50 protein-coding genes, 1 tRNA gene and 1 pseudogene (2 of these 52 running past the window's edge) are annotated in these 55998 nt (G+C 72.8%); 25 read left to right on the top strand and 27 right to left on the bottom strand.

Annotation, left to right across the window (positions count from 1 at the left end):
- Together AC3IYJ_RS11075 and lgt are read left to right on the top strand one after the other, a co-directional pair.
- Positions 1–867: the 3' portion of a DsbA family protein gene (locus AC3IYJ_RS11075; RefSeq protein WP_489401138.1), read on the top strand. Its footprint begins 120 nt before the window's first position; the window shows 867 of its 987 coding nt (coding positions 121–987); its start codon lies beyond the left edge, outside the window; it ends in the stop codon at positions 865–867.
- An 80-nt stretch (positions 868–947) separates the two neighbouring features.
- Positions 948–1940, top strand: coding sequence for a prolipoprotein diacylglyceryl transferase (lgt, locus tag AC3IYJ_RS11070; RefSeq protein ID WP_489401137.1), 993 nt, complete (start codon positions 948–950; stop codon positions 1938–1940).
- 65 nt (positions 1941–2005) lie between these two features.
- On the opposite strand, the gene AC3IYJ_RS11065 is transcribed toward lgt, so the two are convergent.
- The 7 genes from AC3IYJ_RS11065 to AC3IYJ_RS11035 form a co-directional block, all read right to left on the bottom strand.
- The gene (locus tag AC3IYJ_RS11065; RefSeq protein WP_489401136.1) at positions 2006–2812 is read right to left on the bottom strand and encodes an HpcH/HpaI aldolase/citrate lyase family protein; all 807 of its coding nucleotides are present in this window, start codon (positions 2810–2812) and stop codon (positions 2006–2008) included.
- Positions 2809–4029 carry a CaiB/BaiF CoA transferase family protein gene (locus AC3IYJ_RS11060; protein WP_489401135.1) on the bottom strand — a complete coding sequence of 407 codons (1221 nt, stop codon included), beginning with the start codon at positions 4027–4029 and terminating at the stop codon, positions 2809–2811. The genes AC3IYJ_RS11065 and AC3IYJ_RS11060 overlap by 4 nt, the downstream gene beginning before the upstream one ends.
- Complete coding sequence (gene rbsK / locus AC3IYJ_RS11055; protein ID WP_489401134.1) at positions 4029–4934, bottom strand: ribokinase; 906 nt, start codon at positions 4932–4934, stop codon at positions 4029–4031. Before rbsK ends, AC3IYJ_RS11060 begins: the two co-directional genes overlap by 1 nt.
- Positions 4931–6460: an ADP-ribosylglycohydrolase family protein gene (locus AC3IYJ_RS11050; protein WP_489402773.1), complete on the bottom strand. Its 1530-nt coding sequence runs from the start codon at positions 6458–6460 to the stop codon at positions 4931–4933. The genes rbsK and AC3IYJ_RS11050 overlap by 4 nt, the downstream gene beginning before the upstream one ends.
- 170 nt (positions 6461–6630) lie before the next feature.
- Complete coding sequence (locus tag AC3IYJ_RS11045; protein WP_489401133.1) at positions 6631–7788, bottom strand: ADP-ribosylglycohydrolase family protein; 1158 nt, start codon at positions 7786–7788, stop codon at positions 6631–6633.
- 64 nt (positions 7789–7852) lie between these two features.
- On the bottom strand, positions 7853–9193 hold the full coding sequence (locus AC3IYJ_RS11040; RefSeq protein WP_489401132.1) for an ADP-ribosylglycohydrolase family protein: 1341 nt from the start codon (positions 9191–9193) through the stop codon (positions 7853–7855).
- Positions 9190–10176 (bottom strand): ADP-ribosylglycohydrolase family protein, encoded by a 987-nt coding sequence (locus tag AC3IYJ_RS11035; RefSeq protein ID WP_489401131.1) that lies wholly within the window; start codon positions 10174–10176, stop codon positions 9190–9192. The genes AC3IYJ_RS11040 and AC3IYJ_RS11035 overlap by 4 nt, the downstream gene beginning before the upstream one ends.
- 269 nt (positions 10177–10445) lie before the next feature.
- Between AC3IYJ_RS11035 and AC3IYJ_RS11030 the strand changes: the two genes are divergently transcribed.
- From AC3IYJ_RS11030 to AC3IYJ_RS11015, 4 genes are all read left to right on the top strand, one after another.
- Positions 10446–11177 (top strand): VIT1/CCC1 transporter family protein, encoded by a 732-nt coding sequence (locus tag AC3IYJ_RS11030; RefSeq protein ID WP_489401130.1) that lies wholly within the window; start codon positions 10446–10448, stop codon positions 11175–11177.
- A 375-nt stretch (positions 11178–11552) separates the two neighbouring features.
- Positions 11553–16133: a glutamate synthase large subunit gene (gene gltB, locus AC3IYJ_RS11025; RefSeq protein ID WP_489402772.1), complete on the top strand. Its 4581-nt coding sequence runs from the start codon at positions 11553–11555 to the stop codon at positions 16131–16133.
- A complete protein-coding gene (locus AC3IYJ_RS11020; RefSeq protein WP_489401129.1) occupies positions 16126–17586 on the top strand; it encodes a glutamate synthase subunit beta in 1461 nt (486 codons plus the stop codon). Before gltB ends, AC3IYJ_RS11020 begins: the two co-directional genes overlap by 8 nt.
- 144 nt (positions 17587–17730) lie before the next feature.
- A complete protein-coding gene (locus AC3IYJ_RS11015; RefSeq protein WP_489401128.1) occupies positions 17731–18177 on the top strand; it encodes a GNAT family N-acetyltransferase in 447 nt (148 codons plus the stop codon).
- A 21-nt stretch (positions 18178–18198) separates the two neighbouring features.
- Here the strand turns inward: AC3IYJ_RS11015 and AC3IYJ_RS11010 are convergent, their stop codons facing one another.
- Entirely contained in the window at positions 18199–21141 is a 2943-nt protein-coding gene (locus AC3IYJ_RS11010) for an AAA family ATPase (protein WP_489401127.1), read from the bottom strand.
- A gap of 205 nt (positions 21142–21346) precedes the next feature.
- Between AC3IYJ_RS11010 and AC3IYJ_RS11005 the strand changes: the two genes are divergently transcribed.
- From AC3IYJ_RS11005 to AC3IYJ_RS10995, 3 genes are all read left to right on the top strand, one after another.
- Positions 21347–22048, top strand: coding sequence for a hypothetical protein (locus AC3IYJ_RS11005; RefSeq protein WP_489401126.1), 702 nt, complete (start codon positions 21347–21349; stop codon positions 22046–22048).
- Positions 22049–22212: 164 nt separating this feature from the next.
- On the top strand, positions 22213–22437 hold the full coding sequence (locus tag AC3IYJ_RS11000; protein ID WP_489401125.1) for a hypothetical protein: 225 nt from the start codon (positions 22213–22215) through the stop codon (positions 22435–22437).
- Positions 22434–23522 carry a hypothetical protein gene (locus AC3IYJ_RS10995; RefSeq protein ID WP_489401124.1) on the top strand — a complete coding sequence of 363 codons (1089 nt, stop codon included), beginning with the start codon at positions 22434–22436 and terminating at the stop codon, positions 23520–23522. Before AC3IYJ_RS11000 ends, AC3IYJ_RS10995 begins: the two co-directional genes overlap by 4 nt.
- 139 nt (positions 23523–23661) lie before the next feature.
- Here AC3IYJ_RS10995 and AC3IYJ_RS10990 read toward each other — a convergent pair whose 3' ends face one another.
- Positions 23662–24114 carry an SgcJ/EcaC family oxidoreductase gene (locus AC3IYJ_RS10990; protein WP_489401123.1) on the bottom strand — a complete coding sequence of 151 codons (453 nt, stop codon included), beginning with the start codon at positions 24112–24114 and terminating at the stop codon, positions 23662–23664.
- 95 nt (positions 24115–24209) lie between these two features.
- On the opposite strand from AC3IYJ_RS10990, the gene AC3IYJ_RS10985 reads away from it, so the two are divergent.
- Together AC3IYJ_RS10985 and AC3IYJ_RS10980 are read left to right on the top strand one after the other, a co-directional pair.
- The gene (locus AC3IYJ_RS10985; RefSeq protein ID WP_489401122.1) at positions 24210–24704 is read left to right on the top strand and encodes a MarR family winged helix-turn-helix transcriptional regulator; all 495 of its coding nucleotides are present in this window, start codon (positions 24210–24212) and stop codon (positions 24702–24704) included.
- Between the two features lie 184 nt (positions 24705–24888).
- Positions 24889–26190 carry a DUF1906 domain-containing protein gene (locus AC3IYJ_RS10980; RefSeq protein WP_489401121.1) on the top strand — a complete coding sequence of 434 codons (1302 nt, stop codon included), beginning with the start codon at positions 24889–24891 and terminating at the stop codon, positions 26188–26190.
- Position 26191: 1 nt separating this feature from the next.
- Here AC3IYJ_RS10980 and AC3IYJ_RS10975 read toward each other — a convergent pair whose 3' ends face one another.
- Genes AC3IYJ_RS10975 through AC3IYJ_RS10960 form a run of 4 tightly spaced genes read right to left on the bottom strand, consistent with a single transcriptional unit; the run spans position 26192 to position 30325 of the window.
- Complete coding sequence (locus AC3IYJ_RS10975; RefSeq protein ID WP_489401120.1) at positions 26192–26710, bottom strand: pyridoxamine 5'-phosphate oxidase family protein; 519 nt, start codon at positions 26708–26710, stop codon at positions 26192–26194.
- A 36-nt stretch (positions 26711–26746) separates the two neighbouring features.
- A complete protein-coding gene (locus AC3IYJ_RS10970) occupies positions 26747–27475 on the bottom strand; it encodes a VWA domain-containing protein (RefSeq protein WP_489401119.1) in 729 nt (242 codons plus the stop codon).
- Between the two features lie 55 nt (positions 27476–27530).
- A complete protein-coding gene (locus AC3IYJ_RS10965; protein WP_489401118.1) occupies positions 27531–28679 on the bottom strand; it encodes an acyl-CoA dehydrogenase family protein in 1149 nt (382 codons plus the stop codon).
- Positions 28676–30325 (bottom strand): FadD3 family acyl-CoA ligase, encoded by a 1650-nt coding sequence (locus AC3IYJ_RS10960; protein ID WP_489401117.1) that lies wholly within the window; start codon positions 30323–30325, stop codon positions 28676–28678. The genes AC3IYJ_RS10965 and AC3IYJ_RS10960 overlap by 4 nt, the downstream gene beginning before the upstream one ends.
- 99 nt (positions 30326–30424) lie before the next feature.
- On the opposite strand from AC3IYJ_RS10960, the pseudogene AC3IYJ_RS10955 reads away from it, so the two are divergent.
- Positions 30425–30841, top strand: a pseudogene (locus AC3IYJ_RS10955) (flavin reductase family protein); the annotation flags it as partial.
- A gap of 47 nt (positions 30842–30888) precedes the next feature.
- Here the strand turns inward: AC3IYJ_RS10955 and AC3IYJ_RS10950 are convergent.
- Positions 30889–31599, bottom strand: a complete 711-nt coding sequence (locus AC3IYJ_RS10950) for a helix-turn-helix transcriptional regulator (RefSeq protein ID WP_489402771.1) — start codon at positions 31597–31599, stop codon at positions 30889–30891.
- Positions 31600–31713: 114 nt separating this feature from the next.
- Between AC3IYJ_RS10950 and AC3IYJ_RS10945 the strand changes: the two genes are divergently transcribed.
- Genes AC3IYJ_RS10945 through AC3IYJ_RS10935 form a run of 3 tightly spaced genes read left to right on the top strand, consistent with a single transcriptional unit; the run spans position 31714 to position 34457 of the window.
- Entirely contained in the window at positions 31714–32844 is a 1131-nt protein-coding gene (locus AC3IYJ_RS10945) for an LLM class flavin-dependent oxidoreductase (RefSeq protein WP_489401116.1), read from the top strand.
- A 3-nt stretch (positions 32845–32847) separates the two neighbouring features.
- A complete protein-coding gene (locus AC3IYJ_RS10940) occupies positions 32848–33576 on the top strand; it encodes an SDR family NAD(P)-dependent oxidoreductase (RefSeq protein WP_489401115.1) in 729 nt (242 codons plus the stop codon).
- On the top strand, positions 33573–34457 hold the full coding sequence (locus AC3IYJ_RS10935; protein ID WP_489401114.1) for an alpha/beta hydrolase: 885 nt from the start codon (positions 33573–33575) through the stop codon (positions 34455–34457). Before AC3IYJ_RS10940 ends, AC3IYJ_RS10935 begins: the two co-directional genes overlap by 4 nt.
- A gap of 3 nt (positions 34458–34460) precedes the next feature.
- Here AC3IYJ_RS10935 and AC3IYJ_RS10930 read toward each other — a convergent pair.
- Positions 34461–34535: transfer RNA gene (locus AC3IYJ_RS10930), tRNA-OTHER, on the bottom strand.
- 66 nt (positions 34536–34601) lie between these two features.
- On the opposite strand from AC3IYJ_RS10930, the gene AC3IYJ_RS10925 reads away from it, so the two are divergent.
- Positions 34602–35105 carry a hypothetical protein gene (locus AC3IYJ_RS10925; protein WP_489401113.1) on the top strand — a complete coding sequence of 168 codons (504 nt, stop codon included), beginning with the start codon at positions 34602–34604 and terminating at the stop codon, positions 35103–35105.
- A 394-nt stretch (positions 35106–35499) separates the two neighbouring features.
- Here AC3IYJ_RS10925 and AC3IYJ_RS10920 read toward each other — a convergent pair whose 3' ends face one another.
- From AC3IYJ_RS10920 to AC3IYJ_RS10905, 4 genes are read right to left on the bottom strand one after another with little or no spacing between them, the layout of a single operon-like run.
- Positions 35500–36657, bottom strand: coding sequence for an acetyl-CoA C-acetyltransferase (locus AC3IYJ_RS10920; RefSeq protein WP_489401112.1), 1158 nt, complete (start codon positions 36655–36657; stop codon positions 35500–35502).
- Positions 36658–36683: 26 nt separating this feature from the next.
- Entirely contained in the window at positions 36684–37298 is a 615-nt protein-coding gene (locus AC3IYJ_RS10915; RefSeq protein ID WP_489401111.1) for a TetR/AcrR family transcriptional regulator, read from the bottom strand.
- A 15-nt stretch (positions 37299–37313) separates the two neighbouring features.
- Entirely contained in the window at positions 37314–38126 is an 813-nt protein-coding gene (locus AC3IYJ_RS10910; protein WP_489401110.1) for an SDR family oxidoreductase, read from the bottom strand.
- Positions 38123–39271, bottom strand: coding sequence for an acyl-CoA dehydrogenase family protein (locus AC3IYJ_RS10905; RefSeq protein WP_489401109.1), 1149 nt, complete (start codon positions 39269–39271; stop codon positions 38123–38125). The genes AC3IYJ_RS10910 and AC3IYJ_RS10905 overlap by 4 nt, the downstream gene beginning before the upstream one ends.
- 46 nt (positions 39272–39317) lie before the next feature.
- Here AC3IYJ_RS10905 and AC3IYJ_RS10900 point away from each other — a divergent pair, with 46 nt between their 5' ends.
- The 4 genes from AC3IYJ_RS10900 (at position 39318) to AC3IYJ_RS10885 (ending at position 44216) form a co-directional block, all read left to right on the top strand.
- Positions 39318–40160 carry an enoyl-CoA hydratase gene (locus AC3IYJ_RS10900; RefSeq protein ID WP_489401108.1) on the top strand — a complete coding sequence of 281 codons (843 nt, stop codon included), beginning with the start codon at positions 39318–39320 and terminating at the stop codon, positions 40158–40160.
- Positions 40160–41305: an acyl-CoA dehydrogenase family protein gene (locus AC3IYJ_RS10895; protein ID WP_489401107.1), complete on the top strand. Its 1146-nt coding sequence runs from the start codon at positions 40160–40162 to the stop codon at positions 41303–41305. Before AC3IYJ_RS10900 ends, AC3IYJ_RS10895 begins: the two co-directional genes overlap by 1 nt.
- On the top strand, positions 41305–42279 hold the full coding sequence (locus tag AC3IYJ_RS10890; protein ID WP_489401106.1) for an acyl-CoA dehydrogenase family protein: 975 nt from the start codon (positions 41305–41307) through the stop codon (positions 42277–42279). Before AC3IYJ_RS10895 ends, AC3IYJ_RS10890 begins: the two co-directional genes overlap by 1 nt.
- Before the next feature lie 206 nt (positions 42280–42485).
- On the top strand, positions 42486–44216 hold the full coding sequence (locus tag AC3IYJ_RS10885; protein ID WP_489401105.1) for an FG-GAP repeat domain-containing protein: 1731 nt from the start codon (positions 42486–42488) through the stop codon (positions 44214–44216).
- A gap of 31 nt (positions 44217–44247) precedes the next feature.
- Here the strand turns inward: AC3IYJ_RS10885 and AC3IYJ_RS10880 are convergent, their stop codons facing one another.
- The 3 genes from AC3IYJ_RS10880 to AC3IYJ_RS10870 form a co-directional block, all read right to left on the bottom strand.
- On the bottom strand, positions 44248–44649 hold the full coding sequence (locus AC3IYJ_RS10880; protein WP_489401104.1) for a YrdB family protein: 402 nt from the start codon (positions 44647–44649) through the stop codon (positions 44248–44250).
- Positions 44650–44703: 54 nt separating this feature from the next.
- Complete coding sequence (locus AC3IYJ_RS10875) at positions 44704–45471, bottom strand: class I SAM-dependent methyltransferase (RefSeq protein WP_489401103.1); 768 nt, start codon at positions 45469–45471, stop codon at positions 44704–44706.
- 74 nt (positions 45472–45545) lie between these two features.
- On the bottom strand, positions 45546–46199 hold the full coding sequence (locus tag AC3IYJ_RS10870) for a response regulator (RefSeq protein ID WP_489401102.1): 654 nt from the start codon (positions 46197–46199) through the stop codon (positions 45546–45548).
- A 220-nt stretch (positions 46200–46419) separates the two neighbouring features.
- Between AC3IYJ_RS10870 and AC3IYJ_RS10865 the strand changes: the two genes are divergently transcribed.
- The 4 genes from AC3IYJ_RS10865 (at position 46420) to AC3IYJ_RS10850 (ending at position 50984) form a co-directional block, all read left to right on the top strand.
- Complete coding sequence (locus AC3IYJ_RS10865) at positions 46420–47538, top strand: peptidoglycan DD-metalloendopeptidase family protein (RefSeq protein ID WP_489401101.1); 1119 nt, start codon at positions 46420–46422, stop codon at positions 47536–47538.
- A gap of 115 nt (positions 47539–47653) precedes the next feature.
- Complete coding sequence (locus AC3IYJ_RS10860; RefSeq protein ID WP_489401100.1) at positions 47654–48859, top strand: sensor histidine kinase; 1206 nt, start codon at positions 47654–47656, stop codon at positions 48857–48859.
- Between the two features lie 127 nt (positions 48860–48986).
- A complete protein-coding gene (locus AC3IYJ_RS10855; protein ID WP_112447913.1) occupies positions 48987–49190 on the top strand; it encodes a cold-shock protein in 204 nt (67 codons plus the stop codon).
- Between the two features lie 117 nt (positions 49191–49307).
- Complete coding sequence (locus AC3IYJ_RS10850; protein WP_489401099.1) at positions 49308–50984, top strand: DEAD/DEAH box helicase; 1677 nt, start codon at positions 49308–49310, stop codon at positions 50982–50984.
- A gap of 76 nt (positions 50985–51060) precedes the next feature.
- Here the strand turns inward: AC3IYJ_RS10850 and AC3IYJ_RS10845 are convergent, their stop codons facing one another.
- From AC3IYJ_RS10845 to AC3IYJ_RS10825, 5 genes are read right to left on the bottom strand one after another with little or no spacing between them, the layout of a single operon-like run.
- The gene (locus AC3IYJ_RS10845) at positions 51061–51990 is read right to left on the bottom strand and encodes a tyrosine-protein phosphatase (RefSeq protein ID WP_489401098.1); all 930 of its coding nucleotides are present in this window, start codon (positions 51988–51990) and stop codon (positions 51061–51063) included.
- Between the two features lie 57 nt (positions 51991–52047).
- A complete protein-coding gene (locus tag AC3IYJ_RS10840; RefSeq protein ID WP_489401097.1) occupies positions 52048–53136 on the bottom strand; it encodes an NAD(P)H-dependent flavin oxidoreductase in 1089 nt (362 codons plus the stop codon).
- A 22-nt stretch (positions 53137–53158) separates the two neighbouring features.
- A complete protein-coding gene (locus tag AC3IYJ_RS10835; protein WP_489401096.1) occupies positions 53159–53923 on the bottom strand; it encodes a CoA-transferase subunit beta in 765 nt (254 codons plus the stop codon).
- Positions 53920–54771, bottom strand: coding sequence for a CoA transferase subunit A (locus AC3IYJ_RS10830; protein WP_489401095.1), 852 nt, complete (start codon positions 54769–54771; stop codon positions 53920–53922). The genes AC3IYJ_RS10835 and AC3IYJ_RS10830 overlap by 4 nt, the downstream gene beginning before the upstream one ends.
- Positions 54768–55559 carry an enoyl-CoA hydratase family protein gene (locus tag AC3IYJ_RS10825; RefSeq protein WP_489401094.1) on the bottom strand — a complete coding sequence of 264 codons (792 nt, stop codon included), beginning with the start codon at positions 55557–55559 and terminating at the stop codon, positions 54768–54770. Before AC3IYJ_RS10825 ends, AC3IYJ_RS10830 begins: the two co-directional genes overlap by 4 nt.
- Positions 55560–55615: 56 nt before the next feature.
- Between AC3IYJ_RS10825 and AC3IYJ_RS10820 the strand changes: the two genes are divergently transcribed.
- Positions 55616–55998, top strand: the start of a protein-coding gene (locus tag AC3IYJ_RS10820; RefSeq protein WP_489401093.1) for an SDR family oxidoreductase. The gene runs 388 nt beyond the window's last position; only the first 383 of its 771 coding nucleotides appear in the window; it begins with the start codon at positions 55616–55618; its stop codon lies off the right edge, out of view.

The raw sequence follows: 55998 nt of genomic DNA, 5'->3' as shown, positions 1-55998 counted from the left end.
GTGGTCGGCGTACTAGGTCTCGCGGCCGTCGTCGGCCTGATCGCGGCGAACACCGGCAAGGGCGGCTCGTCCGCGAAGGGCGGCCCCCTGGTCGCCCCCTCCGGGGCGACCGGCAAGGACGCGCTCGCCATCCAGGCCGGCAAGCCCGAGGCCCCTTCCACGCTGACCGTGTGGGAGGACTTCCGCTGCCCGGCCTGCAAGGCCTTCGAGACCAACTACCGGGACACCGTCCACGACCTGGAGGCCAAGGGTCTGCTCAAGGTCGAATACCACCTGGTGACCCTGATCGACGGGAACATGGGCGGCACCGGCTCCCTCAGGAGCGCCAACGCGGCGGCCTGCGCGCAGGACGGGGGCAAGTTCTCGCCGTACCACGACCTGCTCTTCGAGAACCAGCCGGAGGAAACCAACGACGCCTACGGCAAGAACGCCAAGCTCCTGGAGCTGGCCGCCAAGGTGGAGGGGCTGGACACCCCGGAGTTCCGCACGTGCGTGCAGGACGGCACGCACGACAGCTGGGTGAAGAAGTCGCAGGACGCCTTCCGCGCGGGCAAGTTCCGCGGCACCCCGACCGTGCTGCTCGACGGCAAGGACATCTTCGCGGACCAGGCCAACCCGCTGACCCCGCAGAAGCTCAAGGAGAAGGTGGAGGCGGCCGGCAAGGGCGGCCCGGGGGCCGCCAAGTCGTCCGGATCCCCCTCGCAGTCCGCGTCGCCGTCGCCGTCCCAGGCCTCCTCGGCCCGCTCGGCCTCCCCCTCGGGCACGGCCGCGGCCCGGTCGGGATCGAAGACGGGGTCGGGTACCTCCTCGTCGGGCGGCACGTCCACTACGTCCTCTACGTCCACGAAGGCGGCCTCGGACGACTGAGACACCCGTCTCGATTCGGCAGCAGCTTGCCGGACGGGTTGTGGTCCGCACCGTCCGGCAAGGTAGCGTCGGGTCTTGCCATGAACCTTGCCTTCATTCCCAGTCCGTCGACGGGCGTGCTCCATCTCGGACCGATCCCGCTGCGCGGCTACGCGTTCTGCATCATCATCGGCGTCTTCGTCGCCGTCTGGCTCGGCAACAAGCGCTGGGTCGCCCGCGGCGGAAAGCCGGGCACGGTCGCGGACATCGCCGTGTGGGCGGTCCCGTTCGGCCTGGTCGGCGGTCGCCTCTACCACGTGATCACCGACTACCAGCTCTACTTCGGTGAAGGCCGCGACTGGGTCGACGCCTTCAAGATCTGGCAGGGCGGCCTCGGCATCTGGGGTGCGATCGCGCTGGGCGCGGTCGGCGCCTGGATCGGCTGTCGGCTGCGCGGCATCCCGCTGCCCGCCTGGGCGGACGCCCTGGCCCCCGGGATCGCGCTGGCCCAGGCCTGCGGGCGCTGGGGCAACTGGTTCAACCAGGAGCTGTACGGTCGCGCCACCGACCTGCCCTGGGCGGTGGAGATCTCCGACGGCCCGAACCGGGTCGCCGGGACCTACCACCCGACCTTCCTCTACGAGTCGCTCTGGTGCGTCGGCGTCGCCCTCCTGGTGATCTGGGCCGACCGCCGCTTCAAGCTCGGGCACGGCCGGGCGTTCGCGCTGTACGTGGCCGCGTACTGCGTCGGGCGGAGCTGGATCGAATACATGCGGGTCGACGAGGCCCACCACGTCCTGGGCCTGCGGCTCAACGTGTGGACCTCGATCGTGGTCTTCGTCCTCGCCGTGGTCTACCTGGTGCTCTCGGCGAAGCTGCGGCCGGGCCGCGAGGAGATCGTGGAGCCGGACACCGACGCAGACGCCGTGGCCGGCGCCAAGGACGGGGACGCCCCCGCGGAGGTCAAGGACGGCGAGGCCAAGGTGGAGCTCGGCAAGGCCGAGGCCGAGCCGAAGGACGCGGCCGAACCCGAGGACAAGGCCGACGCCGACGCCGAGGCCAAGGCCGAGGCCCCCGAAGCCAAGAAGCTCTGACCGGGATTCCGGTCGAAACGGGAGGGGCGCCGCGCACATCGCGCGGCGCCCCTCCCGTTTCCCGTTCAGCGGCGCAGCCCGAGGGCCACCACCCGCTCCGCGCCCGCCAGCATCGCCGGGTCCACGAAGCGGCCGTCGGCCAGGGCCACCGCGCCCGGGGTGCGGCGGGCCGCCGCCACGATCTCCTCGGCCGCCGTGACCTCCTCCGGACCGGGCAGGTAGGCCCGCGCGATCACCGGGAGCTGGCGCGGGTGGATCGCCGCGCGGCCCAGGAAGCCCAGCGAGCGGCCCCGGGCGCAGGAGACGGCCAGCGCCTCCAGGTCCCGGATGTCGGGGAACACGGACTGGGCGGGCGGCGCGAGACCGGCCGCGCGGGCCGCCACCACCACCCGGGAGCGAGGCCAGTCCAGGCCCGCCTCGGCGGTGATCCCGAGGTCCGCGCGCAGATCGGCCTCGCCCAGGGACAGCCCGCGCAGGGCGGGGTGCGCGCGGGCGATCTCGTAGGCCCGTTCCACGCCGACCGCCGACTCCAGCAGGGCGTACAGGGCCACCCCGCCGGTGCGTTCGGCGACGCCCACGATCTGCTCGGGCGCGGAGATCTTGGGCAGCCGCAGTCCGGCGAGGCCGTGCAGCCCGCCGAGGGCGGTGAGGTCGGCGCCTCCCCAGGGGGAGTCCAGGGCGTTGACGCGGACGTGGACCGGGACCTGGTGGCGGGCGCCTAGGAGTTCGGCGGTGGCGGCGCGGGCGTACTCCTTGCGGGAGGCCGACACCGCGTCCTCCAAGTCGACGATGACGGCGTCGGCACCGGCGCACAGGGCCTTGGTGACGACTTCCGGGCGGTCGCCCGGTACGTAGAGCCAGGTCAGGATCACAGGGCACCTTCGGTGCGGAGCTCGGCGATCTCGGCTTCGGTGAGGCCGAGTTCGGTGAGGACGGCCTCGGTGTCCGCGCCGTGCGGACGGCCCGCCCAGCGGATCGCGCCGGGGGTCTCGGAGAGGCGGAAGAGGACGTTCTGCATGCGGATCGGGCCGAGTTCGGGGTCCTCGACCTCGGTGACCGTGTCCAGGGCCGCGTACTGCGGATCGGCCATGACGTCCCGTACGTCGTAGACCAGGGCGACCGCGGCCTCGGCCTCCTCGAAGGCCGCCGTCACCTCGTCCGCCTTGTGGCGGGCGATCCAGCCGCCGACCGCCTCGTCGAGGAGGTGCGCGTGCTCGGCCCGCCCGGAGCCGGTGGCGAACCAGGGCTCGCGGATCAGCTCGGGCCGGCCGACGAGCCGCATCACGCGCTCGGCGATGGACTGGGCGGAGGTGGAGACCGCCAGCCAGCGCCCGTCCGCGCTGCGGTACGTGTTGCGGGGGGCGTTGTTGGTGGAACGGTTCCCGGTGCGCGGCTGGACGTAGCCGAGCTGGTCGTACCAGAGCGGGTGCGGGCCCAGCACGGTCAGGATCGGCTCGATGATCGCCAGGTCCACCACCTGCCCGTGCCCGGTCCGGTCGCGGCCGGCGAGCGCCGTCATCACGGCGTACGCGGTGGTCAGCGCGGCGATCGAGTCCGCGAGTCCGAAGGGCGGCAGGGTCGGCGGGCCCTCCGGCTCTCCGGTGATCGCGGCGAACCCGCTCATCGCCTCCGCGAGGGTGCCGAAGCCGGGCCGGTGGGCGTACGGGCCCTCCTGGCCGAAGGCCGTCACCCGGGTCAGGATCAGCCGCGGGTTGGCGGCGGACAGCGCGGGCCAGCCCAGGCCCCAGCGCTCCAGGGTGCCGGGGCGGAAGTTCTCGATGATCACGTCGGCGGTGGCGGCCAGCCGCAGCAGGGTGTCCCGGCCGCCGGGCGTGGACAGATCGAGGGTCATCGTCCGCTTGTTCCGGCCGAGCAGCTTCCACCACAGGCCGATGCCGTCCTTGGAGGGGCCGTGGCCGCGGGAGGGGTCGGGGCGGCGCGGATGCTCGACCTTGACCACCTCGGCACCGAAGTCGCCGAGGAGGGTGGCCGCGAGGGGGCCGGCGAAGAGGGTGGCGAGGTCGAGGACGCGGAGCCCCTGCAGGGGCGCGGAGCCGGGTCGGGCCGCCGGGGCGCGGGTCTCGGTCATCAGCGGATGCCCTGCCCGGCGGCGAACGCGATGATCTCGGCGCGGGTCGGCATCGAATCTTGGGCCCCCGGGCGCTGGACGGACAGCGCGGCGGCGCACGAGGCCCAGGCGATCGCGCTCGGCATCGCGCGGCCCTCGTCGAGGCCCACGGCGAGCGCGCCGACGAAGGTGTCCCCGGCGGCGGTGGTGTCCACCGCCCGCACCCGGGGCGCGGACACGGCTCGTGGCTCGCGGCCGCGGGCGGCGTACAGGGCCCCGGCGGCGCCGAGCGTGACGACCACCTCGGGCACGTCGTCTAGCAGGGCGGCGGCGGCCAGGTACGGATCGGTGAGGCCGGTGAGGGCGGCGGCCTCGTGCTCGTTGGGCACCAGCAGATCGGTGGCGGCGAGGAGTTCGGACGGCAGCGGCTGGGCCGGGGCCGGGGTGAGGATCGTCCGCACGCCCTGGGCGCGGGCCGCGAGGGCGCCTTCGAGCACGGCCTCCAGGGGGAGTTCGAGCTGGAGGAGCAGGGAGCCGGCGGCGCCGATGCGGGAGGCGTCGCCCGGTTCCAGGGCGGTGACCTGGGCGTTGGCGCCGGGGATGACGACGATGCTGTTGCCGCCCTCGTCGTCCACGATGATGTGCGCGGTCCCGCTGGGCCCTTCGACGGTGCGCAGGGCCGCGGTTTCCACCCCGGCCGCGGCGAGCGCGGAGCGCAGCCGTACGCCGAACTCGTCCGCCCCGACCGCCCCGATCATCACCACCTCCGCCCCGGCGCGGGCGGCGGCGACGGCCTGGTTGGCTCCCTTGCCGCCGGGGACGGTGCGGAACGCGCGGCCGGTGACGGTCTCGCCGAGGCGGGGGGCCTTGGAGACGTAGGCGACGAGGTCCATGTTGGTACTGCCGAGCACGGCGATGGCCGTCATGAGCGTGCTGCCTCCTGTGCGGTGAGGTGGGCGAGGGCGTCGAAGCCGATGCCGTCGAAGCCGGGGACGGTGGTGGCGAGGCGGTTCCCCAGCGGGGCGGTCCAGCGGATCGGGATCCTGTCGGGTGATCCCATGATCAGTCCGGCGAGGGCGCCGGCGGTGGCGCCGTTGGAGTCCGTGTCCCAGCCGCCGGACACCGCGCGGCAGACGGAGTGCGTGAAGTCCCCGTCGGCGTGGGTGAGCGCGGCTGCGATCAGCGCGGTGTTGGGGATGGCATGGACCCAGTGGTAGTGGCCGTAGCGGGCGTGGAGCCGGTCGACGACCTCGTCGAAGCCGTCCGCCCCCGACGCCGCGGCGGTCGCGATCCCGAAGCGGACGGCCTCGGCGAGGCGCGAGCGGGGCGGTACGACGGCCAGCCCGGCCCGCAGCGCGGTGTGCACGTCGGCCCGGCCGGTGGCGGCGGCGGCGGTGGCGGCGGCGACGAACAGGGCGGCGTAGACGCCGTTGCCGGTGTGGGTCAGGGCCGCGTCCCGGTACGCCTGGGCCGCGGCGCCGGCCGGATCGCCCGGGTTGGTCCAGCCGTGGACGTCGGCCCGGATGAGGGCTCCGATCCACTCGCGGAAGGGGTTGTGGTGGGTGGCGGTGGCCGGGGGCTCCAGCCCCTGGAGGAGGTTGCGGTACGCGACGCGCTCGGCGGTGAAGGTCCGGCCGGCCGGGAGCTCGTCCAGCCAGAGCCGGCCCAGGTCGGCGGTGGTGAACCCCTTCCCGTGGCGCTGGAGGAGGAGCAGGCCGAGGAGCGGGAAGTTGAGGTCGTCGTCCTCGGGGGTCCCGTCGATGTTCTCGGCGAGGGAGGTGGGGGCGGAGCGGCGGTTCCAGGGGTGGGCGGCGAGTACCTCCGGTGGTACCCCGCGTTCGGTGAACCAGTCGTCGAGGGGCCAGTTTCCGGCGGCCCGGGCCAGCGCCCGGATCCCGTGCAGCGGCAGTTTCTCCACGGGCTTGCCGAGCACGCACCCGACGGCGCGGCCGACCCAGGCGGCCTCCAGCCTGCGGCGCAGCGGGGTGTCCTCCGCGGGCCGGTGGGGCGCCGCCTCCGTGCGGGGGGCTGCGGAGCCACGCCCGCGAGCGGTGGTGCGCGGCTCCTCGGCCGTGGTGCCGGGAGGGGGTCGTTCCCCCGCCCCGCCCCTTCCCGAAACCAGGGGCAGGCCGCTGGACCCCGGGTGGTGCGGGACGGAGGACATCCCTTCGGGCCCCGGCGCGGATGCCGGCCCGGCTGCCGGCCAGGTGGCGGTGATGGCGGGCCAGAGGTCCGGTTCGGCTCCGGCGGATGCCGCGGGGCGGGGCAGTGCCGCGAGGGCCGTCAGGAGGTCGGTCGCCAGGGCCCGGAGCTCCGGCGGGGCCGGGGCGGTGGAGGCCCCCGCCCGGGGCGGAGCGAGGTGGCCGCCCGCCGCCAGCCAGACGCGCAGCAGCGGCTCGACGGCCTCCGCACGGCCGTCCTCGGCGGCCTGGCGGAACTCGTGGCCGACCAGGTCCTCCGGCTGGACCCAGGTGAGCCGGAGGTGGTCACCGGGTCCGCCGCCGCCTCCGGCCTCGGGCCCCTGCCGGGCCGGGGCCGCAGCCGCAGCCGGGGCCTCGGCTGCGGACTTCGCCGGGGCCGGGCCGGGGGCGGCCGGGCTCGGCGACGCCGGGGAGGTGGCCCTCACCGCGAGGCCGTCAGGGCGGCGAAGGCGGCCTCGTGGGCCCGGCGGCGGGAACCGTCCCGGGCGAAGACCTCCCGGGTCACCGCGGCCAGCGCCGCCGCCGGGGCGTGCAGGTCGAGGCGGCTGGCCTCCGCGACCTGCTTGGCCCAGGCCTCCGGGACCGCCGACCCGCCCGCCAGGGCGCCCGCGATCGCACCGGCCATGGTGGCGATGGAGTCGCAGTCCCGGCCGTAGTTGACCGCGCCGAGCACCGAAGGCTCGTAGGCCCCGTCGGCGACGAGCAGCATGCCGAGCGCGATCGGGAGTTCCTCGATGGAGTGCAGGCGCGAGGGCCGCCGCGCGTCCAGGGACGGCGTGCGGTAGTCCGGGCCGACCGAGTCGTACGGGGCGACGGCCGCCCGCAGCGGGGCCAGCGCCGACTCGAAGTCCCGGTGGCGGGCCGCGACTTCACAGACCGCCGCGATGGCCGCACGGGTGCCGTCCTTGGCCAGGGACAGGGCCGTTTCGACCACGGAGGAGGCGGTGGCGCCCGGCACGCAGGCCGCCGCGACCGCCGCCGCGAAGACGCCCGCCGCCTCCCGCCCGTACGAGGACTGGTGCGCGCCCGTGATGTCCAGGGCCTCCGCGTACGCCCCGGCCGGATGGCCCGCGTTGACGAGCCCGACCGGCGCCACGTACATCGCCGCGCCGCAGTTGACGATGTTGCCGCTGCCCGCCTCGCGCGGGTCCACGTGCCCGTAGTGCAGCCGGGTGACGATCCACTTCTCGGCGAGGAACACCCGCTGGAGGGGGAGCGCGTCCGCCTCCAGTTCGGGGATCCAGCGCGGGGTGTTCATCAGGTCGGGGACCAGGTGCTCGGCGACGGAGTACGCGTCCAGGTGGTCCCGTACGGCCTCGTAGACCCGGACCAGAGCGTGCGTCATCAGGGTGTCGTCGGTGACGTGGCCGTCGCCCTTGTGGTACGGGGCGATCGGCCGGGCGGTGCGCCAGTCCTCGTGCCACGGCCCGACGATGCCGTGCACCCGGCCGCCGTGCCGCTCCACGATCTGTTCCGGGGTCCAGCCCTCCACCGGGCCGCCGAGCGCGTCGCCGACGGCCGCGCCGACGAGCGCGCCGGTGATCCTGTCCTCCAGGGTGGGAGTGGGGTCCATCGTCATGGTCAGGTCATTCCTTGGGGCCGGGGTCGAAGACTTGGTCGCGGTGGTGGGCGGCGGGTGGCGGTCAGGGTCTGGGCGAGGTGAGTTCCGTACGGGCGAGCAGGGAGGCGAGTTCGACGAGGTCGGTGCCCGCCAGGCGGGGGAGCGCGCAGCCGGAGAGGGTGCGGCAGGCCTCGCGCCAGGCGGCGGGGATCGAGTCGCCGCCGCCGAGTACGCCGGTCAGGGCCCCGGCGAGGGCGGGGGCGGAGTCCGCGACGCGCGACAGACAGGCGGCGGCCGGCACCGCTTCGCCGACCCGGCCGCGGGCGGCGGTGGCCAGGGCGAGGGCCACGGGGACGGTTTCGGCGGCGGCGATCCCGTAGCTGTAGACGTGGTCGACGATCTGGTGTTCCAGGAGCGGGACGATGGCGAAGGCCCCGCCGCCGGAGGGCTCCGCGCGGGCGAGTTTGACGGCGTGCCGGGCGTTGCGGCCGATCTCCGTGGCCTCGGGAAGCTGTTCGAGGGCGGCGTCGACGGCGGCGTCCGTGTCCGCGCCGGCCAGGGCGGTGGCGATGGCGGCGGCCATGGCGCGGGCGCCGTGGACCCCGTCGCCGTCCTGGGTGTAGCGGGCGTCGAACTCCGCGAGGTCCGCGGCGGCGTGCGGGTCGCCGGGGTGGACCACGGCGAGCACGCAGGCGCGGATGCAGGCGGCGTCGTCGAAGTAGTGCGGGTTGTCGTGGCCGGTGGCGGGCGGGCGCAGGCCGGTGGCGAGGTTGCCGAGGCCGGCGCGCACCGAGATCCGGGCCCGGAGGGGGAGCACTGCGGACTCCACCTCGGGAGCCCGCTCCGCCGCCGCCGCGACCTCGCTGGCCAGCGCGTTCCAGGCGAGGTCGATGGCGGCGCGCATCCGGCGGGACCGGGAGAGGTCGCTGAGCAGGACCCCGGAGGCGGTGAGCACGGACTCGGCGGCGAAGGCCGCCCACTCGGCGTCGTCGGACGGGCCCAGGCGCAGGGGCTCCGGGGGCTGGTTCAGGGCGATGGGTACGGGGAGGGTGGTGGTGGCGTTCTGCTCGGCGAAGGTGTCGAGCTCGCGGGTCAGACGGCGGGTCCACTCGGGCATCCGGCTGGCCCGGTGCCGCGCGGCGGGCCACCCGGCGGCATCGCCCGCGGCGAGCCCGAGCAGCAGCCCCTCGATCCGCCGGGCCCCCGCCGGGGGCTCGGCGGCCGGGGCGGTACGGGGCCGCGGCCCGTCCTCGCGGAGCGCGGGCGCCACCACCGGGCCGGTACGGGGCTGCGCGCGCGCCGTGTCCGCGACGGCCCCGGGGTGCGCGGCGGGAGGCGCGAGGGGAGACGCGACGGCGGGCGGTGCGGTCGTCGCCGGGACGGTACGGAGCCCCAGGTGCGGCTGGTCGCTGGAGGCGGTCATCGGCCGGTCTCGGTTTCCGGGGTGAGGAGGTCCGCGATGTCCAGGACGTGGTAGCCGCGCATCGAGGGGAGGCAGCTGCCGCGGACCGGGCCGATCGCCGAGGACCAGGCGGCCGGGATGGCGGGGGCCCCGGACATCGCTCCGGCCAGGGCGCCCGCCACCGCCGCGGTGGTGTCCGCGTCGCGGCCCATGTTGACCGCCGTCAGGACCGAGGAGGCGAAGTCGCCCCCGCACGAGGCGAACGCCCCGAACGCCAGGCCCACCGCCTCCGGAGCCAGGTCCGTCCACGGGTAGCCGCCGATGACCACCGCCGAGCGGACCGCCCGTTCGCCGCGCGGGGCGGCCGTCACCGCCCGGCGCAGGGAGCGCGCCGTCCAGGAGTCCGAGGGGATCACGGAGAGGGCGGCGGAGACCACCGAGGCCGGGGAGCCCCCGGCCATGGCCGCCGCGACGCCCGCCGCGACGGCCTGGCCCCCGTAGATGCCCTCGCCGTCGTGGCTGACGCAGCCGTCGATGGCCACGAGGCGCGCGGCCTCGGCCGGGCGGCCCGCCGCGAAGACCCCGAAGGGCGCGGCCCGCATCGCCAGCCCGTCCGACCACGCGTGCCGGTGCTGCGCCGAGATCGGCGCGGCCAGGCCCCGGCGCAGGTTCTCCAGCGTGCCGCGCTCCGAGAAGCCCGCACCGCGGAACGGCCCCTCGTCCAGGTCCGCGATCCAGTGGTGCCACGCGCGTTCCACGTGCGCGACGGTGAGCGCCGATCCGTGACGGGCCAGCAGCAGCCCCGAGAAGATCGCGTATTCGGTGTCGTCCGTGCCGGCCGGGTCGTCCGAGACGAAGCCCTCGATCCGGCCCCATTTCGCACGGATCTCCGAGGGCTTCATGTTCTCCGCGGGGGCGCCCAGAGCGTCACCCACGGCGAGTCCCAGAAGAGCTCCCCGGGCCCGTTCGAGGAGGACCTGCGGATTGCATGCAATCAGCTCCATGGCGCGCCTCTCCAACTTGATGGGACTCATCTTGAGCCCTTGGGGGATTTGTGCCATGGCATGTGGTTTGTCGCTCGTCGCGAAACACCCCGCTCGCACCCTCGTCACCCGGTCGCCGATCCGCAAAACCCCAGGTAAGTACGGCCTACCTTGCTGGCGGGCGCCGAAAATCGTGCGTAGTTTCGAGGTGTTCAGGGGGAGTGGGTGCCTGCGTGTCGTGCGCGGCGCGCCTCTGCGTACCCACTCGTGCAAAAGGGGAGATACTCGGCATGTCCATCATCGATTTCCAGGCACCGCTCCACACCGCCCACCGCGACAACCACACCCATCTGGACGTCAACGGTGGCTGGCTGCGTCCGGCCGTGTTCGGTGCGATGGACGGGCTCGTCTCCAACCTGGCCCTGATGACCGGCGTCGCGGGCGGCGCCGTCGCCCCGCACGTCATCGTGGTCACCGGCCTGGCCGGCCTCGCGGCGGGTGCGCTGTCGATGGCGGCGGGCGAGTACACCTCGGTCGCCTCGCAGCGCGAGCTCGTCCTGGCGGAGCTGGAGATAGAGCGCCAGCAGCTGCGCAAGCACCCCGTCGACGAGATGGAGGAGCTGGCCGAGCTCTACGTGTCGCGCGGAGTCGATCCGGCGCTGGCCCGCGAGGTGGCCATGCAGATGTCCCGCGACCCGGAGCAGGCGCTGGAGATCCACGCCCGCGAGGAGCTGGGGATCGACCCCGACGACCTGCCTTCGCCGATGGTCGCCGCCGTGTCCTCCTTCGCCTCCTTCGCGCTGGGCGCGCTGATCCCGCTGCTGCCGTACCTGCTCGGCGCGACGACCCTGTGGCCCGCGGTACTGATGGCGCTGCTGGGGCTCTTCGCCTGCGGCGCGGTGGTCTCCCGGGTCACGGCCCGGTCCTGGTGGTACAGCGGACTGCGCCAGCTGCTCCTGGGTGGCGCGGCCGCGGGTGTGACGTACATCCTGGGAACCTGGATCGGCGGAGCCGTAGGCTGACCGGGCAGGGAGTGAGACACTATGCAGTACACAGCATAAGTAGTTCGTTACTCGGCGGTTTCGATACCGTGTCCGCCGGGCATCAGACTCAGGGCGCCGGGCAATGAGGCCCGCCCCGCACGGGACCTTCGCCCCGTGTCCAGATCATCAGGCACCTGCGAAAGTCCCCTCTTGTCTGCCTCGCGCAGTGTCCGCATGTTGGAATGGCATATCCGCTTCGCGGGATTGTCGTCATCATGTAATCTGCACGAAATTTCGCAGAGGGCCAACGTCGTCCCTCGGCTATGCACATATGCCACGACGACGACGGGAGAGCCGATGCGTTCCGCATCCACGCACTCCGCGACCGGCCTCAGCAACACCGCCTGGTCGCCCATGGACGGTCGCCCCGCCCAGCAGGGCATGTACGACCCGCGCAACGAGCACGACGCCTGTGGCGTCGGCTTTGTGGCCAACCTCACCGGCGAGGCCAGCCACACGCTGGTCGAGCAGGCGCTGACCGTATTGCGGAACCTCGAGCACCGAGGCGCCACCGGCTCCGAGCCCGACTCCGGCGACGGCGCCGGCATCCTCTCCCAGGTTCCGGACGCGTTCCTGCGCGAGGCGGCCGGATTCGACCTTCCCGAGGCCGGCGCGTACGCCGTCGGCATCGCCTTCCTCCCCGCCGACGGCACCGCACAGGCCGTCGCCGTGGAGCAGATCGAGGCCATCGCCGCCGAGGAGAACCTGACCGTTCTCGGCTGGCGCGAGGTCCCGGTCACCCCGGACCTGCTCGGCAACGGCGCCCGCGCCACCATGCCGGCCTTCTCGCAGCTCTTCGTGTCCGGGGGTACCTCCCAGGCCGAAGGCTCTGGGGGCGGAACCAGCGGCATCGAGCTGGACCGCAAGGCCTTCGTGCTGCGCAAGCGCGCCGAGCGCGAGGCCGGGGTCTACTTCCCGTCGCTCTCCGCGCGCACCATCGTCTACAAGGGCATGCTGACCACCGGCCAGCTCGAGCCCTTCTTCCCGGACCTCTCCGACCGCCGCTTCGCCTCCGCGATCGCGCTGGTCCACTCCCGGTTCTCGACGAACACCTTCCCGTCCTGGCCGCTCGCCCACCCGTACCGCTTCGTCGCGCACAACGGCGAGATCAACACGGTCAAGGGCAACCGGAACTGGATGCGGGCCCGCGAGTCCCAGCTGGCGTCCGGCCTCTTCGGCGAGGGCGCACTGGAGCGGATCTTCCCGATCTGCACCCCGGACGCCTCCGACTCAGCATCCTTCGACGAGGTCCTGGAGCTGCTCCACCTCGGCGGCCGTTCGCTCCCGCACAGCGTGCTGATGATGATCCCGGAGGCGTGGGAGAACCACACCTCCATGGCCCCGGCCCGCCGCGCGTTCTACAAGTACCACTCCACGCAGATGGAGCCGTGGGACGGCCCCGCCTGCGTCACCTTCACCGACGGCACCCAGGTCGGCGCGGTCCTCGACCGCAACGGCCTGCGCCCCGGCCGCTACTGGGTCACCGACGACGACTTCGTCGTGCTCTCCTCCGAGGTCGGCGTCCTGGACATCGACCCGGCCAAGGTCGTCCGCAAGGGCCGCCTGCAGCCCGGCAAGATGTTCCTCGTCGACACCGCCCAGAAGCGGATCATCGAAGACGACGAGATCAAGGACGCGCTGGCCGCCGAGCACCCGTACGAGGAGTGGCTGGAGACCGGCGAGATCGAGCTCGAGGACCTCCCCGAGCGCGAGCACATCGTCCACACCCACGCCTCGGTCACCCGCCGCCAGCAGACCTTCGGATACACCGAGGAAGAGCTGCGCGTCATCCTGGCGCCGATGGCCCGTACGGCCGGCGAGCCGCTCGGCTCCATGGGTACGGACTCCCCGATCGCCGCCCTGTCCGAGCGCCCCCGACTGCTCTTCGACTACTTCACGCAGCTCTTCGCGCAGGTCACCAACCCGCCGCTGGACGCCATCCGCGAGGAGCTCGTCACCTCGCTGCTGTCCTCGCTCGGCCCGCAGGGCAACCTGCTGGAGCCGACCGCCGCGTCCTGCCGCAGCGTCACGCTGCCGTTCCCGGTGATCGACAACGACGAGCTCGCCAAGCTGATACACGTCAACGCCGACGGCGACATGCCGGGCATGAAGGCCGCCACCCTCTCGGGCCTCTACCGGGTCTCGGGCGGTGGCGAAGCGCTGGCCGCCCGCCTGGAGGAGATCCGCGGCGAGGTCGACGCGGCCATCGAGAACGGCGCGCACCTGATCGTCCTCTCGGACCGTCACTCCGACGCCGAGCACGCGCCGATCCCGTCGCTGCTGCTCACCTCGGCCGTGCACCACCACCTCATCGCCACCAAGCAGCGCACCCAGGTGGGTCTGCTGGTCGAGGCCGGCGACGTGCGCGAGGTCCACCACGTCGCGCTGCTCATCGGCTACGGCGCCGCGGCCGTCAACCCGTACCTCGCCATGGAGTCCGTCGAGGACCTCCTGCGCGCCGGTACCTTCCTGTCCGGCCTGGAGCCGGAGCAGGCCATCAAGAACCTGATCTACGCGCTCGGCAAGGGTGTCCTGAAGGTCATGTCCAAGATGGGCATCTCCACCGTCGCCTCCTACCGCGGCGCCCAGGTCTTCGAGGCCGTCGGCCTGAACGAGGAGTTCGTCGAGACCTACTTCAACGGCACCGCCACCAAGATCGGCGGCGCGGGCCTCGAAGTCATCGCCAAGGAGGTGGCCGCGCGCCACGCCAAGGCGTACCCCGTCTCCGGCATCGCGGCCACGCACCGCGCGCTGGAGATCGGCGGCGAGTACCAGTGGCGCCGCGAGGGCGAGCCGCACCTGTTCGACCCGGACACGGTCTTCCGCCTCCAGCACGCCACCCGCAACCGCCGGTACGACATCTTCAAGCAGTACACGGACCGGGTGAACGAGCAGTCCGAGCGCCTCATGACGCTCCGCGGCCTTTTCGGGTTCAAGACCGATGAGGCGGGGGCCCGTCCGTCGATCTCCATTGACGAGGTCGAGTCGGTCGCCGACATCGTCAAGCGCTTCTCCACCGGCGCCATGTCGTACGGCTCCATCTCCAAGGAAGCCCACGAAACCCTCGCCATCGCCATGAACCAGTTGGGCGCCAAGTCCAACACCGGTGAGGGCGGCGAGGACCCGGACCGCCTCTACGACCCGGCGCGCCGCTCCTCCATCAAGCAGGTCGCCTCCGGCCGCTTCGGTGTCACGAGCGAGTACCTGGTCAACGCGGACGACATCCAGATCAAGATGGCGCAGGGTGCCAAGCCCGGCGAGGGCGGCCAGCTGCCCGGCCACAAGGTCTACCCGTGGGTCGCCAAGACCCGGCACTCCACCCCGGGCGTCGGCCTGATCTCCCCGCCGCCGCACCACGACATCTACTCCATCGAGGACCTGGCTCAGCTGATCCACGACCTCAAGAACGCGAACCCGGCCGCACGCATCCACGTGAAGCTGGTTTCGGAGGTCGGTGTCGGCACCGTCGCCGCGGGTGTCTCCAAGGCCCACGCGGACGTCGTCCTCATCTCCGGCCACGACGGCGGTACGGGCGCCTCCCCGCTCACCTCGCTGAAGCACGCGGGCGGTCCCTGGGAGCTCGGCCTCGCCGAGACCCAGCAGACCCTGCTGCTCAACGGGCTGCGCGACCGCATCGTGGTCCAGACGGACGGCCAGCTCAAGACCGGCCGTGACGTCATCATCGCCGCGCTGCTCGGCGCCGAGGAGTTCGGTTTCGCGACCGCGCCGCTCGTCGTCTCCGGCTGCGTCATGATGCGCGTCTGCCACCTGGACACCTGCCCGGTCGGCATCGCCACCCAGAACCCGGTCCTGCGCGACCGGTTCTCCGGCAAGCCCGAGTTCGTCGTCAACTTCTTCGAGTTCATCGCGGAGGAGGTGCGCGAGCTCCTCGCCGAGCTGGGCTTCCGCACCATCGAGGAGGCCGTCGGTCACGCCGAGCTCCTCGACACCAGCAAGGCCGTCACGCACTGGAAGGCGCAGGGTCTCGACCTGGAGCCGCTCTTCTACGTGCCGGAGCTGCCCGAGGGCGCGGTCCGCCACGCCCTGATCGAGCAGGACCACGGTCTGGAGAAGGCCCTCGACAACGAGCTCATCGAGCTCGCCGCCGAGGCGCTCAACGCCGACTCCGCCGAAAGCGCCCAGCCGGTCCGCGCCCAGGTCGCGATCCGCAACATCAACCGGACCGTCGGCACCATGCTCGGCCACCAGGTCACGAAGAAGTTCGGTGGCGCGGGCCTGCCCGACAACACCATCGACCTGACCTTCACCGGCAGCGCCGGCCAGTCCTTCGGTGCCTTCCTGCCCCGCGGCCTGACCCTGCGCCTGGAGGGCGACGCCAACGACTACGTCGGCAAGGGCCTCTCCGGCGGCCGTGTCGTGGTCCGCCCGGACCGCGGCGCCGACCACCTGGCCGAGTACTCCACCATCGCCGGCAACACCATCGGCTACGGGGCCACCGGCGGCGAGATGTTCCTGCGCGGCCGCACCGGCGAGCGCTTCTGCGTCCGCAACTCCGGCGCCCTGGTCGTCTCGGAAGGCGTGGGCGACCACGGCTGCGAGTACATGACCGGCGGCAACGCGGTCGTCCTCGGCGAGACGGGCCGCAACTTCGCGGCTGGCATGTCGGGCGGCGTCGCGTACGTCATCGACCTCGACGTGAACAACGTCAACGTCGGCAACGCGGGCGCGGTGGAAACCCTCTCCGAGGCTGACGCCGAGTGGCTGCACGATGTGGTGCGCCGCCACGAGGAGGAGACCGGCTCGACCGTGGCCGCGAAGCTCCTGGCTGACTGGACCGCCTCGGCGGCCCGCTTCAGCAAGATCATCCCGACCACGTACAAGGCAGTGCTCGCCGCCAAGGACGCCGCCGAGCTGGCCGGACTCTCGGAGTCCGAGACCACCGAGAAGATGATGGAGGCGGCGACCAATGGCTGACCCGAAGGGCTTCCTCACCACCCCGCGCGAGACCGCCTGCACCCGTCCCGTGGCCGAGCGCCTCCAGGACTGGAACGAGGTCTATGTTCCGGGCTCGCTGCTCCCGATCATCAGCAAGCAGGCCGGCCGCTGCATGGACTGCGGCATCCCGTTCTGCCACAACGGCTGCCCGCTCGGGAACCTGATCCCGGAGTGGAACGACTTCGCGTACCGCGAGGACTGGACCGCGGCTTCGGAGCGGCTGCACGCGACGAACAACTTCCCGGAGTTCACGGGCCGTCTGTGCCCCGCTCCGTGCGAGTCCGCCTGCGTGCTCGGCATCAACCAGCCGGCCGTCACCATCAAGAACGTCGAAGTCTCGATCATCGACAAGGCGTGGGACAACGGCGACGTCACCCCGCAGCCGCCGGAGCGCCTCTCGGGCAAGACGGCCGCGGTCATCGGTTCGGGTCCGGCGGGCCTCGCCGCCGCCCAGCAGCTGACCCGGGCCGGCCACACCGTGGTGGTGTACGAGCGCGCGGACCGCATCGGCGGCCTGCTCCGCTACGGCATCCCCGAGTTCAAGATGGAGAAGGTGCACATCAACCGCCGCATCGAGCAGATGCGCGCGGAGGGCACCAAGTTCCGTACCGGTGTGGAGATCGGCCGCGACCTGGACGCCGCGCAGCTGCGCAAGCGGTTCGACGCGGTCGTCATCGCCGCCGGCGCCACGGTCTCCCGCGACCTCCCGGTCCCGGGCCGTGACCTCCAGGGCATCCACTTCGCGATGGAGTACCTCCCCCTCGCGAACAAGGTCCAGGAGGGCGACTTCGTGGCGCCCCCCATCACGGCCGAGGGCAAGCACGTGGTCGTCATCGGCGGCGGCGACACCGGCGCGGACTGCGTGGGCACCGCCCACCGCCAGGGCGCGGCCTCCGTCACCCAGCTGGAGATCATGCCCCGCCCGTCGGAGGACCGCCCGACCGGCCAGCCGTGGCCGACCTTCCCCATGCTGTACAAGGTCACCTCCGCGCACGAGGAGGGCGGCGAGCGGATCTACTCCGTCTCGACCACCCACTTCGTGGGCGACGAGGACGGCAACGTCCAGGAACTCCACCTGGTCGAGGTCGCCTTCGAAGACGGCAAGCTCGTCCAGAAGCCCGGCACCGAGCGCGTCCTCCCCGCGCAGCTGGTCACCCTGGCGATGGGCTTCACCGGCACCGACCAGGAGAACGGCCTCGTCGCCCAGTTCGGCCTGGCGATGGACGCGCGCGGCAACATCGAGCGCGACGCCTCCTACGCGACCAACGTCGACGGCGTCTTCGTCGCCGGCGACGCCGGCCGCGGCCAGTCGCTGATCGTCTGGGCCATCGCGGAAGGCCGCTCGGCCGCCCGCGGCGTGGACCGCTTCCTGACCGGCTCCAGCGCCCTCCCGTACCCCGTCAAGCCGACGGACCGCTCCATCACCGTCTGACCCGCGGTACCCCCCTCCCCTCGGGGAGGGGACCCCTCATACGGTCCGCACAACGGTGTGCGGAACTCTGACACCGCGCCCGCCATGTCCCCGACCAGGGATGGCGGGCGTTGTGGCGTTCCGGGGGGTTGGGATGATCGGGGCATGGATGTCGAGTTGAGGGCCCCGCGGGTGGGCGAGGTCGAGGTCGTCGCCGAGTTGAAGGCCGTCGTGATGCGCGACGACCTGGAGCGGCTCGGGCGGTACGACGAGGTGCGGGTGCGACAGCGGCTGCGGGACGAGTTCTCGGATGTGTACTCCTCGGTCATCGTGAGGGGGGAGGACGTCGTCGGGTCCTTGACCGTGCGGCCCTACGGGGGCGGGCTCAAGGTGGAGCACCTGTACCTGGATCCCCGCCACCAGGGGCGGGGGATCGGGTCGCGGGTGCTGCGCGAGGTGCTCGCGCGGGCCGACGCGGAGGGCGCGGAGGTGCGGCTCACCGTGTTGCGGGGGAGCGCCGCCCGGGGGCTCTACGAGCGGTACGGGTTCGTGGTGGAGACGGAGGACCCCATAGACGTCCACATGGTGCGGGTTCCTGCCGTCTCGGCCTAGCGCGGTCCGGGGGCGGGGACCTCACCCCGTGCGGCGGGCCGTCAGGGCGGCCAGGGCCGAGCGGGTGGTGACGCCCGTCTTGCGGAAGATGTGCGACAGGTGGGTGTCTACCGTGCGGGGGCTGAGGTAGAGGCGGGCCGCGATGGCCGGGGTGGTCAGGCCCTCCGTCACCAGGGCGGCGATCTGCCGTTCGCGCGGGGTGAGATGGGGGAGGGGAGAGGCGGGTGGGGACGGGCTCGGGGTTGGCGGGGGTGGGGGGAAGAGGTCCGCCAGGCCGGTGAGGAGGCGGGCTCCGCCCGTTTCCGCCAGACGGCGGCCGTGGTGCCACAGGGACGAGGCTTCGGCCGGGTCGCCTGCCTGGGCCCGTAAGGAGGAGCCGATCAGCAGGGCCTGGGCCTCCCAGAGGGTCGCGCCCGAGCGGCCGGCCTCCTCGGCCGCCAGGGCGTAGAGGTCCGCCGCCCGTCCCGGCTCGCCGCGCCCCGCCAGTAACTGGCCCGCGCTGCGCAGCGCCGAGGACCGCTGCGCGGGCAGCCCGAGCCGCTGCGCGTCCGCCGTGGCCAGCCGCGACCAGGCCTCCGCGTCGGCCAGGTCGCCAGTGGTGACGGCCGCCGTGATCAGGGCTTCGAGGAACAGCGGACGCATCGTCGGCTGCAGGCGGGCCAGCCCCGGACCGCCGCCCGCCCGCAGCATCGCGGACCGGGCCCGCCGGGGGTCGCCGGCGTGCAGGGCCGTGTAACTCAGCACGCACCAGGCGAGCGAGGCCCACCAGCTGCTCCGCCCCCCGCACCGCGCCACGGCCTCCTCGGCCACGGCCAGCGGGCTGCCGTCGCCCGGAGGCAGGGCCGCGAGCAGCACTTGCGCCTTGTTCGCCAGGACCAGCGCGAGGAGTTCGTCGCTGCCGATGCCCCGGGCGATGCTCTCCGCCTCGTCGACCAGCTCCAGCGCCGGGAGCATCCGGCAGGTGTTCATGTGGACGATCGCCTTGCACAGCAGCAGGTGCGGCAGGAGGTGGAGCGGGCCCACGCGGCGGGCGAGGGCCAGGCCGCGGTCGGCGTGCCGATGCGCGTCCGCGTACCGCTCCAGATAGAACTCCGTCCAGCTCAACCGTGCCAACGGCTCGCACAGCTCCGCGAGTTCCCGGTCGCTGAGCGCGTCCACCCGGGCCCCGGCACGGTCGGTCAGGGTCCGGGCGGTCACCAGGTCGCCCCCGTACGTCTCCCCGAGCGCGCTGATCGTCAGCGCCCACGCCTCGGCCGGCTCGTTGCCCAGGTGCCGGGCCAGGTCCAAGGTGCCCCGTACGTCCTCCCGCACCTCGTCGTAGGGCAGCGCGTGCGGTGCCGACGAGCCGAGTTCGAGACCGAGGGCGAGCGCGTCCGCCGGCCGGGGGGCGGGTCGGCGGGCCAGTTCGCGGCGGAGCAGGGCGACCGCGGACCCGTAGTTCCCGAGGTGGCGTTCCATCGAGGCGCAGAGGGTGGCGGCGCTGGCGCGCAGCCCGCCGTCCTCGTCGGATCCGGGCCGCGCCATCAGCTCGTGGAGCAGGTCCCGGCTCTGCCGCAGCTCCCCGCACACGCCGAGGGCCCGCGCCCGGCGCAGCAGCAGTTCCCGCCGCTGCGCCCCGTGCTCAGCGGTGTCCGGCAGCACCCGGAGCACCACCCCCAGCCAGTGCGCACAGCTCGCGGGGGCGGTGGTCTCCGACTGCCCGGCCGCCTCCAGCAGGACCGCGGCCGCCTGAGGGTCCCAGCCGGTCAGAGCCCGCTCGACGTGGTGGGCCCGTACGGAGGCACCCGCGCCCGCACCGGCCAGCGCGGCGGCGGCCCGCCGGTGCATGTCGGTGCGGCGCCGGTGCTCGGTGTTCTCGTGCACCACGGTCCGCAGCACGGGGTGGCGCAGCGACCAGCTCCCGCCGGGGCCCCGCCGCAGCAGGTCCCGGCCGGCCAGCACCGCGAGGTCGGCGTCGAGCGCGCCGGGGTCGGGCGGGCCGGGGTCGGGCTCCGACGTGGCGAGGGTGCGCGCCAGCAGCGGCGCGGTGGCGTGGTCGCCGAGCACGGCGACGGCCTCGGTGGTACGCCGCTGCGTGTCCGTGAGCGGGGTCAGCTCGTCGAGCAGTAGGGCGGCGAGGCCCCCCGACGGCAGGGAGGGGCCGTCGCCCTGGCCCTGGAGCAGGGCCAGGAAGTAGAGCGGGTTGCCCTCGCTGGCCGCGTACAGCCGGGCGGCGCGCACGGGCGGCAGCTCCGGGGCGAGCTGCTCCACGCAGGCCCGTTCGCCGAGGGGGCCGAGGTCCAGGCGCAGTACGGCGCCGGTGTCGACGCCCCGGGTGAGTGCGGCGGTCAGGGACGGTGAGGTCTGGCGGTCGCGGCGGGCCACGATGATGGTCACGGGCGCGCGCAGGGGATGGCGTACCAGGTGGTCGAGGAGCTCCAGGGAGGCCGGATCGGCCCAGTGGAGGTCGTCGAGGGCGATGAGCAGGCCGCCGCCGTGACCACGGGCGAGCCCTCGGCCGCCCTCCCCGCTCCGCCGGTTTCCTCCGGCGTCCTCGCCGTCCCCGCCGGCTTCGGCCAGCTCCGTGAGCAGCCGGGCGGCCGCCCGGTGGACGGCGAACCGGTCCAGTGGGGCGCTCCGCCCGGCGCCCGGGTCCGTCGCCACCCCGTGCAGGACGGGGGCCACCGAAAGGTCCGCGCCCTTCTCCCGCAGCAGTTCCGGATCCAGGTCGGCGAACGCGTCGGTGAACAGCCGGAAGGGGATGTGCCGTTCGTACTCGGTGGCCCGGCCGCGCAGGACCGTCAGCCCGCGGCCGCGGGCCCGCCGGCACACCTCGGTCAGCAGTCTGCTCTTGCCCATGCCCGCCGGGCCCGTGAGGTCGACGACGCCCGGCGATCCGCCGTGCCCGTCGCCCGCTTCCCCGATCGCCTCGTCCAGCCGGTCCAGCTCGGCCCCCCGGCCGACCAGCGGAGTCCTGCCCACCATGACGCCTCCCCGGATGTCCGGTACCCGGATTCGGTGCCGGGGATGCGTAAGCGGACTCGGGGAAGTGGGGCACGCCTCCGCGCCGCCCGGCACGGAAACGCACCCCACCTCCCCGAGACCGCTTAGGCGGTTCTACGGATGCCGCTGCCGGAGCCTGGCTGCGAGCATCGGAAGTGATCCCGGCCGTGCCTGACGTGGAGGCCTGATGCGCCGATTACGTGTGTTCGCCGTACCTTTCCTGACCCTCCCGGTGCTCCTCGTGGCCGGCTGCTCGGGCTCGGGCAGCGGCCTGCCCCTGGGGGCGGGCGGGGCCGCGCCCTCGGCGGCGACCCCGTCCGCGTCCGCCCTCCCGACCCCGAGTCCGACCCCCACTCCGAGCCCGTCGCCGACCCCGGCGCCCGCGCCCACCACGCCGTGCACGGTCACGGCCGGGCTGGACACGAAGGGGATGACCGCCTACCTCAAGGCGCTGCGGGCCAGCGACCGGCAGGAGGCCTCGTCCTCCTCGGCGCTCTTCATGACCGACACCGGGGTGTACCTCCGGCTCAAGGACGCGCAGCGCCCCTGCGACGCGGTCCCGGTGAAACTCAGCCACTTCCGGGTCGACATGGCCCACTCGGCGACCAAGGCCGGGTACGCGTTCACGTACGCCCCGATCAGTACCGTCACGATCACGGTCGGCCCGGGTGACGGCAAGGCGCCGGGCAGCGTGCCCCCGCCGCCGTCGGGGTGCGCCGGCACGCTGTCGGTGGTCTACGTGGGCGAGGCGCTCGCCGAGGGAGACCTGCCCGAGCACCTCCAGTTGCCGAGCGCCGACTCCACGCTGGACTGGACGCTGGCCGACGTCTCCGTGGACCGGGTGCTGGACGCGGTCTTCAAGCCGCCGCCCGGGGTGAAGTCCTGCTGACCATCGCGAAGGGGGACGGGGGACGGGGAGGGGCCGGTGGGGCGGTGCGCCGTGGGGGTGCGCACCGACCCACCGGCCGGGCTACCCACCTGTATTGACTATTAGTCAATACAGGCCCACCCTCTGGGCGAGCCGTCGTCGTCTTTGGTGTGGGAGGTCGTCCCGTGCGTACCGATGAGGAAATGGGCCGGTTGAGCGGTGAGTTGGCGGGTGCCCGGCCCCCCGCCTCGTTCGAGGAACTGGACGCCGGGGAGCTCGCGCGGCTCGCCGGGGCACTGAAGGCGGAACGGGCGCGCCAGGCCGAAGGGCTGAACCGGGCCGCCGAGGAAGCGCTCAAGCTGGTCCCCGCCCTCGCGCGCGGGGCCGTACGCAAGGTGCTGTTCCGGTGAGCCGCGCCGAAGTGGAGAAGATCGCCCGGCTGGTGGGGGTGGACGCCGGGGAGCTCGGCTTCCTGCGCGGGCTGCCGGACGAGGACGTACGGACGTTTCGGGAGCAGGTCAGCGGCGTACTGAACGACGGCGCCCCCGAGATGCTCGACCGGATCGCCGCCGCGACCAAGCTCGTACCGGCCGGGGTCGCGGCCGCCATCTCGCAGAAGGCGCTCGGGCCCCGGCTCGCGGCCGGGGTGGCCGGCCGGCTGGAGTCCGGGCGGGCCGCCGACATCATCGCGAAACTGCCCGTCTCCTTCACCGCCGAGGCCTGCGGGCACCTGGACCCGAGGAAGATCGCCGGGATCGTCGACCGGCTCGACGAGGGACTCGTCGTGCGCATCGCCGTCACCCTCGCCGAGAACCGCGACCACCTCACCATGGGCCGCTTCGTCGGGCACATGAGGGACCAGGTGCTCCGCCGGATCCTGGAGCAGGTGGACGACGCGGCGGTGCTGCGCGCCGGGTTCTACGTCGACCTGCCCGAGCGGCTGCCCCGGATCCTGGAGCTCATGGGCGACGACCGGCTCGCCGCAGTGGTGCGGGCCGCCGCGGCCGAAGGGCTCTGGGAGGAGGCCCTCGGCGTCGCCGCGATGGTCGGCGGGGAGCAGCGGCTGCGGATCGCCGAGCTCACCGCCCGCCTCGGCGGGGCCGAACTCGATTCGCTCGTGCGGGTGACGCATGCCGAGGGGCTGTGGGAATCCCTGCTCCCGCTCGTCGCGCTGCTCGGGGAGGACGACCGGCTCGCCGTGGCCCGGCTGGACTCCCTGCGGGACCCGCAGGTGCTGACCGGAGTGGTACGGGCCGTAGTGGCGACCGCACTGTGGGGCGAGTTCCTGCCGCTGGTCGGGGTGCTGCCCGAGGAGGGCCGCAAGGTGGTGGCCGACGCCGCCGCCGGGCTGGGCGACGCGGAACTCGAAGGACTCGTGCGCGAGGTCGACGAGCAGGACCTGTGGGAACTGGTGCTGCCGCTCGTCGAGCTCATGGACGAGGCGGGCAAGGAGCGCGTCTTCGCGCTGCCCGCCTTCCAGGACCGGCAGGAGTAAGGGGACGCCTGCCGGGCCGGACGGGCCGGTCGCGGGGCTCCTCCGCTGGGAGGAGGGGCCCCGCGGTCCGCGGTCCGGGCGTGGATCCGGCCCGCGGTCGGGGCGGGGGCGGGTCCGGGGGCGGGTCCGGGTCCGGGGGTCAGCGCTCGGCGGCCGGGACCAGGCCGGGGGAGAACCGGTACGACACGGCCTCCATCAGCGGCTTGCGCTTGGTGTTGTGGAAGGCGGCGATCCGCCACTGCCCGTCGTCCTCGCGGACCAGTGTGTAGGTCTGGATCTTGCCGAGCTTCTCCGGGCGCCTGCCTTTGTAGGTGTCCCCGCGGCCGTTCACCACGGCGACGCCGGGCCCGTGGAAGCGGATGTCGAGGATCTCGTCGGCCAGCCGGGTGCCCTTGAGGAAGCCCGCGAAGAGCGTGCGGTGGCTCTCCACGATGTCGCGGCGCCCCTGGTAGAAGGTGCCGACGTAGGTGATGTACGAGGCGTCCTCGGTGAACAGGTCCCCGTACGCCTCGGCGTCGTGGCGCTCCCAGGCGGTGACGAGGCGGTCGAGCACGGTCTGGACGGAGGCGACGGACTCGCTGGTGGACTGCATGACGGACCACTCCCCATTGGTTAGACTGAAGCAGATACTGAGTGAAGGCAGTATCTGCATGCGTGCAGATATAAATGTAGGAGGCGGTCGGGAGAATGGCAACAGGCAGTGGTGACCAGGACGCGCACACGGTCTTCCGGCAGTACCTGGACGCCGTCGGCCTCCAGGGCCTGGCCAGCGCAGAGGCGTCCGGCCTGCACACCTCGGAGTGGTACGCCCTCAGCCTCATCACCCTGGAGGGCGGCCTGTCCTCCGGTGAGCTCGCCACCCGCACCGGATTGACCACGGGCGCGACCACCCGGCTCATCGACCGCCTCGAACGGGCCGGGTACGCCCGCCGGGCCGCCGATCCGGGCGACCGGCGCCGGGTCATCGTGGAGCCCGTACCGGACGCGCTGGACCGGATCGAGGACGTGGTCGGTCCGGCCCGACGGCACATCGCGGCGGTGATCGGCTCCTACTCCCCGGAGCAGCAGGCCCTGCTCTTCGACTACTTCGCCCGCGCCGCGCCCGCGTTCCGCGCGGCCACGGAGGAGATCCGCGGCAACACCGCGACGCGGCGTGCCAAGAGCCGCCCGGCGGCGGGCTGACCCAGGGGCCGGTACTCCGACGGCGGGACGACCCGCCGGCCGGCACTTCCGCCCGGCCGCGGGCCGACCCGCCCGCCGGTACCGCCGCCCGGCCGCACCCCGTACCGCCGTCCCGTCAACAGCGGGCCCGCGCCTTCTCGTGCCTCTGAGTCAACACCGCGGCCTTCTGGTAACAGTGGGTCACATGCTCCCCTCCCACATGATGTTGAGCTGCCTGCTGGGCGCCGCGCTGCTCGCTCCCGTCCCGGTCGGAGCCGCGGACGGTCCCTCCGCCACCGGCGCCCGCACCTCGGACGGCCGCCCCGTCGACTACCTCGGGCTGCACCTCACCGTCCCCGACGACTGGCGGGTCGTCGACCTCGAGCGGAACCCCGACGCCTGCCTGCGCCTCGACCGGCCCACCCTCTACCTCGGGCGCGCCGGCACCCAGGGCGACTGCGGAGCGGCCCGCGCCGTCGCACCCCGCGCCGACACCCTGCACCTGGAGCCCCTCGACGGGGCCCCGCCGCGCGCCGACATCCCGACCGTCGGCGCGGACGAGGGCGAACCCCTGCCCAAGGTCCGGGGCGACAGCAACGAGATCCGCTACACCCTGCGCCGCGCCGGGGTGATGGCCACCGTCTCCTACGGGGCCACGCCCGAGACCGTACGAGGAGTGCTCGGCAGGGCCCGGACGCTCACCCCACCCACCCGTCCGGCCCCCGCCGAGCCGGTCGTCGCGCCCGGCCCGGGTCCCCGTGCCGCCGCCCAGGGTCCCTACACCGGCGAGGGCTTCGACGCCTGCACCGCCCCCACCCAAAGGGCCATGAACGCCTGGAAGCAGGATTCGCCCTTCGGCGCGGTCGGCATCTACATCGGCGGCCGGGCCCGCGCCTGCGCCCAGCCGCAGCTCACCGCCGGGTGGGTGGCCCGGCAGGCCGCCGCGGGCTGGCACCTGATGCCGATCTGGGTCGGTCCCCAGCCCTGGCACAGCTCCTCCACCGGGCTCTCCACCGACCCCTCCGAGGCCACCGACCAGGGCACGGCCGCCGCCGACGGCGCCGCCCAGGCGGCCACCGCGCTGGGCCTGGCCGCGGACACGGTCCTCTACAACGACCTGGAGAACTACACCGACCGGGCCACCTGGGACGGCCCGGTCGTCTCCTACCTCACCGCCTGGACGGTGCGGCTGCACGAACTGGGCTACCGCGCGGCCGCCTACGTCTCGGCGAGCTCCGGGGCCAAGGCGCTGAGCGCCCACTACGCCCAGGCCCCGGACGCCATGCCCGACGTGCTGTGGGTGGCCCGCTGGAACCTGTCGACCTCGGTCGCCGACGCCGACCTCGGACTGTCCGCCGGCACCCAGCAGTGGTCGGGCGCGCGCCGGGCCCACCAGTTCCGGGGCGACCACGACGCCACGTACGGGGACGTGACGATCAACATCGACCGGAACTGGGTGGACGTCGACCCCGCGGTCCTGAAGAAGGCCCGCCCGCACCTGAGCTGACTCAGGCCGGGGTGTCCTCGCGGGCCGGCTCGTCGTCATTGCCCCGGCGGATGGTGCGCAGACCGCCCGCCGGGGTCCACGACCGCACCACCAGGTCATCGTCCTCGACACCGACGTGGACCACCTCCGTCAGCTCCGCGCGGAAGAGGTCGAAGGGGTGCGGGCTGTCGGTCTCCTCCGCCTCCTCCGCGTACCGGTGGAGCTCGGGCTGCTCCACGATCTCGATCGCACGCCCGGAGATCCGTACGTCCCCGTCCGGCATCTTGTCCCCCTCGCCCGGGTTGGTGTGCAGGGCGAAGCGCGGGTCCCGGCGCAGGTCCTTGCCCTTCATCGAACCCGGCATCATGCCCAGCCACAGCTCGCCGCCGCGGATCTCCACGTTGAGCCCGGTGGCGCGCGGGGATCCGTCCTTGCGCAGGGTCGCCAGGACGTGGTGGGGGAACTGCGCGAAGCGCGCCCGGACGGCCGCCGCGAATTCCGGTTCCGCCTTCTCGAATACGGCCCAGTTGTTCGTCGTCATACGTCCATCAAAGCGCGGGGCACCGACAACCGCCGGTCAGGCGCGCACGATGCCCGCCGCGCGGGCCGCCGCCAGCCATGCCGGGAACTCGGCGACCAGACGGTCGTAGAGCTCCGGGTCCGTGACGGTCCGCGGGTCCGGGCCGGCGTGGAAATAGCCGGCGTTGTCCACGGGCCGCTTCGCCGGGACGGGCAGTTCGTCGAGCCGCCGCAGGAAGTCGAACTGCGAGCTGCGGGTGTTCCCGAAGCCGACGAACTGCCAGAAGATCGGCAGCCGGGCCGCCTTGCACAGGTACCTCTCGGCGGCGAGCTTGTTGATGGGCCCGCCGTCCGTCTGGAAGACGACGAGCGCGGGGGCGGCCGACCCCGAATCCAGGTAGTGGTCGATGACCGCGTCCATGGCCGCGTGGTAGGCCGTCTTGCCCATGTGGCCCAGCCCGGCGGCGATCTCGGTGACCCGCCCCTCGTGGTCGGCGAGGGAGATCTCCTCCAGCGCGTCGACCTCCGTGGAGAAGAACACGACGGGTACGCGGGCGTCGTCGTCCAGGTGCGCCGACAGCCCCAGCACCCGGTCCGCGAGGGCCTGCACGCTGCCGTCCTGATAGTACGGGCGCATCGACCCGGAGTAGTCCAGGACCAGGTACACGCAGGCCCGACCGCCCTCCAGACCGTGTTTGCGGAGCGAGACCCCGGCGCTCTTGTAGAGGCTCACCAGCGCCGGAGCGCTCTCTTCGACCTTCCGGAGGTCCACCGCACTGCCCGTCATGGGCCCGAGGGTACGGGAAGCGGCCTCCGGGCCGGCCGGGCCCGCCGGGCCGCGTTCACCCGGCCGGAAGGAACCCCAGCCGGGCCGCCAGCCGTTCACGGTGTGCGGACGGCGGGCCGAAGAGCCGGGCCGAGCCGTGGGCCCGTTTGAAGTACTCGTGCGCCTCGTGCTCCCAGGTGATGCCGATCCCGCCGTGCAGCTGGATCATCTCGCCCGCCACGTAGGCGTAGGCCTCCGAACAGCCCGACTTGGCCGCGGCGGCCAGGTCCGGGGCGGCGTCGGCGGCGGCCGCCGCGAAGGCGAGCGAGCGGGCGCTCTCCACTGCGGTGTGCATGTCGGCCAGCCGGTGTTTGACCGCCTGGAAGGAGCCGATGGGCCGCCCGAACTGCACCCGGTCCTTCGCGTACCGGACGGTCGTCTCCAGGGCCCGCGCCGCGGCCCCCGCCTGCTCGGCGGCGAGCGCCGTGCAGGCCAGGTCCCGGACCCGGTCGAGGACGGCCGCGCCGTCGGCCGACAGCAGCCGCGCCGGGGTCCGGTCCAGGGTCAGCTCCGCGAGGGGCCGGGTGGTGTCCATGGTGGCCCGTACGGTGAAGGACGCGGGCGCGGAGTCGAGTTCGAAGAGGCCGAGCCGGCCCTTGCCCTGGCCGGGCTCGGTGCGGGGTTCGGTGGCCGGTCGGTGGCCGTGTCCGGCGGATGGGTCCATGACGGCGAAGGCCAGCAGCAGGGACGGCTCGGTCGGGCCGGCCAGCACGTACCGCTTGGTGCCCGTGAGCAGCCAGGCCGAGCCGTCCGGCTCGGCCCGGGCGGCCAGATCGCCAGCCTCCCAGCCGCCCTCCTCAGCCCAGGCCAACGCTCCCACGACCGTTCCCTCCGCCAGCGCGGGCAGGTGCCGCGCGCAGGCCTCCCGGTCCCCGGCCGCGAGCAGCGCCGCCACGGTCAGCACCGCCGAGCCCAGGTACGGTACGGGGCTCAGCGCGCGCCCCAGCTCCGCCATGACCAACCCGACTTCGGTGGTTCCGCAGCCCAGGCCGCCGTACTCCTCGGGCACCGCCAGCGCGGCCGCGCCCACCTGGGCCGTCAGCGGGGCCCAGGCCTCGTGGCCGGGATGCCGGGCCAGGACCGCCCGTACCGCGTCGCGCAGTTCCTCCAGTTCCGGCGGCTCCGGGGCGGGCGCCGGGCCCAGTACCGCACCGAGGCCGTTCATGCCGACTCCCCTCGCGCCGCACGGCGCAGCTGTGTCTTCTGCAGTTTGCCGCCGGCGTTGCGCGGGAGCTCGTCGAGCAGGGTGAACCTGCGCGGCACCTTGAAGTTGGCCAGCCGCTCCCTGGTCCAGGCGGTCAGCTCGGCGGCGGTGACGGGCCCGGTGGTGACCACGTAGGCCACCCCGATCTCGCCGAGCCGCTCGTCGGGGGCTCCGACCACCGCCGCGTCGGTGATGGCCGGGTGGGTCAGCAGCACGTTCTCCACCTCCGCCGGATAGGCGTTGAAGCCGCCGACCACGTACATGTCCTTGAGCCGGTCGGTGATGGCGAGGTAGCCGCGGGCGTCGAGGACGCCGATGTCCCCGGTGCGCAGCCAGCCGCCCGGCAGCACGGCGTCGGCGGTGCTCGCCGGATCGTCCAGGTAGCCGGGGGTGACGTGGTAGCCGCGGACCTGCACCTCGCCCGGTTCCCCGGCGGGCAGCACCTCGCCGAGCGGCCCGGCGATCCGCACCTCGGTGTCGGGCAGCGGCAGCCCGACGGTGTGGGCGAGGGTCCGGGCGTCGGCGTCGGTGGGGCACACGGAGACGACCCCGCCGGACTCGGTGAGCCCGTAGGCGGTGAACACGTCGGGGGCGCCCAGTTCGGCGCGGATCTCCTCGACGAGGGAGGTGGGCACGGAGGCGGCGCCGGTGCCGGCCAGCCGCAGCGCGGACAGGTCGTGGGCGGCGCGTTGCGGGTGACGGATCAGGCCGTGGAAGACGGTCGGCGGACCCATCAGGCAGGTGACGCGCTCGGCGGCCATGCGGTGCAGGATGCGGTCGGCGTCGTAGACCGCCTCGGGGAGCATGGTGACGCCGCGCAGCAGGCAGGCGAGCACCCCCGCCTTGTAACCGAAGGTGTGGAAGAAGGGGTTGACCAGCAGGTACCGGTCGCCGGGGCGCAGGGTGACGAGCCCCGACCAGGAGGCGTAGAGCCGGACGGTCTGGCCGTGGGTGGTCATGACCCCCTTGGAACGGCCGGTGGTGCCGGAGGTGTAGAGGATGTCGCTGATGTCCTCGGGGCGTACGGCGGCCGCGCGCGCGGCCCGTTCGGCGTCGGGGACGGCCGTCCCGGCGAGCAGGTACGCGTCCCAGCCGGTGGCGGGCGGTCCGCCGGCACCCTCGGCGGCGCCGCGCAGGATCACGGTGGAGGCGAGCGCGCCCAGGTCCTCGCCGGAGGCGTGCAGGTCGCGGGCGTAGTCGGTGCCGAGGAACCCGCGCTCGGTGAACAGCACGCGGGCGCCGCTGCGCCGGATGATGTCGGCGGCTTCGGCGGGCTTGTAGCGGGTGTTGACCGGAACGAGGACGGCGCCGACACCCACCGCGCCGAGCGCGGCGGTGATCCAGTGGCGGCTGTTGGGAGCCCAGATCGCGACCCGGTCGCCGGGCCGGATGCCATGGGCGAGGGCGGCGCGGGCCGAGGCGGCTGTCTCCTCGGCGAGCCGGGCGAAGGTCCAGCGGACCTCCCCGTCGACGAGCGCCTCGCGCTCCCCGTACGCGGCGGCGGCGTACCCGGGGAGCCCGGCCAGGCTGGCGGGCAGGGGAAGTTGCGGGGGCTGTTGCGGAGGCAGTGGTGGGAGCACCTGCGGGGTCTGGCGGGGGCCGGACATGAACCCTCCCTACTTGACGAGCGAGCGTGGGCGGTATCCAATCACAGGTGTTTCGGTTAGGCATATACCTAGTAGGAATCACGTGATCTGGAGGCCACCATGCCGACCCTCACCACCGCCGCGGACATGAAGTCCGCCCTCTCCAGCTTCTGCACCGGCGTCGCCGTCATCACGGCGCGCCGGGCCGACGGCCGTCCCGTCGGGATGGCCGTGCAGTCCTTCTCCTCCGTGTCCCTGGACCCGCCGCTGGTCTGCTTCTGCCCGGCCCGCACGTCCACCACCTGGCCGCGGATCCAGGCCGCCGGAGCCTTCGCCGTCAACATCCTGGCCGCCGACCAGCAGGACCTGTGCCGCCGGTTCGCCGTCACGGGCGGGGACAAGTTCGGCGGCGTCGCCTGGCGCTCAGGCGGCAACGGCGCACCCCTGCTCGACGGGGCCCTGGCCACCGTCGAATGCGATCTGGAGGCCGTCCTGGACGGCGGCGACCACGCCATCGCGCTGGGCAGGGTCACCGCCCTGACCGCGCACCGCGAGGGCGCGCCGCTGCTCTACTTCCGGCGCACCTACGGGCGCTTGCCGGATGCGTCGGGTGCGTCGGAGGCGTCCTCGGTGGCGTCCGGAGCATCGTCGGGGGCGCCCTCGGAGGCGTCCGGGGCGCCGGGCTTCGCCGGGGCGGCCGCGCGCCGGCTCTCCAGCTCCTCGATGTCGTCGAGCATGGCGGCGGCGAGGTCGCGCTCGGAGGCGTAGTACCGCTCCGCCCACTTGAGGGTGAGCGTCGGGTACGCCCAGGACGCCTCGTCCTTGGCCCCGTCCGCGTCGGCCACCGCGCGCCGCCGCATCTTCTCCGCGAACTCCTGGTGGCGTGCCAGGACTTCGCGCATCTGCTCGGGCTCCAGAAGGTGGCCGAGCCACAGCCGCAGCATCGGCCCGTGCTTGAGCACCGGGGGGTCGACGGGGGCCTCGCGCGCCCATTCCCGTACGGCCGCCATGCCCTCGTCGGTGATCCGGTACACGCGCTTGTCGCGGGTCCCGGTCTCCTGGGCGACCATCCGGGAGGAGGCGTAACCGGCCTTCTCCAGTCGCTTGAGCTCGCTGTAGATCTGGCTGAAGGACGGGCTCCAGTAGAAGAAGCGCAGGGACCAGTCCGACCACTTCTTCAGGTCGTAACCGGAGAGCTCCTCTCCGAAGGAGAGCAGCCCGAGCACCGCCCAGCTGGTCGCCGGGAGCGTGCGCTTGTTCGTCTCGTCTGCCGCCTGTTCTGCCACGCAGCGCAGTCTACGACCGCTCTTCGCGGCGCCTCTTCCTCCAGCGCTATATAGCTGCTAGAAGTATTCCTATTAGAAATACATCGTTCACATGCCGTGCCCCGCACGGCTGGGAGGTTCTCTGTGAAGTTCTCGATGATCTTCGAGGCGCAGCTCGTCGACCCGACCCCCGAACGCGAACGCCAGGTCATCCACGACTGCGTCGAACAGGCCGTGTTCGCCGAGGAGATGGGCTTCGACCGGATCTGGGCGGTCGAACACCACGCCCTCACCCAGTACGCGCACATGAGTGCCTCCGAGATCTTCCTGACCTGGGTCGCCGCCCGGACGAAGAAGATCCGCATCGGGCACGGCGTGGTCACCATGCCCTTCGGCTACCAGCACCCCGTGCGCGTGGCCGAGCGCGCCGCCATGCTCGACGTGCTCTCCGGCGGCCGCGTGGACATCGGCGCCGGTCGCGGCGCCACCCGCCAGGAGATGTCCATGTACGGGGTCAGGCCCGAGGACACCTACCCGCAGATGGAAGAAGCCCTGCGGATCTTCTCCTCGGCCTGGCGCGAGGAGAAGTTCGAGTGGCACGGCTCCATCGACATAGGCCCCGGCGCGATCCTGCCCCGCCCCGTCCAGGACCCGCACCCGCCGCTCTTCATGGCCTGCTCCAAGCACGACACCCTCAAGCTCGCCGCCGAACTGGGCATCGGAGCACTGGTGATGGGCTTCGCCGGCGCCGACGACGTCCGCGAGATGCGCAAGGTCTACGACGAGGCCATCGCCACCCGCACCGGCGAGCGCCTCGTGTCGAGCGAGGTCAACGACCACCTCTCCGCCCTCTGCCCCACCATCGTCCTCGACGACGCCGAACGCGCCCTGCGCCTCGGCACGCGCGGCCAGCGCTTCTTCGCCGAGTCCATCGCCCACTGGTACGGCAACGCCCCCGAGCCCACCGGCTACTCCGACGAGGAGACCGCCGAGGACCACGTGGCGGCGCTGGAGAAGAGCCGGGGCGAGCTCGTCGCCAGGCTCCACGAGGCGAACATCCCGGCCCGCCCCGTCGACACGGGCACCTACAACGCCGAGCACGCCTACGGCAACGCCCAGAGCGCCATCGCCTACGTCGAGCAGCTGCGCGAGATCGGCGTCGACGAGGTGATGTGCCTGATCCAGATGGGTACCGTCCCGCAGGAGGCCTGCATGGAGACCATCCGCCAGTGGGGCGAGACGGTCATCCCGCACTTCCGCGCGCTGGAGGGCTGAGCCGTGGTGTCCTTGGACGGGAAGGTCGTCGTCATCACCGGAGCGGGCCGCGGCCAGGGCGCGGCCGAGGCCCGGCTGTGCGCGGAGGCCGGGGCGCGGGTCGTCGTCACCGACATCCGGGAGGACGAGGGCCGGGCGGTCGCCTCCTCGCTCGGCGACCAGGGCCTCTACGTACGGCACGACGTGGCCGACGCCGAGAGCTGGGCGGAGGTCGTCCGCGAAGCCGTGCGCGCCTTCGGCATTGTCTCGGCGCTGGTCAACAACGCGGCCCTGTGGCGCACCGCCCACGTCGAGGAGCAGAGCGCCGCCGGGTTCGAAGCGCTGCTACGGGTCAACCTGCTCGGGCCCTTCCTCGGCATCCAGGCGGTGGCCCCGGTCCTACGGGCCGGCGGAGGCGGCTCGATCGTCAACATCTCCTCCACCGCCGGCCTGGTCGGCATCCCGGGTCACGCGGCCTACGGATCCACCAAGTTCGGGCTGCGCGGCCTGACGAGGTCGGCGGCGCTGGACCTGGCGGGGGACCGGATCAGGGTCAACTCGGTCCATCCGGGGGCGATCGACACCCCGATGGTCGCCGAAGCGGTCGCGGGCCGGGACTGGTCGCACGTGCCGCTGGGGCGGATGGGGCGGCCCGAGGAGGTCGGGGAGCTGGTCCTCTTCCTCTGCTCGGACGCGTCCTCGTACATCACGGGCACGGAGTTCACCGTCGACGGCGGGATGACGACGAAATGAGCGGCTCTTCGCTCTCCCCCGAGGCGCGGCGGCTGTGCGACGCGATGGCGGCCGCCTTCCCCGGCCCGGGGGACCCGGCGGCCCTGCGGGCGGCGGCGTCGGCGGGCGGCGCCCCGGCCGGTGTGGAAGTGGCCTCGGTACGGGACGCGGTCGCGGACGGGGTCCCGGTCCGGATCTACGACCCGGCGCCGGGCACCACAGGCCGCCCCCTGACCCTCTACCTCCACGGCGGGGGCTGGGTGATGTGCGGCCTCGACACCCACGACGCGCTGTGCCGGACCCTGGCCGCCGCCTCGGGCGCGGTGGTGGTTTCCGCGGACTACCGCCTCGCCCCCGAACACCCCTGGCCGGCGGCGCCCGACGACGCGCTGACCGTCCTGCTGTGGGCCCGCGCGCGGGCCGCGGAACTGGGCTGCGACCCGGCCCGCCTGATCGTCGCGGGGGACTCCAGCGGGGGCAACCTGGCCGCCGTGACGGCGCTGCGGGCCCCCGAACTGGTCGCCGGCCAGCTCCTCTTCTACCCGCCCCTGGACGCCTCGATGGAGTCCGGCTCGGTGGCGGAGTTCGCGCGGGACCACTTCCACACGGCGGCCCACATGGCCTGGTACTGGGACCAGTACGGAGGCGAACCCAACCACCCGCACGTCTCGCCGCTCCGGGCCCCCGACGTCTCGGCGCTGCCCCGCACGCTGCTGGTTCTGGCGGACTGCGACGTACTGCGGGACGAGGGCCTGGCGTACGGGCGCCGGCTGGGCGAGGCGGGCGTGGACTGCGCCGTCCACCTGGTCCCCGGGGTCTTCCACGGCTTCCTGGGCCTGCCCCTGCCGGCCTCGGCGGCGGCACTGGCGGCGGCGGGGGCATGGCTGGCGGCGACGAAGTGAAGGGGCGGGGCGGCCGGATTCGAACCGGCGTCCTCCTCCATGTTGTGTAGGCGCACTACCTCTGTGCTACGACCCCGCCTTGCCGTGGATCTTAGCCGGGCCCCGGGCGGGCGCGCACAGGGATATCCCCTGCATGATGTGCACATGCCCAAATCCGTACGGGGAGCCGTGCTGCGCAACTCCCTCGCCCTCGCAGCCGAGTTCGCCGCCGTCCTGCTGATGCGCGGCCCCGCGCCCCACTGGATCCCGGTCATGCTCGCCCTGGTCGCCCTCGTGTCGGGGCTGCCGCACGGCACCGAGGCCGAGTTCGTCCCGCGCATCCTGCTCGCGATCGGCGCGGTGCTGATCGCGCTGACGGGCAGCCACGCGTGGGACGAGCACGCGCTGCGCGCCAACGGCAGGGCGGAACGCGTGGTCGAGGCCGGGGGGCGCCTGCGCACGGAATCCGGCCGCGACCTGGGCCCACTGCCGGGCATCGGCGCGGGCGGGTACAACGGCCTGACGGTCCTCGTGGACCCGCACGGCCCGGCCTGGCAGTGGAGCGACGTGCGCGAGGCGGAACCGGTGTTCTGGGAGGCCGCGACCGGCGGCCTCGTCCTGATCCAGACGGTCTCCCTGACCCGCCTCTCCCGCCGCCGCACCTCCTGAAACCGGCTGGCCGGCTGCGGGGATGCTGCCTACGCTGCGCCCGGACCCCTGGGGCTCCGCCCCAGACCCCGCGCCTCAAACGCCGGCGAGGCTGGATCAGGCCGGCGGGCCTGGATTTGTCCGGTGGGAGCAGGGCCGACGGGTTTCGAAGGTGTGCCTGGTGGGTCGGGGACGCCGCGGTTGTGAGTCGAGGCCGAGCGGGCACCGCGGCTCGTACTGTCCGACTCCGAAAGGCTCCGCGAGCCGAGACGAACATCCGCGGCGGCACCGGCCCGCCAACGAAGCCGGGTCAGCCCCGCCGGCGTTGTGAGGCGCGGGGGTCCGGGGGCAGCGCCCCCCGGCAACGGCGCCGCACGCGGAAGCGGCGCAACCCCCGCCCCCCGGGCGGGCCAGGTCAGAGCCGCTCGATGATCGTCACGTTGGCCTGGCCGCCGCCCTCGCACATCGTCTGGAGGCCGAAGCGGCCGCCCGTGCGCTCCAGTTCGTGCAGGAGCGTGGTCATCAGCTTCACGCCCGTCGCCCCCAGGGGGTGACCCAGTGCGATCGCGCCGCCGTTGACGTTCACCCGCGCCGGGTCCGCTCCGGTCTCCTTCAGCCAGGCCAGCACCACCGGCGCGAACGCCTCGTTGATCTCCACCAGGTCGATGTCCGACAAGGACATGCCGGTCTTCTTCAGCGCGTACGCCGTCGCCGGGATCGGCGCCGACAGCATCCGGATCGGGTCCTCGCCGCGCACCGACAGGTGGTGGATGCGGGCGCGCGGGCGCAGGCCGTGCTCGCGGACCGCACGCTCGGAGGCCAGCAGCATCGCCGCCGCGCCGTCCGAGACCTGGGAGGAGACCGCCGCCGTGATGGTGCCGCCCTCCATGACGGGCTTGAGTCCCGCCATCTTCTCCAGGGTCGTGTCGCGGCGCGGGCCCTCGTCCGTGGTCACGTCCCCGAAGGGGACGATCTCGCGCTCGAAGCGGCCCTCGTCGATCGCGCGCAGCGCCCGCTGGTGGGACTGGAGGGCGAAGTGCTCCATGTCCTGGCGCGAGATCCCCCACTTCTCGGCGATGAGCTGCGCGCCGTGGAACTGGTTGACGGGGGAGTCCCCGTACCGGGCCCGCCAGCCCGCCGAGCCCAGGTAGGGGCCCTCCGTGAAGCCGAGCGGCTCCGCCGCCTGCCGCGAGGCGAAGGCGATCGGGATCATCGACATGTTCTGGGTGCCGCCCGCGACCACCAGGTCCTGGGTTCCCGACATGACGCCCTGGGCCGCGAAGTGCACGGCCTGCTGCGAGGATCCGCACTGGCGGTCGATGGTCACGCCCGGGACCTCCTCCGGGAGCCCCGCCGCCAGCCAGGCCGTCCGCGCGATGTCCCCCGCCTGGGGGCCCACCGTGTCGAGGCAGCCGAACACCACGTCCTCCACGGCCGCCGGGTCGATCCCGGACCGTTCGACGAGCGCCTTCAGGACGTGCGCCCCCAGGTCGGCGGGGTGGACCTCGGACAGGCCGCCCTTGCGCCGCCCCACGGGGGTGCGTACCGCTTCGACTATGTAGGCCTCGGGCATCGGAACTCCTCAGGGATATAAGGGGGTTACGTACGTGTGGCGATCCCGTCCAGCACCATCGACAGGTACTGGCGGGCGATCTCCTCGGGGCTGTGCCGGCCGCCCGGCCGGTACCAGGACGCCGCCACCCACACCGTGTCGCGCACGAAGCGGTAGGTGAGGCGGATGTCCAGGTCGGCGCGGAAGACCTCGGCGGCGACCCCGCGTTCCAGCGTCCCCAGCCACGCCTTCTCGAACTTGACCTGCGAGTCGGAGAGGTAGTGGAAGCGGGGCTGGACCGACAGGTGCCGCGATTCCTTCTGGTAGATGGCGACGGCGGCGCGGTGCCGGTCGATCTCCCGGAACGATTCGGTGACGAGGGCCTCGATGGTCTCCCTGGGCCCGAGACCGGAGGCGAGGACGGTGTCGTACCCCTCCCACAGCTCGGTCAGGAAGGCGGAGAGGATCTCGTCGAGCATCGATTCCTTGGAATCGAAGTGGTAGTAGAGGCTGCCGGCGAGCATCCCCGCGGCGTCGGCGATCTTCCGGACGGTGGTGGCGTTGTAGCCCTGCGCGGCGAACACCTCGGCGGCGATGCCGAGGAGTTCACGCCGGCGCTCGGGCGAGGCCGTCACCTGCTGCTTCTTCTTGTTCGTTGGCACGGGCCCATTCTGGGCCTACGCGTGCTGACTGCTGACCGACACGGTCTCGCCCGTCATGTACGAGGAGTACCCGCTGGCCAGGAAGACGACGACGTTGGCGACCTCCCACGGCTCGGCGTACCGGCCGAAGGCCTCCCGGGCCGTCAGCTCGCGCAGCAGCTCCTCGCTGGTGACCTTCACCAGGTGCGGATGCATGGCCAGACTCGGCGCGACCGCGTTGATCCGTACGCCGAACTCGGCCGCCTCCAGCGCCGCGCAGCGGGTCAGCGCCATCACCCCGGCCTTGGCGGCGGCGTAGTGGGCCTGCCCGGTCTGGGCGCGCCAGCCGATGACGGAGGCGTTGTTGACGATGACCCCGCCCGCGCCCCCGCTGGCGGCCCGGAAGGACCGCATCGCGGCGCGCGTGCACCGGAAGGTGCCGTTCAGCGTGACGTCGAGGACCCGGGACCACTGTTCGTCGGTCATGTCGACGAGGTTCGCGGTCCCGCCGAGGCCGGCGTTGTTGACGACGATGTCGAGCCTGCCGTGGGTCTGCTCGGCGAGCGCGAACAACGCCCCCACCTGCTCCTCGTCGGTGACGTCGCAGGGCAGCGAGGCGACGCGGTCGGCCCCGAACTCCGCGGCGAGCGCTTCCTCGCTCTCCTTGAGCCGCCGTGCGTGCGCGTCGCCGATGACGATGCGCGCGCCCTCCTCCAGGAAGCGGCGGGCGGTGGCCCCGCCGATCCCGGCCCCGGCCGCCGCGGTGATCACGGCGGTGCGGTCCTTCAGCAGCCCGTGCCCGGCCACGTACTGCGGTGCGCTCCCGAGTCCGTTCCCGCGTGCGTTCATACCCGTACCCCCTTGGGAAGGCCGAGGATCCGCTCGGCGACGATGTTGCGCTGGATCTCGTCCGAGCCCGCGTAGATGGTGTCGGAGCGGGAGAAGAGGAAGAGCCGCTGCCAGTCGTCGAGGTCGTACGGGTCCCCGTGCGCGCCGGCTGCGAGGAGCGAGGCCGCGCCGCACACGTCCATGGCGAGTTCGCCCAGGTCCCGGTGCCAGCGGGCCCAGTACAGCTTGGCCGTGGAGGGGGAGACGGCCGTCCGCTGGGCGGAGGCGCGCATGGTCTCCAGGCCGATCCAGGCCCGGACGAGCCGGTCGCGGATCAGCGGATCGGCCATCGCGCCGTTGCGCTTCGCCACCGCCGCCAGGGTTTCGAGCTCGCGGCGGAAGCCGACCTGCTGGCCGAGCGTGGAGACGCCGCGTTCGAAGCCGAGGGTGGCCATGGCGACGGCCCAGCCCTCGCCGGGTGCGCCGACGATGTGGGAGGCGTCGGTGCGGGCTGCGTCGAAGAAGACCTCGTTGAACTCGGAGGTCCCGGTCAGCTGCGTGATGGGCCGGACCTCCACCCCCTCCTGGTCCATCGGGACCAGGAGGTAGGACAGGCCTGCGTGGCGCCGGGATCCCGGCTCGGTGCGGGCCAGGACGAAGCACCACTGGGACTCGTGGGCGAGGGAGGTCCAGATCTTCTGGCCGTCCACCACCCAGGCTCCGTCCACCAGGGCCGCCCGGGTGCGCACGCCCGCCAGGTCCGATCCGGCGTCGGGCTCGCTGTAGCCCTGGCACCACAACTCCTCCACGGCCCGGATGGGCGGCAGGAAGCGGCGCCGCTGCTCCTCGGTGCCGTGGGCGATCAGGGTGGGGCCCAGGAGCTGTTCGCCGATGTGGCCCACGCGTGCGGGGGCGTCGGCGAGGGCGTACTCCTCGTGGAAGGCGATCTGCTGCTCGGTGCTCGCGCCGCGGCCGCCGTACTCGACGGGCCAGCCGACGCAGGTCCAGCCGTGGGCCGCCATGTGCCGCTCCCAGGCGAGGCGTTCGGCGAAGGCCTCGTGCTCCCGGCCCGGTCCGCCGCGGCCCTTGAGGGCGGCGAACTCGCCGGTGAGGTGGGCCTCCAGCCAACTCCGAACCTCGATGCGGAACTCCTCGACGCTGCTCATGGCGGTACGTTAACCTACCAAACACTTGTTAGGGAAGGATGCTGGGATGCCCGACGTCACCCCCGTGCTCTACGAGCGCCGCGGCCCGGTCGCGTACGTGACCATGAACCGCCCCCGCTACCGCAACGCGCAGAACAGCGCGATGACGTACGCCCTCGACGACGCCTTCTACCGCGCCGCCGACGACCCCGAGGTGAAGGTGATCGTCCTGGGCGGGGCCGGCGAGCACTTCTCCGCGGGCCACGACATCGGCACCCCGGACCGCGACGCGCACCTGCCCTTCGAACGGCGGGCCGGCCTCTGGTGGGACCACTCCCAGCGCACCGGCGCCGAATCCCGCTTCGCCCGCGAATCCGAGGTCTACCTCGGCATGTGCCGGCGCTGGCGCGAGCTGCCCAAGCCCGTCATCGCCTCCGTCCACGGGGCCTGCGTGGCCGGCGGGCTGATGCTCGCCTGGGTCTGCGACCTCATCGTGGCCAGCGAGGACGCCTTCTTCGCCGACCCCGTCGTACGCATGGGGATCCCCGGCGTCGAGTACTTCGCCCACCCCTGGGCCATGCCCCCGCGCATCGCCAAGGAGTTCCTCTACACCGGCGACCGGATGCCCGCCCGCCGGGCCCACGAGATCGGCATGGTCAACCGCGTCGTCGAACGCGCCGAGCTGGCCGCCGAGACCGACCGCCTCGCCCTGCGGATCGCCGAGATGCCCGGCTTCGGACTGGCCCTGACCAAACGGGCCGTCAATCAGGCCGAGGACCTCCAGGGCCTGCACACCGGCATGGACTCGGTCTTCGGCCTGCACCACCTGGCGCACGCCCACAACGCCGAGACGGCGGCGGACTCGCTCGGCGGCATGAACATAGCGGCGATGAAGGAGGCGAACACCTGATGGACCTGAACCATTCGGCGGACGTGGAGGCCTTCCGGGCCGAAGCCCGCACCTGGCTGGCCGCCCACGTACCGCCCGCCCCCCTCCCCTCGCTGGAGACCGAGGAGGGCTTCGCCGCACACCGCGCGTGGGAAGCCCTCCTGCACGCACACCGCTGGTCGGTGGTCTCCTGGCCCACGGAATACGGCGGCCGGGGCGTGGACATCGAGCGGTGGCTGGTCTTCGAGGAGGAGTACTGGGCCGCCGGCGCGCCCGGCAGGGTCTCCCAGAACGGCATCAACCTCCTCGCTCCCACCCTCTTCGACCACGCCACCGACGAGCAGCGCGCCCGCGTCCTGCCCTCCATGGCCAGCGGCGAGACGATCTGGGCCCAGGCCTGGTCCGAACCCGAATCCGGCTCCGACCTCGCCTCCCTGAAGTCCCGGGCCGTGCGCACCGAAGGCGGCTGGCTGCTGTCCGGGCAGAAGACCTGGTCCTCCCGGGCCGCCTTCGCCGACCGCGCCTTCGGCATCTTCCGCACCGACCCGGACGCCCCGAAGCCCCACCAGGGCCTCACCTACCTGATGTTCGACCTGCACGCCCCCGGGGTCACCGTGCGCCCCATCGGCCGCCTCGACGGCAAGCCCGCCTTCGCGGAACTCTTCCTCGACGAGGTCTTCGTGCCCGACGCGGACGTCATCGGCGAGCCCGGCCAGGGCTGGCGGATCGCCATGTCCACCACCGGCAACGAGCGCGGCCTCACCCTGCGCGCCCCCGGCCGGTTCCTCGCCGCCGCCGACCGCCTCGTAGAGCTGTGGCGCAGCGACGGGGACCCGGCCGACACCGCGCTGCGCGACCGGGTCGCCGATGCTGTGGTCGGAGCCCGCGCCTACCAGCTGTTCACCTGGACCAACGCCTCCCGCTTCGCCGAGGGCGAGACCATCGGCGCCGAGTCCAGCCTCAATAAGGTGTTCTGGTCCCAGCACGACATCGCCCTGCACGAGACGGCCCTGGACCTCCTCGGCCCCGAAGCCGAACTCGCCGACGGCGAATGGGCCGAGCCGTGGATCTTCTCGCTGGCCGGCCCCATCTACGCCGGGACCAACGAGATCCAGCGCGACATCATCGCCGAGCGGCTGCTCGGCCTCCCGAAGGGCCGCCGCTGATGCGCTTCCTGCCGACCCGAGAGCAGTCGGACTTCGCCCGCACCCTGCGCGACCTCCTCGCCGCCGCTGAGGTCCCGGCGGCGGTACGGGCCTGGGGCGCCGGGGACCACACCTCCGGGGAGACCCTGCGGGCCCGGCTCGCCGACACCGGCCTGTTCGCACTCGCCGCCGACGAGGCCCACGACGGCATGGGCCTGCTGCCGCTGGAACTGTCCCTCGGTTTCGTCGAGCTCGGCCGGGCCGCTGTGCCCGGCCCGGTGGTGGAGACGGTGGCCGCCTGCGTCCTCCTGACACACCTCGGCGACCAGACCCTGGCCAAACGGTTCCTCCCCGCGCTGGTGGCCGGGGAGACCTCGGCCACCCTGACCCTCCCCGGCGCCGGCCCCTACGCCCTCGACGCGGACTCCGCCACACACCTCTTCACGGTGTCCCCGGCCGGGGAGCTGCGCCTGACCACGACCACCGCCCCGCCCCGGACCTCCGTCGACCCGTCCCGTCGGCTCTCGCTCCCGCGGGACGGCGGCGAACTCCTGGCCTCCGGCCCGGCGGTCCTGGAGGCGGCGCGCCATGCCGGGCACTGGGCCCGGCTGCTCACGGCCGCCCAGTGCCTCGGAGTCGGCGAGGCGCTCCTGGCCCGCACCGTGGAGTACGCGAAGCAGCGCACGCAGTTCGGCACGCAGATCGGCGGCTTCCAGGCGGTGAAACACCGGCTCGCCGACACCCTGCTCGGCCTGGAGTTCGCCCGGCCGCTGCTCTGGGCGGCGGCGCTGTCCCTGGCACCCGAGGAGGTCGCGGCGGCGAAGCTGACCGCCGGCGAGGCGGCGTACGCGGCGGCCATGACCGCGCTCCAACTCCACGGCGCCGTGGGCTACACCGAGGAGCTCGACCTCTCCCTGTGGCTCCGCAAGGCCCGCCCCCTGCGCGACGCGTGGGGGAGCCCCTCGCAGTGCCGGGCGGCGGTGCTCGGCGGGTAGCTCCGGGGCCTGCCGGTCACGGGCGGGCGGGACAACGCGTTCCCGCCCGCCCTGCCTGACGCCGCCCGATCCTCGGTGGCTACACTCGGCCAACTTGTGATCATCCCGCGCCACTGGCCGGGCCTTCGGGTCGGCCGGACGTGTGCCGATGCGCCACGAGTCTTCTGCCGCGGCGTCATGCCGCCTTCCACCACGGGGGACTTTCCATGTCAAGAAGACTGGGCCGGATAGCGGCCACCACCGGCGGCGTCGCTGCCCTGCTCGCCACGGGCCTGGGCACGGCTGTTCCCGCATCGGCGGACGGCTCCTTCAGCTTCACCCTGAACAACAGCCCGACGCTCTCTCCGGACGACAAGGGAATCAGGGTCGGCCCCGACACGGTGTCGGGTACCAGCGACGGCGACCTCGTCTACGCGTTCGCCACCAAGCCCCTCACCGGCCAGGCCGGAGACGGAGCCGGGCTGCCCGCCGGATTGGCCTTCCAGACCATTGGGCGCAGCAACTGCACGCCGGTCACCGGCTACACGGCCGTCTACAAATGCACCATGACCGGCAACAACGAAATGCCGCTCGGCCCGCTGATCAAGATCGCCGCCGACATCGCGGACGAAACCACCGCCTACTACGGTGCCGTCCACCTTCCCCGCGGCGGAGACCTGGCCGAGGCCGTCAAGCAGGCACAGACCGCGGGCGCCACACCGGCCGACGGCACGCACGGCACCGCCCACTTCACCGTGCTCACCGCCGAGCACGTCGCGCGCAACACCGCCACGTTCATCACCCCCGACGTGCCCGCCGGTACCCCCACGAAGCAGACCCTGCGCATTCACGCGGTCGACAAGGGCCGCCTCTGGGCGTCCTTCGTCCAGGGAGGTGGCGGCCAGATCGACTGGCGCGGTCACGCCGTGGACATCACTGTCACCCAGGTCAGCTCCGGAGCAGGCGCCCAGTGCACCCTGGAGGCGGGGTACACCTTCGTCGACGGCGCGCCCGTGTTGTACTGCGACGTGACGCCCGGTGATGTCGACATCACCTACACCGTCCTCGCCGCCCCCGGCACGGAAAGCTGGAAGATCGAAGGACAGGCCTACTACAAGGCCTACACCTACCGCCATCCCATGGAGCCGTCGGCGAGGGGCAGCTTCGCCATCCAGGGCATCCCCATTCGCAGCAACGTTCGCCTCATGGCACGGGACGCCAGCGGGGGCCTGTACGAGTACCAAGGCACCGGCAAGGGCGACGCTCCCTTCACGGACCGCTACTCGATCGGGACCGGCTGGGGCGGCTACAACGCCATCACCAAGCTGTCCCCCCTCCAGATGAACGAGAATTCCGGCGACCTCGTTGCCCGGGACGCAGACGGTGTCCTCTGGTACTACCGGGGTACCCCCAGCAATTCCTGGCAACATCCTCTCGCCGACCGCGTACGCCTGGGAGCCGGCTGGAACACGTACAACACCCTCACCGGCGCAGGCGACCTCAACGGTGACGGCAAGCCCGATCTCCTCGCCCGTGACGGCGCGGGTGACCTCTGGCTCTACCCCGGCACCGGAAACCCCAACGCCCCCTTCGGCGACCGCATCCGCATCGGCTGGGGCTGGAACGGCTACAACACCCTCGCCGGTGGGTCCGACCTGAGCGGTGACGGGAAGCCCGATCTCCTCGCCCGTGACGGCGCAGGCGACTTCTGGCTGTACCCCGGCACCGGAAACCCGAAGGCCCCCTTCGGCGACCGCATCCGCGCGGGGTGGGGCTGGAACGGCTACAACCAGCTCGTCGTCCCGGGCGACCTCAACTCCGACCGCAACGCGGACCTCCTCGCCCGTGACGGCGCCGGTGATCTCTGGCTGTACCCCGGCACCGGAAACCCGAAGGCGCCCTTCGGCGACCGCATCCGCGTCGGCTGGGGCTGGAACGGCTACACCAACCTCATCTAGCCACCATCGGGTCCGACGCGGGCGCAGCCCGTCAGTGGCGGGTCCGGTAGTAGGTGGCGAGGGCGGTGTTCACGAGCACGACCACCGTGAACCACAGGGAGAGCGACCGCTGCCCGAGCGCCAGGAGCGCGAGGGCGGCGGCGCCGAACACCACCGCCTTCACTCCGAGCTGCGCGGCGAGCGGGACGGCGTAACGGGCCTTCGGCGCGGCGAAGAGCCCCCAGAGCACGGCGGCGGCGAGCGGCGCGGCCACCGCCAGGGCGATGGAACCCATCCGCCCGATGTCACGGGTGAAACCCCACCAGGCGAGAGCGCCGAGGGCCGCGAGTTCCAGGAAGAAGGCGAGCCCCTCGTTGGCGAGGAAGAAGGCCCGCAGGGCGGGCGGCAGGGGAGCTGAGGAAGGGGCAGGAGAAGAAGGGGAAGACGTCGGCATGGCGAACAACCTCACGGCTAGAGTGCGGAACGGTCCACTTCGTACGGCGGCGTCTCAGACGACGGCCACGCTGATGCTCACCACGTAGGGCTCCTCCACCACCGCATCCGGGAAGACCGGATCCAGCCGCGCCCGCTCGGCGTCGAGGAACTCCCGGGTGCCGGCCTCGCCCAGCAGCAGGAAGGCGGAGTGGCTGGAGAGGTTCGCCAGATGCGCGTCCAGGGAGATCCGCCGGGACCAGGAGACGGTCCGGGTGGTGAAGCCGGAGCCGAGGCCCTGCGGGAGGGTGCGGAAGGAGACGGCGCCACCGCCGTTCGGGCCGCCCGCCTCGGAGAAGGCCTCGAAGAAGGTACGGATCCGCTCGCCCTGCTCGACGACCCAGCCGACCGACTCGTCCAGGTCGTTCCACCAGATCGCGAGCGAGCCCCCGGGCCTCAGCACCCGACGGGCCTCGGGCACCGCCAGGGCCGGATCGGTCCAGTGCCAGGACTGGGCGTAGGTGAGGAAGTCGAAGCCGCCGCTCATCAGCGGCAGCCGGTTGCCGTCCCCGCGCACGATCGGAAGGTCCGGGTGCGTGCGCCGGAACTCGGCCGCCATCCCGTCCCCGGGCTCCACGGCCACGACCTCGGCCCCCCGGGCGCGCATCGGCGCCGTCCCGATCCCGGTCCCCGCCCCCACGTCCGCCACCCGCGCCCCCGCGAACCGGCGCCCGGCGAGCTCCTCGACCGCGTCGTACAGCGCCTCGGGGTAGCCGGGCCGGTGCCGGCCGTAGAGAGCGGCGGCGGTGTCGAAGGACCGCGCCCGGGAGCGGGGAATCGTCATGACGCCATTGTTTTCGATCACGTCCGGCCGGACCAGTCTTTTCGCAGCAGCAGCAGCGGAGCCAGGGGCGGCGGCTACGCCGCGCGGACCAGCCCCGCCTCGTAGGCCAGGATCGCGGCCTGGGTCCGGTTCGCGAGGTCCAGCTGCGTCAGGATCCGTGACACGTACGTCTTCACGCTCGCCGGGGACAGGTGCAGGGCCTGCGCTATCTGCAGGTTCGTCCGGCCTTCGCCGACCAGCGCGAGGACGTCCCGTTCGCCGGGGGAGAGGGTGGAGAGCTGCTCCGTGTGGTCGGGGGCCCCGGTGCGGGTGTCTGCCCGTTCCAGCAGTGCCCGCATCACCCTCGGGGCCAGCGCGCTGCCGCCCGCCGCGACCGTGCGGATGCCGGCGAAGAGCTCCTCCGGCCGCAGGTCCTTGAGCAGGAACCCGGCCGCCCCGGCCCGCAACGCGTCCAGGACCAGGTCGTCCGCCGTGTAGCCGGTGAGTACGAGGACGCGCGGCGGGTCCGGCAGCCGCAGCATCTGCAAGGTCGCCTCGAAGCCGTCGAGCTTCGGCATGACCAGGTCCATCAGCACCACGTCCGGCCGGTGCCTCCGCGCCAGCGGCACCGCCTCGGCCCCGTCGGTGGCCTCCGCGACCACCTCCATGTCGGGCGCGCTCGAGAGCAGGGTGAGCAGTCCCGACCGTATGAGGCTCTGGTCGTCGACCACCATCACCCGGATCGCCATGTGACCCACCTCCCCTGAAGCCCCGTCTTATTGCGGACATTACCGGTATATCGGGACCTAAGCCCTGATAAGTCTCCCTCCCCAGTCCCCTTTTGCGCCCTCCCTTGTCCTCTTTAGGTGACTCCGGGGACCCCCCGCCTTCCCGGACGGTGGTTACCGAGGCCGAACGAGCCACCGCTCCACCGGCCTCCGCACATGTCCCCGAAGTCAGGAACTCCGCATGTCTTTCCCCTCTGCCCGCACCTTCGCCGGTTTCGTCGTCGCCGGTCTCGCCGCCCCGGCCGCCGTGGGCCTCGCGGCAATGCCCGCGTCCGCCGCGTCGGTCGGCACGTGGGACGAGGTCGCACAGTGCGAGTCCACCGGTGACTGGAGTATCAGCACCGGCAACGGGTACTACGGCGGCCTCCAGTTCTCCTCCAGCACCTGGGCGGAGTTCGGCGGCACCCAGTACGCCCCCCAGGCCAACCGGGCCACCAAGGCGCAGCAGATCGCCGTGGCCGAGAAGGTCCTCGCCGTCCAGGGTCCGGGCGCCTGGCCCGCCTGCGGCAAGCTCGCCGGCCTGCAGCGCGGCGGTCCGGCCCCCGCGGCCCCGGCCAAGGGCGTCGGCACCTCCAGCGCCGGCAAGAACACCCATGCCCCGGCCGCGCAGGCCGCGCCGAAGCCGTCGAAGTCGGCGAAGGGCGCGAAGGCCTACACCGTCGTCAGCGGCGACACCCTCAGCGGCATCGGCTCCGAGCTCGGCGTCAGCTGGCAGAAGCTCTACTCCGACAACCGCTCGGTGATCGGGTCCGACCCGGACATGATCCTGCCGGGCCAGCGCCTCGCCTACGGCTCCGCCGCCTCGTCCGCCTCGTCCGGCTCCGGTGACAGCACCCCCGCCGCGCCGAAGTCCTCCGGCTCCTCCAAGAGCACCGGCAGCTCGAGCAGCAGCAACGCCCGGGGCGTCCTGCCCGTCTCCGGCGCCTCCGTATCCGCCCGCTACCACCAGGCCGGCGGCTGGGCGGCCGGCTACCACACCGGCATCGACTTCGCGGTGGGCACCGGCACCCCGGTCAAGGCCGCCGCGGCCGGCACCGTGGTCTCCTCCGGCTGGCAGGGCGCGTACGGCAACGCCGTCGTCATCAAGCACGACGACGGCCGCTACACCCTCTCCGCCCACCTGTCCTCGGCGACCGCCTCCGAAGGCGAGCGGGTCTCGGCCGGCGAGCAGATCGGCCGTTCCGGCAGCACCGGCAACTCCACCGGCCCGCACCTCCACTTCGAGGTCCGCTCCAGCAACAGCTACGGCGCCGACGTCAACCCGGTCACCTGGCTGAGCGGTCTGGGCGTCTCCTGGTAACGAGTCGTCACCCATGACGCGTCCCCCGGGATGCCCCTTCGGCTGAAGGCGGGCAACCTAGGGGGACGTTTTCATGTGATCTGTGCGCTTTCGCGCCTAAGGGGGTCGGCGATTCATGCAGGCTGTGCCCGGTCGCGCCGGACGGCTCCTGGAACGCGGGCTTCGCACCTTGACGGGTGAGAGCTCGGGGGCGCCCGACCCGGTGCGGGCCCGCCGCACCGACATGTGGCTCGCCACCCTCTGCGGACTCCTCACCACCGTCAACCTGGAGGACGTCCACCGCCTCGGCCTCGTCACCGACTACCGGCTCAGCCTCGGCGTCGGCCTGCTCGCCGCCGCCACCCTGATCTGGCGCCGCTCCCACGCCTGGATACCGGCTTTCGCCGCCACCCTCGCCACCCTGGTCTCCGACGACCGGGGCCCCCTGGTCTTCGGCGCCTACGCCCTGGCCGCCTACGGCCGCGCCCACCGCTGGGGCGGGATCCTGCTGATGGCCCTCTTCTACGTCGGCACCCGCGACCTCGTCCTGCCCCTCGGGTACGCGGACCGCGCCCCCGCCTCCTTCGTCCTCGGCAGCATCCTCGTACCCGCCCTCTACGGGGAGACCGTGCGCCGCAACCGCGCGGTCATGTCCGCACTTCGCGAGCGGGCCCGCCAGGCCCACGCCGCCGTGGACCAGGCGGCCGACCTGGCCGTCGTACAGGAACGCACCCGTCTGGCCCAGCGCACCCACGACGGTCTGGGCCACCGGCTGACCGCCCTGACGATGCAGGCCGCGGCCCTGCGCCTGGACGCCGGGGCCGATCCGAGGGTCCGGGAGGGCGCCGAGGCAGTGGAGGAATCGGCGCGGGCCGCGATGACCGAGGTCAGGGAGGTGCTCGACATGCTGAACGATCCCGCGGGCCGCCGCGCGTACGCCGCGCCCGTGGACGTCGGCCGGTTCCTCGGCTCGCTGGCCCGCAACATGCGGGCCACGGGCATGGAGATAACCCATTACACCCAGCCCGGCCTCGGCGACTTCCCGGCGGCCGACGGGCGGCTGCTGCTGCGGATCGCCCGAGAGGGGCTCACCAACGCGGCGAAGTACGCTCCCGGCTCCGCCGTCCGGATGAATCTCTACGCCGAGGACGGGGAGGTCCGCCTCGATGTGGTGAACACCGCTCCGGAAGGGGAGAGGATCGTCCTCGACTCAGGCGGGATGGGCATTCCGGGCCTCCGGTCGGCCCTCGCGGAGGTGGGCGGAAGGCTCCGATCGGGGGACATGCAGGACGGAGGTCACATGCTCGCCGCGACACTCCCCGACCGACGTGTGCTAGCTTAGAGCTCGTTGCAGTTGTGGTACCCATGAACTTTATGTGCGCCTGACGGGAATGCTCCGACAGGCGCTTTTATTGTTTTGCCGGAATCTCCGGATGGGGCCCTTTGCCGCCTATTCAGGAGATTCAAAAATGGCACTTGGCACCGTGAAGTGGTTCAACTCGGAAAAGGGCTTCGGCTTCATCGAGCAGGACGGTGGCGGCCCGGACGTCTTCGCCCACTACTCGAACATCGCCACCCAGGGCTTCCGTGAGCTCAACGAGGGCCAGCGCGTGTCCTTCGACGTCACCCAGGGCCAGAAGGGCCCCCAGGCGGAGAACATCCTCCCCGCCTAATTTCTTCAGCATGCCGGGGTCCGCGCCGTGAGGTGCGGGCCCCGGCTTGTCTGCTGTTTCGACCTTTGTTGCAGTGCCTTTATGTAGTACCTGCCGGTTTCAGGAGGGCTTTCTCGCATGACCAGCTCCAGCTCCGCACGACCCAGCCGCCGCCCCACCCGGGGTCGAGGTGCGGCCCAGGGACGTCCGAAGGCTGGCGCGGGACGGCAGAAGTCCGCCCCCGTAGCCAGGCCCCAAGAATTCACCATGCCCGAACCGCTGACCCCGGCCCTTCCGCCGGTGGACTCGTTCGGGGACATGGACATGCCCGAGGCGCTGCTGAAGACCCTCGCGGCCCAGGGCGTCACCGAGCCGTTCCCGATCCAGGCCGCGACGATTCCGAACTCCCTCGTCGGCCGTGACCTGCTCGGCCGCGGTCGCACCGGCTCCGGCAAGACGCTGGCCTTCGGCCTGGCCCTGCTGGCCCGCACCGCGGGCCGCCGCGCGCAGCCGAAGCAGCCGCTCGCGCTGGTCCTCGTACCCACCCGCGAGCTCGCGCAGCAGGTCACCGACGCCATGTCCCCGTACGCCACGGCCGTCAACCTGCGGATCACGACCGTCGTCGGCGGCATGTCGATCAACCGGCAGTCCGGCGCCCTGCGCCGCGGCGCCGAGGTGCTCGTCGCCACCCCCGGCCGTCTGAAGGACCTCATCGACCGCGGTGACGCCGACCTCTCCCAGGTCGCCATCACCGTCCTCGACGAGGCCGACCAGATGACCGACATGGGCTTCATGCCGCAGGTCACCGCCCTGCTCAAGCAGGTCCAGCCCGAGGGCCAGACCATGCTGTTCTCGGCGACCCTCGACAAGAACATCGACAAGCTCGTCAAGATGTTCCTGACCGACCCCGTCGCCTTCTCCGTCGACCCGTCCGCCGGTGCGGTCAGCACGATGGAGCACCACGTCCTGTACGTCATGGACGAGACCGACAAGAAGGCCGTGGCCACGCGCATAGCCGCTCGCGACGGCCGGGTGATCATGTTCGTCGACACCAAGCGCGGGGTCGACCGCATGGTCAAGAAGCTCCTCGCCGACGGCGTCCGCGCCTCCGGTCTGCACGGCGGCCGCTCGCAGCCGCAGCGCAACCGCACCCTCGACTGGTTCAAGACGGGCGAGGTCACCGCGCTGGTCGCCACCAACGTGGCCGCGCGCGGCATCCACATCGACGACCTGGACCTCGTCGTCAACGTGGACCCGCCGACCGACCACAAGGACTACCTGCACCGCGGCGGCCGTACCGCCCGTGCCGGCGAGTCCGGCAGCGTCGTCACCCTGGTCCTGCCGGACCAGAAGCGCGACATGACCCGTCTGATGTCGGACGCCGGGATCTCCCCGCGGACCGCCCAGATCAAGTCCTCCGACGAGGAGCTGGCCCGCCTCACCGGCGCCAAGGAGCCCTCGGGCATCCCCGTGGTGCTGGACGTTCCGCAGGCCACCCCGCCGCGCCAGCGCGCCGGCGACTCGGGCTCCGGCTCGCGCCGCCGCTCCGGTGGTGGGCGTACGGGCTCCGGCACGGGTGCCGCTCCGGCCGGTGGCGGCCGCGGCCGCCGTTCCGGCGGCGGTGGCGCCGCGGGTCAGGCTCCGGCCTCCGGGTCCGGCCAGGCCCGTCGCGGCCAGGGCGGCCAGGGTGCCGCCACCGGCGGCTCCGGCGAGCGCGGCCGGCGTACCGGAGGTGCCCCCTCCGGCGGCGCCGCCGCCGCTTCGGCCCGCAGCCGGGTGGGTGGCGCGGGCCAGGCCCGTCGCCGTTCCGCCTGATCGGCACCGACTCACGCAAGAACCACTGCGCCGGTCAGCACGCGAGTGCTGACCGGCGCAGTGCTGTTTCCGGCGGCTAGCGGACCATCTTGACCTGGAGCTTCGCCAGGGTCTTCAGATCAAGGCCGAGGCCCTGGGTGAGGTACCCGTAGAAGCTGCCGTAGTCGGCCTCCATCTGCGTGGTCGCCGCGTCCAGGTAGTCCTGGCGGACCTCCTGGAGCGGGATCAGCAGATCGGGGTTCTGCATCCGGCCGGACTGCTTGAGGCCGGCCCGCACCTGGGCGTCGTACGCCCCGCGGAAGGTGTTCGAGGCCAGGTAGTCGCGCTCGGCGGCGTCCTGTGGGACGGCCAGCGCGCGCAGCAGTACGTAGCTCATCCAGCCCGTCCGGTCCTTGCCGGAGGAGCAGTGGTACAGGATCGGGCCCTGCTTGCCGTCGGCGATCTCGCGCAGGGTGGTCGCGAACTGCGCCCGGCTGTCGGGGTTGGTGACGAACGTGCGGTAGATGTCGCGCATGTACGCCTCGGCGCGGCCGCCGCCGAGTATCTGTTCCTGCTTGACGGGGTCGCCGCTGCCTATCGCGCCGATCAGGGTTCCGTACAGGCCGAGGTCGCTGATCGAGCGGGAGGTGGAGGTCAGTCCGGCGGGCAGCTTGTCGGCGCCGTCGTACTGGACCTCCATGGGGATGCGGAAATCGACGACCTTCGTGAGGCCGAGACCGGAGACGCTGGTGACGTCGGCGGCGGTCAGCTTGCCCAGCGTGTCGGAACGGTAGACCAGTCCCTGGCGGACCTGACCGCCGGTCCAGGTGCGGTAGCCGCCGATGTCGCGGACGTTGACCGCGCCCTGGAGGGGGATCTGGCGAATCGTTGCCGTCGGCAGCTGGTGGTGACGGGAGGCGCTGGTGGCGCCGTTCACCGGCGCGGCGTACGCGGCGGCGGGCAGGGTCCCGATGGCGAGGGCGGAGGCGAGCACCGCGGTCGCCAGGCGGATTCGGGCACGGCTCATCTGGGGCAACTCCTGTAACGGAGAAGGGAATCGCCCTGGTGGTGGCAGGGCGTGGAACTAGTGCGGGGGGAGTTCGTGCGGGGGTACCACGTGGGGGGGAGTGAGGCCGTGCAGTCGTTCCAGCACGGCGTGTGCCTCGGCCATGACGCGGTCGACGAGTTCCGCACAGGACGGAAGGTCCTCGATCACGCCCGCGACCTGGCCCGATGCCATGACACCGAGGTCCGTACGGCCCTCGACCATGGATGCCTTGAGGAGCATGGGGGTGTTGGCGGCGAGCAGGACCTGGCTCCAGGACAGGTCCTTGCCGTGTTTCATCGCGAGGCCGTCGCGGACCATCTGCGACCAGGACAGGCCCGAGATCTTCTTGAAGCCGGCCGCGTGGACCACGGCCTTGGCCAGCGCCTTCGCACGGCCCGCGCGCTCCAGGGACACGACCAGCTCGCTGCGGAGCATCCGGTGCGGCAGACCGTCGACGGCCGTGGTGACGGTGATGTCCTTGACCCCCGCCTTCAGGTACTCGGCCTTGACCGCGTCGGGGACGGTGGAGTCGGAGGTCAGCAGGAACCGGGTGCCCATGGCGATTCCGGCGGCCCCGTAGGACAGTGCGGCGACCAGCCCGCGGCCGTCGCTGAACCCGCCCGCCGCGATCACCGGGATGTCGACCGCGTCCACCACCTGCGGCAGCAGCACGGTCGTGGCCACGTCACCGGTGTGCCCGCCGCCCTCGCCACCCTGCACGATCACCGCGTCCGCACCCCACGCCGCAACCTTCTCGGCATGCCGACGGGCCCCGATGGAGGGGATCACGACCACGCCGGCGTCCTTGAGCCGGGAGATCAGCTCCTTGGAGGGGGCGAGCGCGAAGGACGCCACCCGGACGCCCTCGTCGATGATCAGCTGGGCGCACTCGGCCGCGTCCCCGGCGTCCGCCCGCAGATTGACCCCGAAGGGGGCGTCCGTACGGGACTTGACCTCGTGGACCGCGGCCCGGAGCTGATCCAGCGTCATCGTCGCCGAGGCCAGGATCCCGAGGGCGCCCGCGTTGGCCGCCCCCGACACCAGGCGCGGACCCGCCACCCAGCCCATGCCCGTCTGCACGATCGGGTGCTCGACCCCGACCAGCTTGGTGAATGCCGTTTCCATCGGCTGCCTCGCCCCCATCGGATCAGACCCGGACTTCGCGGTCGCGCAGACCCTTGGGGTCGATGACCTCGCGGATCAGCCGCAGTTCCGCGGCGGTCGGCTCCCGGGTGTACGGGACCTCCGCGCCGGCCCCGGCGCCCGCGAGCTCGAAGCCGGTGGCGGCCCGGACCTGCTCCACCGTGACGCCCGGATGCACCGAGACCAGGCGCATCGAGTGGTCCGGGCCGGTGAAGTCGAAGACGCCGAGATCGCTGACCACCCGCGGGAGCCGGTGGTAGCGGGTGACGCCGGCCGCCTCCGCGCGGTCGTAGCCCACCCCGCTGACCATGTCGACGCGCTCGACGAACACCCGGGTGGAGTGCTTGGGGATCCAGTAGCTCACCGGGTTGTTCAGGGTGTTCACCGGGGCGCCGCGCACCCCGAGGAGCTGGCGGGCCGGGCGCTCCCAGTCGCCGATGCAGGAGATGTTCTGGTTGCCGAACCGGTCGATCTGACTGGCGCCCATCATCACGTGGCGGCACCCGCCCGTGACCATGGTCAGGTGGCGGCGGTACGGGAGCCAGCCCTCGGCCGTGCCGTCGAGGCCGACCAGCATGGCTTCGCCGTCGGTCAGCAGGAGGTCGGGCGAGAAGGTCCGCTTCGCCAGCCGGGCACCGAAGGACGGCACCAGGCCCATGGGGCTGGCCAGCACCTCGCCGTTGTCCCGCCAGGCCTCGGCGCAGGCGATCACGCAGTACTCCGAGCGGCTGACGGTGTCCGCCGCGGCCGTGGTGGTCTCCGTGCTCACTTCTGCTCCTCGTGCCAGGCCTGGACGGCGGACTGGTAGGCGTGCTCGCTGTCGCCGGAGAGGAAGCGCTCGGCGAACTCGGGCCAGGGGGTGGTCGCGTACAGCTTCTGGAAGGCCTCGTCGCGGTCGTAGTCGGGGGCGCAGGAGGTGAAGTGCGCGCCGTTCGGGGTCTCCACGACCCCGGTGACCGAGTGGCGGCTGACGAGGAGGGACTGCGGGGGCCCGGCCTTGGAGAGCTCCGCGGTCTCGACGATCTGCTCGCAGGAGACGTAAGCGGCGTCCGCGGCCTCGCAGAAGAGGTCGTCGAAGTACGGGTCCGGGCCCAGGTACTGGGCGTTGCCGAGGCGGTCGGCACGGTTGAGGTGGACCAGGGCCGCGTCCATGCGCAGGGCGGGGACGGCGACGAACTCCTCGCCGTCGGCATAGGGCGAGGTGACCGTGCGCAGCTCGGGGTTGACGCGCATGACGTCGGAGCCGAGGGCGGCGCGGACGGGCAGGAAGGGCAGCCGGTTGGCGGCCGCGTGCAGGCCCCACATGAACATGGCCTCGTCGAGCTCGGTGAGGGGGAAGGCGGCCCGCTCGCGGGCGGCCCGGAAATGCGGCTCCAGCGGGATCGAGTCGAGGGTCGCGAAGGGGGCCACGAGCTTGCCGATCTTCCCGGCGGCGGCGAGCAGCCCCACGTCGGGGCCGCCGTACGAGATCACGGTGAGATCGGTGATCTCGGAGCGGAGCAGTGCGCGTACCAGGGCCATGGGCTTGCGGCGAGAGCCCCAGCCGCCGATCCCGATGGTCATCCCGCTGCTCAGCCGCCCGACCACCTCGTCGGGGCTCATGGTCTTGTCGGTCATGCGGATTCCGCCTTTGCGTCCGTCTTCGCGTCTGTCTTCGCGTCCGAGCCGGTGCTGCCGAAGGTGTCGCGGACCCGGTCGGCGACCCCGCTGAGGTTGGCCTCGAAGGTGAAGCCCTGCTCGAAGCGGTAGCTGCGGCGCACGTCCACCGGATCGATGCCGTTGATGGCGGCCTTGGCCAGCCGGATGAGGTAGCCGTCCTTCTTGGCGATCTCGGCGGCCAGCTCCAGGGCGGCCGCCCGCAACTCCTCGCGCGGCACCACCTTCCACACCGAGCCGTGCGCGTGCAGTTCGGCGGCGGTCGCGGTGCGCGAGGTGTAGTAGAGGGTGCGCATCATGTGCTGCGGGACGAGCCGGGCCAGGTGGGTCGCGGCCCCGAGGGCGCCCCGGTCCAGCTCCGGCAGTCCGAAGGTCGCGTCCTCGGAGGCGACGATGGCGTCGGCGTTGCCGACCAGACCGATCCCGCCGCCGAGGCAGAAGCCGTTCACGGCCGCCACGACCGGGACCTCGCACTCGTACACGGCGGCGAAGGCCTCGTAGCAGCCCCGGTTGGCGCCGATGAGCGAGGCGTGACCGGTGTCGCGCTGCATCTCCTTGATGTCGACGCCGGCGTTGAAGCCGCGGCCCTCGGCGGCGAGCACGACGCACCGGACCTCCGGGTCGCGGCCGGCCGCGCGCAGGGCGTCGGCGAGGTCGTACCAGCCCTGCACGGGCAGTGCGTTGACGGGCGGGAAGTCGACTGTGACGAGTGCGATGCCCTTGTCGGGGCTTGAGGTGGAGACACCCATGAGCGGATCAGCTACCTTTCCACCAAACATTTGTTAGGTGAGGAAGGTAGCAGCCGATGGAGCTCAACGGGAGGGTTGTCGTCGTCACCGGCGGAACCCGGGGCGTCGGCGCCGGGATCGCGCGGTCGTTCCTCGCGGCGGGGGCGCACGTCCTGGTCTGCGCGCGGCGGCCGCCGGAGGAACCGGTGGCGCACGACGGCCGCGAGGCGGAGTTCACCGCCCTGGACCTGCGCGATCCCGACGCCGTGCAGGGGTTCTTCGCCTCGGTCGCCGAGCGCCACGGACGCCTCGACTGCCTGGTCAACAACGCCGGCGGAACCCCGTACCGACTGCTCGGCGAGGGCGAGGCGCAGCGTCACGCGAGGGTGCTGGAGCTGAACCTGACCGCCCCGATGACCGCCTCACTGGCCGCGTACCCGTGGCTGCGGGAGTCACGGGG

It is taken from the genome of Streptomyces sp. GL_140, from assembly GCF_057834465.1.
Note: the sequence above shows the minus strand (reverse complement) of the source record. Positions and strands in the feature narration are given on the sequence as shown.

Coding starts and splice junctions, on each gene's coding strand:
- lgt (WP_489401137.1), top strand. CDS start 948: ATGAACCTTGCCTTCATTCCCAGTCCGTCGACGGGCGTGCTCCATCTC.
- AC3IYJ_RS11060 (WP_489401135.1), bottom strand. CDS start 4,029: ATGACCGAGACCCGCGCCCCGGCGGCCCGACCCGGCTCCGCGCCCCTG.
- rbsK (WP_489401134.1), bottom strand. CDS start 4,934: ATGACGGCCATCGCCGTGCTCGGCAGTACCAACATGGACCTCGTCGCC.
- AC3IYJ_RS11045 (WP_489401133.1), bottom strand. CDS start 7,788: ATGACGATGGACCCCACTCCCACCCTGGAGGACAGGATCACCGGCGCG.
- AC3IYJ_RS11040 (WP_489401132.1), bottom strand. CDS start 9,193: ATGACCGCCTCCAGCGACCAGCCGCACCTGGGGCTCCGTACCGTCCCG.
- AC3IYJ_RS11035 (WP_489401131.1), bottom strand. CDS start 10,176: ATGGAGCTGATTGCATGCAATCCGCAGGTCCTCCTCGAACGGGCCCGG.
- AC3IYJ_RS11030 (WP_489401130.1), top strand. CDS start 10,446: ATGTCCATCATCGATTTCCAGGCACCGCTCCACACCGCCCACCGCGAC.
- gltB (WP_489402772.1), top strand. CDS start 11,553: ATGGACGGTCGCCCCGCCCAGCAGGGCATGTACGACCCGCGCAACGAG.
- AC3IYJ_RS11020 (WP_489401129.1), top strand. CDS start 16,126: ATGGCTGACCCGAAGGGCTTCCTCACCACCCCGCGCGAGACCGCCTGC.
- AC3IYJ_RS11015 (WP_489401128.1), top strand. CDS start 17,731: ATGGATGTCGAGTTGAGGGCCCCGCGGGTGGGCGAGGTCGAGGTCGTC.
- AC3IYJ_RS11010 (WP_489401127.1), bottom strand. CDS start 21,141: ATGGTGGGCAGGACTCCGCTGGTCGGCCGGGGGGCCGAGCTGGACCGG.
- AC3IYJ_RS11005 (WP_489401126.1), top strand. CDS start 21,347: ATGCGCCGATTACGTGTGTTCGCCGTACCTTTCCTGACCCTCCCGGTG.
- AC3IYJ_RS10990 (WP_489401123.1), bottom strand. CDS start 24,114: ATGCAGTCCACCAGCGAGTCCGTCGCCTCCGTCCAGACCGTGCTCGAC.
- AC3IYJ_RS10985 (WP_489401122.1), top strand. CDS start 24,210: ATGGCAACAGGCAGTGGTGACCAGGACGCGCACACGGTCTTCCGGCAG.
- AC3IYJ_RS10980 (WP_489401121.1), top strand. CDS start 24,889: ATGCTCCCCTCCCACATGATGTTGAGCTGCCTGCTGGGCGCCGCGCTG.
- AC3IYJ_RS10975 (WP_489401120.1), bottom strand. CDS start 26,710: ATGACGACGAACAACTGGGCCGTATTCGAGAAGGCGGAACCGGAATTC.
- AC3IYJ_RS10970 (WP_489401119.1), bottom strand. CDS start 27,475: ATGACGGGCAGTGCGGTGGACCTCCGGAAGGTCGAAGAGAGCGCTCCG.
- AC3IYJ_RS10965 (WP_489401118.1), bottom strand. CDS start 28,679: ATGAACGGCCTCGGTGCGGTACTGGGCCCGGCGCCCGCCCCGGAGCCG.
- AC3IYJ_RS10960 (WP_489401117.1), bottom strand. CDS start 30,325: ATGTCCGGCCCCCGCCAGACCCCGCAGGTGCTCCCACCACTGCCTCCG.
- AC3IYJ_RS10935 (WP_489401114.1), top strand. CDS start 33,573: ATGAGCGGCTCTTCGCTCTCCCCCGAGGCGCGGCGGCTGTGCGACGCG.
- AC3IYJ_RS10925 (WP_489401113.1), top strand. CDS start 34,602: ATGCCCAAATCCGTACGGGGAGCCGTGCTGCGCAACTCCCTCGCCCTC.
- AC3IYJ_RS10920 (WP_489401112.1), bottom strand. CDS start 36,657: ATGCCCGAGGCCTACATAGTCGAAGCGGTACGCACCCCCGTGGGGCGG.
- AC3IYJ_RS10910 (WP_489401110.1), bottom strand. CDS start 38,126: ATGAACGCACGCGGGAACGGACTCGGGAGCGCACCGCAGTACGTGGCC.
- AC3IYJ_RS10905 (WP_489401109.1), bottom strand. CDS start 39,271: ATGAGCAGCGTCGAGGAGTTCCGCATCGAGGTTCGGAGTTGGCTGGAG.
- AC3IYJ_RS10900 (WP_489401108.1), top strand. CDS start 39,318: ATGCCCGACGTCACCCCCGTGCTCTACGAGCGCCGCGGCCCGGTCGCG.
- AC3IYJ_RS10895 (WP_489401107.1), top strand. CDS start 40,160: ATGGACCTGAACCATTCGGCGGACGTGGAGGCCTTCCGGGCCGAAGCC.
- AC3IYJ_RS10890 (WP_489401106.1), top strand. CDS start 41,305: ATGCGCTTCCTGCCGACCCGAGAGCAGTCGGACTTCGCCCGCACCCTG.
- AC3IYJ_RS10885 (WP_489401105.1), top strand. CDS start 42,486: ATGTCAAGAAGACTGGGCCGGATAGCGGCCACCACCGGCGGCGTCGCT.
- AC3IYJ_RS10880 (WP_489401104.1), bottom strand. CDS start 44,649: ATGCCGACGTCTTCCCCTTCTTCTCCTGCCCCTTCCTCAGCTCCCCTG.
- AC3IYJ_RS10875 (WP_489401103.1), bottom strand. CDS start 45,471: ATGACGATTCCCCGCTCCCGGGCGCGGTCCTTCGACACCGCCGCCGCT.
- AC3IYJ_RS10870 (WP_489401102.1), bottom strand. CDS start 46,199: ATGGCGATCCGGGTGATGGTGGTCGACGACCAGAGCCTCATACGGTCG.
- AC3IYJ_RS10865 (WP_489401101.1), top strand. CDS start 46,420: ATGTCTTTCCCCTCTGCCCGCACCTTCGCCGGTTTCGTCGTCGCCGGT.
- AC3IYJ_RS10860 (WP_489401100.1), top strand. CDS start 47,654: ATGCAGGCTGTGCCCGGTCGCGCCGGACGGCTCCTGGAACGCGGGCTT.
- AC3IYJ_RS10855 (WP_112447913.1), top strand. CDS start 48,987: ATGGCACTTGGCACCGTGAAGTGGTTCAACTCGGAAAAGGGCTTCGGC.
- AC3IYJ_RS10850 (WP_489401099.1), top strand. CDS start 49,308: ATGACCAGCTCCAGCTCCGCACGACCCAGCCGCCGCCCCACCCGGGGT.
- AC3IYJ_RS10845 (WP_489401098.1), bottom strand. CDS start 51,990: ATGAGCCGTGCCCGAATCCGCCTGGCGACCGCGGTGCTCGCCTCCGCC.
- AC3IYJ_RS10840 (WP_489401097.1), bottom strand. CDS start 53,136: ATGGAAACGGCATTCACCAAGCTGGTCGGGGTCGAGCACCCGATCGTG.
- AC3IYJ_RS10830 (WP_489401095.1), bottom strand. CDS start 54,771: ATGACCGACAAGACCATGAGCCCCGACGAGGTGGTCGGGCGGCTGAGC.
- AC3IYJ_RS10825 (WP_489401094.1), bottom strand. CDS start 55,559: ATGGGTGTCTCCACCTCAAGCCCCGACAAGGGCATCGCACTCGTCACA.